Annotated in this window: 45 protein-coding genes and 2 pseudogenes (2 of these 47 only partly in view); 33 read left to right on the top strand and 14 right to left on the bottom strand. The window is 65.7% G+C overall.

Annotated elements, in window-relative coordinates:
• On the top strand, window positions 1-844 hold the 3' portion of the coding sequence (gene pdxR, locus AC07UK_RS13110) for a MocR-like pyridoxine biosynthesis transcription factor PdxR (protein ID WP_494687093.1). 728 nt of this gene lie to the left of the window's left edge; only the last 844 of its 1,572 coding nucleotides appear in the window; the start codon falls outside the window, past its left edge; its stop codon occupies window positions 842-844.
• Here the strand turns inward: pdxR and AC07UK_RS13105 are convergent.
• A complete protein-coding gene (locus tag AC07UK_RS13105) occupies window positions 822-2,921 on the bottom strand; it encodes a TonB-dependent siderophore receptor (RefSeq protein ID WP_436224962.1) in 2,100 nt (699 codons plus the stop codon). The two genes, pdxR and AC07UK_RS13105, sit on opposite strands and share 23 nt — an antisense overlap.
• A gap of 238 nt (window positions 2,922-3,159) precedes the next feature.
• On the opposite strand from AC07UK_RS13105, the pseudogene AC07UK_RS13100 reads away from it, so the two are divergent.
• Window positions 3,160-3,894 (top strand): annotated as a pseudogene (locus tag AC07UK_RS13100) (L-serine ammonia-lyase, iron-sulfur-dependent, subunit alpha); the annotation flags it as partial.
• Window positions 3,895-3,988: 94 nt separating this feature from the next.
• The gene (locus AC07UK_RS13095) at window positions 3,989-4,510 is read left to right on the top strand and encodes a flavin reductase family protein (RefSeq protein WP_436224963.1); all 522 of its coding nucleotides are present in this window, start codon (window positions 3,989-3,991) and stop codon (window positions 4,508-4,510) included.
• Window positions 4,511-4,634: 124 nt separating this feature from the next.
• Here the strand turns inward: AC07UK_RS13095 and AC07UK_RS13090 are convergent, their stop codons facing one another.
• The 3 genes from AC07UK_RS13090 to AC07UK_RS13080 form a co-directional block, all read right to left on the bottom strand.
• Window positions 4,635-8,072 (bottom strand): adenylate/guanylate cyclase domain-containing protein, encoded by a 3,438-nt coding sequence (locus AC07UK_RS13090; protein ID WP_494693874.1) that lies wholly within the window; start codon window positions 8,070-8,072, stop codon window positions 4,635-4,637.
• Between the two features lie 292 nt (window positions 8,073-8,364).
• Window positions 8,365-9,471, bottom strand: a complete 1,107-nt coding sequence (locus tag AC07UK_RS13085; protein ID WP_436224965.1) for an S-(hydroxymethyl)glutathione dehydrogenase/class III alcohol dehydrogenase — start codon at window positions 9,469-9,471, stop codon at window positions 8,365-8,367.
• Between the two features lie 42 nt (window positions 9,472-9,513).
• The gene (locus AC07UK_RS13080; protein WP_494688314.1) at window positions 9,514-10,626 is read right to left on the bottom strand and encodes a GlxA family transcriptional regulator; all 1,113 of its coding nucleotides are present in this window, start codon (window positions 10,624-10,626) and stop codon (window positions 9,514-9,516) included.
• A 340-nt stretch (window positions 10,627-10,966) separates the two neighbouring features.
• Between AC07UK_RS13080 and AC07UK_RS13075 the strand changes: the two genes are divergently transcribed.
• The 7 genes from AC07UK_RS13075 to AC07UK_RS13045 all read left to right on the top strand — a co-directional run bounded on the left by AC07UK_RS13075 (window position 10,967) and on the right by AC07UK_RS13045 (window position 19,345).
• Window positions 10,967-12,355: an L-serine ammonia-lyase gene (locus tag AC07UK_RS13075; protein WP_494688315.1), complete on the top strand. Its 1,389-nt coding sequence runs from the start codon at window positions 10,967-10,969 to the stop codon at window positions 12,353-12,355.
• 16 nt (window positions 12,356-12,371) lie between these two features.
• Window positions 12,372-13,616 (top strand): sarcosine oxidase subunit beta family protein, encoded by a 1,245-nt coding sequence (locus AC07UK_RS13070; protein ID WP_436224968.1) that lies wholly within the window; start codon window positions 12,372-12,374, stop codon window positions 13,614-13,616.
• A 19-nt stretch (window positions 13,617-13,635) separates the two neighbouring features.
• Entirely contained in the window at window positions 13,636-13,944 is a 309-nt protein-coding gene (locus tag AC07UK_RS13065; RefSeq protein ID WP_436224969.1) for a sarcosine oxidase subunit delta, read from the top strand.
• A complete protein-coding gene (locus AC07UK_RS13060) occupies window positions 13,941-16,952 on the top strand; it encodes a sarcosine oxidase subunit alpha family protein (RefSeq protein WP_494688316.1) in 3,012 nt (1,003 codons plus the stop codon). The genes AC07UK_RS13065 and AC07UK_RS13060 overlap by 4 nt, the downstream gene beginning before the upstream one ends.
• A complete protein-coding gene (locus AC07UK_RS13055) occupies window positions 16,942-17,595 on the top strand; it encodes a sarcosine oxidase subunit gamma (protein ID WP_494688317.1) in 654 nt (217 codons plus the stop codon). Before AC07UK_RS13060 ends, AC07UK_RS13055 begins: the two co-directional genes overlap by 11 nt.
• Window positions 17,592-18,038 (top strand): dihydroneopterin aldolase, encoded by a 447-nt coding sequence (locus AC07UK_RS13050; RefSeq protein WP_436224972.1) that lies wholly within the window; start codon window positions 17,592-17,594, stop codon window positions 18,036-18,038. The genes AC07UK_RS13055 and AC07UK_RS13050 overlap by 4 nt, the downstream gene beginning before the upstream one ends.
• A gap of 155 nt (window positions 18,039-18,193) precedes the next feature.
• Window positions 18,194-19,345, top strand: a complete 1,152-nt coding sequence (locus AC07UK_RS13045) for a porin (RefSeq protein ID WP_436224973.1) — start codon at window positions 18,194-18,196, stop codon at window positions 19,343-19,345.
• 65 nt (window positions 19,346-19,410) lie between these two features.
• Here the strand turns inward: AC07UK_RS13045 and AC07UK_RS13040 are convergent, their stop codons facing one another.
• Window positions 19,411-20,841: an MFS transporter gene (locus AC07UK_RS13040; RefSeq protein WP_494686383.1), complete on the bottom strand. Its 1,431-nt coding sequence runs from the start codon at window positions 20,839-20,841 to the stop codon at window positions 19,411-19,413.
• A 333-nt stretch (window positions 20,842-21,174) separates the two neighbouring features.
• Here AC07UK_RS13040 and fdhA point away from each other — a divergent pair, with 333 nt between their 5' ends.
• Window positions 21,175-22,374 carry a formaldehyde dehydrogenase, glutathione-independent gene (gene fdhA, locus AC07UK_RS13035; protein WP_436224976.1) on the top strand — a complete coding sequence of 400 codons (1,200 nt, stop codon included), beginning with the start codon at window positions 21,175-21,177 and terminating at the stop codon, window positions 22,372-22,374.
• A 97-nt stretch (window positions 22,375-22,471) separates the two neighbouring features.
• Here the strand turns inward: fdhA and AC07UK_RS13030 are convergent, their stop codons facing one another.
• A complete protein-coding gene (locus AC07UK_RS13030; RefSeq protein WP_436224977.1) occupies window positions 22,472-23,497 on the bottom strand; it encodes a GlxA family transcriptional regulator in 1,026 nt (341 codons plus the stop codon).
• Between the two features lie 458 nt (window positions 23,498-23,955).
• On the opposite strand from AC07UK_RS13030, the gene AC07UK_RS13025 reads away from it, so the two are divergent.
• The 10 genes from AC07UK_RS13025 (at window position 23,956) to AC07UK_RS12980 (ending at window position 36,348) form a co-directional block, all read left to right on the top strand.
• Window positions 23,956-25,230, top strand: a complete 1,275-nt coding sequence (locus AC07UK_RS13025) for a serine hydroxymethyltransferase (protein ID WP_494686384.1) — start codon at window positions 23,956-23,958, stop codon at window positions 25,228-25,230.
• 29 nt (window positions 25,231-25,259) lie between these two features.
• On the top strand, window positions 25,260-26,231 hold the full coding sequence (locus AC07UK_RS13020; protein WP_494686385.1) for a dipeptidase: 972 nt from the start codon (window positions 25,260-25,262) through the stop codon (window positions 26,229-26,231).
• A 136-nt stretch (window positions 26,232-26,367) separates the two neighbouring features.
• Window positions 26,368-26,901 (top strand): DUF5943 domain-containing protein, encoded by a 534-nt coding sequence (locus AC07UK_RS13015; RefSeq protein WP_494686386.1) that lies wholly within the window; start codon window positions 26,368-26,370, stop codon window positions 26,899-26,901.
• A 63-nt stretch (window positions 26,902-26,964) separates the two neighbouring features.
• Window positions 26,965-29,028 carry an oxidoreductase gene (locus AC07UK_RS13010; protein WP_494686387.1) on the top strand — a complete coding sequence of 688 codons (2,064 nt, stop codon included), beginning with the start codon at window positions 26,965-26,967 and terminating at the stop codon, window positions 29,026-29,028.
• Between the two features lie 2 nt (window positions 29,029-29,030).
• A complete protein-coding gene (locus AC07UK_RS13005; protein WP_494686388.1) occupies window positions 29,031-30,956 on the top strand; it encodes a (Fe-S)-binding protein in 1,926 nt (641 codons plus the stop codon).
• Between the two features lie 4 nt (window positions 30,957-30,960).
• Window positions 30,961-32,127 (top strand): electron transfer flavoprotein subunit alpha/FixB family protein, encoded by a 1,167-nt coding sequence (locus tag AC07UK_RS13000; RefSeq protein WP_494686389.1) that lies wholly within the window; start codon window positions 30,961-30,963, stop codon window positions 32,125-32,127.
• Window positions 32,124-32,909: an electron transfer flavoprotein subunit beta/FixA family protein gene (locus tag AC07UK_RS12995; protein WP_494686390.1), complete on the top strand. Its 786-nt coding sequence runs from the start codon at window positions 32,124-32,126 to the stop codon at window positions 32,907-32,909. Before AC07UK_RS13000 ends, AC07UK_RS12995 begins: the two co-directional genes overlap by 4 nt.
• A gap of 55 nt (window positions 32,910-32,964) precedes the next feature.
• Window positions 32,965-34,206, top strand: coding sequence for an aromatic ring-hydroxylating oxygenase subunit alpha (locus AC07UK_RS12990; RefSeq protein WP_436224985.1), 1,242 nt, complete (start codon window positions 32,965-32,967; stop codon window positions 34,204-34,206).
• A 20-nt stretch (window positions 34,207-34,226) separates the two neighbouring features.
• The gene (locus AC07UK_RS12985; protein ID WP_494686391.1) at window positions 34,227-35,369 is read left to right on the top strand and encodes an FAD-binding oxidoreductase; all 1,143 of its coding nucleotides are present in this window, start codon (window positions 34,227-34,229) and stop codon (window positions 35,367-35,369) included.
• Between the two features lie 115 nt (window positions 35,370-35,484).
• Entirely contained in the window at window positions 35,485-36,348 is an 864-nt protein-coding gene (locus AC07UK_RS12980; protein ID WP_211981937.1) for a glycine betaine ABC transporter substrate-binding protein, read from the top strand.
• 74 nt (window positions 36,349-36,422) lie between these two features.
• On the opposite strand, the gene purU is transcribed toward AC07UK_RS12980, so the two are convergent.
• On the bottom strand, window positions 36,423-37,295 hold the full coding sequence (gene purU, locus AC07UK_RS12975) for a formyltetrahydrofolate deformylase (RefSeq protein ID WP_436224987.1): 873 nt from the start codon (window positions 37,293-37,295) through the stop codon (window positions 36,423-36,425).
• A gap of 478 nt (window positions 37,296-37,773) precedes the next feature.
• Here purU and AC07UK_RS12970 point away from each other — a divergent pair.
• From AC07UK_RS12970 to AC07UK_RS12930, 9 genes and pseudogenes are all read left to right on the top strand, one after another.
• A pseudogene (locus tag AC07UK_RS12970) lies at window positions 37,774-38,934 on the top strand (quaternary amine ABC transporter ATP-binding protein); the annotation flags it as partial.
• Entirely contained in the window at window positions 38,927-39,829 is a 903-nt protein-coding gene (gene choW, locus AC07UK_RS12965; protein ID WP_494686392.1) for a choline ABC transporter permease subunit, read from the top strand. The pseudogene AC07UK_RS12970 and the gene choW, both read left to right, overlap by 8 nt.
• 32 nt (window positions 39,830-39,861) lie before the next feature.
• The gene (locus AC07UK_RS12960; RefSeq protein ID WP_494686393.1) at window positions 39,862-40,860 is read left to right on the top strand and encodes a GlxA family transcriptional regulator; all 999 of its coding nucleotides are present in this window, start codon (window positions 39,862-39,864) and stop codon (window positions 40,858-40,860) included.
• A gap of 37 nt (window positions 40,861-40,897) precedes the next feature.
• Entirely contained in the window at window positions 40,898-42,055 is a 1,158-nt protein-coding gene (gene gcvT, locus AC07UK_RS12955) for a glycine cleavage system aminomethyltransferase GcvT (RefSeq protein WP_494686394.1), read from the top strand.
• Window positions 42,048-42,938 carry an HpcH/HpaI aldolase/citrate lyase family protein gene (locus tag AC07UK_RS12950; protein WP_494686395.1) on the top strand — a complete coding sequence of 297 codons (891 nt, stop codon included), beginning with the start codon at window positions 42,048-42,050 and terminating at the stop codon, window positions 42,936-42,938. Before gcvT ends, AC07UK_RS12950 begins: the two co-directional genes overlap by 8 nt.
• A 113-nt stretch (window positions 42,939-43,051) precedes the next feature.
• Window positions 43,052-44,200: a branched-chain amino acid ABC transporter substrate-binding protein gene (locus tag AC07UK_RS12945; RefSeq protein WP_494686396.1), complete on the top strand. Its 1,149-nt coding sequence runs from the start codon at window positions 43,052-43,054 to the stop codon at window positions 44,198-44,200.
• A 327-nt stretch (window positions 44,201-44,527) separates the two neighbouring features.
• Entirely contained in the window at window positions 44,528-45,460 is a 933-nt protein-coding gene (locus AC07UK_RS12940) for an IclR family transcriptional regulator (protein ID WP_494686397.1), read from the top strand.
• A 33-nt stretch (window positions 45,461-45,493) separates the two neighbouring features.
• Window positions 45,494-46,306, top strand: coding sequence for an SDR family oxidoreductase (locus AC07UK_RS12935; RefSeq protein ID WP_494686398.1), 813 nt, complete (start codon window positions 45,494-45,496; stop codon window positions 46,304-46,306).
• A 96-nt stretch (window positions 46,307-46,402) separates the two neighbouring features.
• Window positions 46,403-47,377, top strand: a complete 975-nt coding sequence (locus AC07UK_RS12930) for a Bug family tripartite tricarboxylate transporter substrate binding protein (protein ID WP_436224994.1) — start codon at window positions 46,403-46,405, stop codon at window positions 47,375-47,377.
• Window positions 47,378-47,485: 108 nt separating this feature from the next.
• On the opposite strand, the gene AC07UK_RS12925 is transcribed toward AC07UK_RS12930, so the two are convergent.
• The 3 genes from AC07UK_RS12925 to AC07UK_RS12915 all read right to left on the bottom strand — a co-directional run bounded on the left by AC07UK_RS12925 (window position 47,486) and on the right by AC07UK_RS12915 (window position 53,122).
• Entirely contained in the window at window positions 47,486-48,877 is a 1,392-nt protein-coding gene (locus AC07UK_RS12925; RefSeq protein WP_494686399.1) for an MFS transporter, read from the bottom strand.
• Window positions 48,878-49,019: 142 nt separating this feature from the next.
• The gene (locus tag AC07UK_RS12920; protein ID WP_494686400.1) at window positions 49,020-52,457 is read right to left on the bottom strand and encodes a hybrid sensor histidine kinase/response regulator; all 3,438 of its coding nucleotides are present in this window, start codon (window positions 52,455-52,457) and stop codon (window positions 49,020-49,022) included.
• Between the two features lie 17 nt (window positions 52,458-52,474).
• Window positions 52,475-53,122, bottom strand: a complete 648-nt coding sequence (locus tag AC07UK_RS12915; protein ID WP_436224997.1) for a response regulator — start codon at window positions 53,120-53,122, stop codon at window positions 52,475-52,477.
• Window positions 53,123-53,590: 468 nt separating this feature from the next.
• Between AC07UK_RS12915 and AC07UK_RS12910 the strand changes: the two genes are divergently transcribed.
• Together AC07UK_RS12910 and AC07UK_RS12905 are read left to right on the top strand one after the other, a co-directional pair.
• Complete coding sequence (locus tag AC07UK_RS12910) at window positions 53,591-53,755, top strand: FmdB family zinc ribbon protein (RefSeq protein ID WP_010812787.1); 165 nt, start codon at window positions 53,591-53,593, stop codon at window positions 53,753-53,755.
• 183 nt (window positions 53,756-53,938) lie between these two features.
• The gene (locus tag AC07UK_RS12905; protein WP_013953573.1) at window positions 53,939-54,193 is read left to right on the top strand and encodes a hypothetical protein; all 255 of its coding nucleotides are present in this window, start codon (window positions 53,939-53,941) and stop codon (window positions 54,191-54,193) included.
• A gap of 41 nt (window positions 54,194-54,234) precedes the next feature.
• Here the strand turns inward: AC07UK_RS12905 and AC07UK_RS12900 are convergent, their stop codons facing one another.
• Window positions 54,235-54,678 carry a BLUF domain-containing protein gene (locus AC07UK_RS12900; RefSeq protein ID WP_013953572.1) on the bottom strand — a complete coding sequence of 148 codons (444 nt, stop codon included), beginning with the start codon at window positions 54,676-54,678 and terminating at the stop codon, window positions 54,235-54,237.
• Between the two features lie 42 nt (window positions 54,679-54,720).
• Window positions 54,721-55,470, bottom strand: coding sequence for a GTP cyclohydrolase I (gene folE / locus AC07UK_RS12895; protein WP_436224998.1), 750 nt, complete (start codon window positions 55,468-55,470; stop codon window positions 54,721-54,723).
• Window positions 55,471-55,768: 298 nt separating this feature from the next.
• Between folE and AC07UK_RS12890 the strand changes: the two genes are divergently transcribed.
• The gene (locus AC07UK_RS12890; RefSeq protein ID WP_436224999.1) at window positions 55,769-55,960 is read left to right on the top strand and encodes an arsenite efflux pump ArsB; all 192 of its coding nucleotides are present in this window, start codon (window positions 55,769-55,771) and stop codon (window positions 55,958-55,960) included.
• Between the two features lie 8 nt (window positions 55,961-55,968).
• Here the strand turns inward: AC07UK_RS12890 and AC07UK_RS12885 are convergent, their stop codons facing one another.
• Window positions 55,969-57,222, bottom strand: coding sequence for an arsenic transporter (locus AC07UK_RS12885; RefSeq protein ID WP_436225000.1), 1,254 nt, complete (start codon window positions 57,220-57,222; stop codon window positions 55,969-55,971).
• 29 nt (window positions 57,223-57,251) lie between these two features.
• Window positions 57,252-57,671, bottom strand: the 3' end of a protein-coding gene (locus AC07UK_RS12880) for a penicillin-binding protein 1A (protein WP_494686401.1). Its footprint extends 1,689 nt past the window's final position; the window shows 420 of its 2,109 coding nt (coding positions 1,690-2,109); its start codon lies beyond the right edge, outside the window; its stop codon occupies window positions 57,252-57,254.

Raw genomic sequence — 57,671 nt, 5'->3', positions numbered from 1 at the left:
GCATGGCCTGGATACCGCCAGCCTTCCCCAGGACGATCATGTCCGCCTGGTGTACGTGACACCGTCGCACCAGTTCCCGCTAGGGGGTGTGCTGCCGATCGGCCGGCGCCTGGACCTGCTGCAATGGGCGCAGCGCCACGACGCCTGGATCATCGAGGACGACTACGACGGCGAGTTCCGCTACGGCCAGCGCCCGATCGACACGCTGCGCTCGATCGACACCGACGGCCGCGTGATCTATGTCGGCACTTTCTCCAAGGCGCTGTCGCCGCAACTGCGGCTCGGCTACCTGGTGCTGCCGCCTGAACTGGTGCCGGTGTTCCGGCAGGCCAAGCGGCTGGCCGACCGCCATGCGCCCGTGCTGGAGCAGCGCGTGCTGGCAGCGCTGATCGAAAGCGGTGCCTACGAACGCCATGTGCGGCGCATGCGCCGGGAAAACGAGCGCCGGCGAGCAACCTTGCTGGATGGCGTCGCACGCTACCTGCCAGGAGACGCCGAAGTCTGCGGTACCGCGGCCGGGCTGCATGTGGTGCTGTGGTTGCCGTCGCTGCGGCCCCAGGACGAGACAGCGCTGGTGGCCGCTGCGCGCAGCAAGGATGTGGGGGTCTACCCGGTATCACCGTTGTTTGCAGGGGCCCGGCATGGACAGCGTCGAGCGGCTGGATTGGTGCTGGGTTATGCGAGTTTGACGGTGGAGCAGATTCAGCGGGGGATGCAGATTTTAGGGGCGGTGATTGCGGTGATGGGGCGGGCGCAAGGCCAGCCACATCAGCTTGATGGCCGCCTTACTACTGGTCTGAAGGCTCCAGGTGGGGGCCGCATCAATAGTTCATCGTCACGTTGAGCATGGCCACCCGCGGATTGCCCACTGGTAGCACGTTGTTGTTCAGACCGCCCGCGTAGTACATCTTGTCGAACACGTTCTTGACGTTGAACGCCGCGCGCCAGTGCGATGCTACGTAGCCGAAGGCAAGATCGGCCACCGTGTAGCCCGGCACGGTGTAGTTAAAGCTGTAGCCGCGCTTGGCGCTCTCGCCGCGCAGGCCGGCACCGACGTACCAGCCGGCCAGCGCGCCGCGGAAGCGGTACTGGCTCCAGACCGAGAAGCTGTGCCGGGGCACGCTGTTGAGCGGCTTGCCGACGTTCGCAGCCGTGGTGTCCCCGGTGACTTCGCTTGCGATGTAGGCATAGGCCCCCGAAACGCTGAAGCCATTGCCGAGATCCTGCGTCAGTTCCATTTCCAGCCCGCGCGACCGCTGTTCGCCGACGGCCACGCTGAAGCCAGTGTTAACCGGATCGGTACTGAGCACATTGGTGCGTGTCAGGTCGAACGCGGCCAGGGTCAGCAGGCCGGTCTTGTCCGGCATGTCGAACTTGATGCCCACCTCGTACTGGCGGCCCTTCTCGGGCTTGAACGTGGCGCCGTTGACGTCGGTGCCGGCGTTCGGCAGGAACGAAGTGGCGAAGCTCACGTACGGACGCGCCCAGTGCGTCAGGTCGTACATCACGCCCGCGCTGCCGGTGACGGCGTTGTTGTCGTCGCCGGTACGCGACCGCGCCAGCCGGTCCGTCGTGCTCGTCTGCGCGGATTCGTAGCGCACGCCACCGGTCACGGTCCAGCGCTCGGCGATACGGATTTGATCGCGCAGATAGAGGCCAACCGCGTTTAGCGTATCGGTCGCGTCCAGGCTATAGGCGGACGGGCAGTTGATGCTGGCGCCGTAGACCGGGTTGTAGACGTTCAGCGCTGCCACGCGGCACGTTTTCTGCAAGCGGTCTTCCTTCGTATGGCGGTAGTCGATGCCGAAGGTCACGCTGTGGGCATGCCCCGTGAACGCGAAAGTCCGCTGCACGTTAGTGTCGACACCGAACGAATCCCCCGAGAAGCTCTGCTGCGTGCCACTGCGGTTCATCGCCTGGCTGTTGACGGCCATCGTGCCGGCCGACACTAGCGTGCCGGTCAGCGACGACGTCTGGTAGCGCAGGTTCTGGTTCAACGTCCAGCCGGAGTCGAAGCGGTGCGTCAGCGCGTAGCCGATGCGGTTCTGCTCGCCGTCATAAGACGGCGCATTCGGCTCGCCGATGAAGCGGTTGCCCGGCACCACGCCATTGCGGTTCGGCACCAGGGTGCCATTTACGGGCAGGCCCTGCTGGCGCACGTAGTTGCGTTGGTTGTGGCTGGTCAGGATCGTGAAGTCCGTGCGCGTGCCAAGGTCGAGCGTCAGCGACGGCGCGATCCAGCGGTTGCGATACCAGACGTAGTCGGTCGGATCGTCGCTGTTCATCATCAGCGCGTTCAGGCGGAACGCGGCCTTGCTGTCCTTGGCCAGCGGCGTGCCCACGTCGACCGTCACCTGCCGGAAGCCGTAGTTGCCGACGGTCAGGCCCAGTTCACCGAACAGCTCGGCACGCGGGCGCTTGCTGACCATGTTGACCAGGCCGCCCGGCTGCACCGCGCCGAACAGGATCGAGGCCGGTCCCTTGAGCACTTCCACGCGTTCCACGCCGAACAGCTCCTGCGCCACGCGGTTGTTGCTGTCGACGAGCAATCCGTCGGCAAAGATCGATTCCGATGCACGCTGGCCGCGGATGATGAAGTCGTCCCAGCCGCGCCTGCCATAGGCGTTGGTAACCACGCCGGCTGAGTTCTGCAGCGCGTCGCTGAGGTTCTGTGCCTGCTGGCTGTCGAGCAGGTCGCGTGTGATGACGGTGATCGACTGCGCGGCGTCGGCCGCTGATTGATTCGACTTGGTCACTCCGGCCGCCCGCCGCGTGGTGAAGCCGATGTCAGTTTGCCCGTCGGCAGCGGCGCTGACCGTCACGGATGGAAGCGTGGTGAGATCTTCGGCGGCGTGGGAAACAACGGGGGGCAGGAACAGGCAACTGACGGCGGCGGGTATGGCAAGACGGCGGACAAACATGACGGCCCAAGGCGAAAGCAACGTAAGTGGCGCATCATAAATGAGAATGGTTTGTATTTACAAGAATTTCCTCCGGAGCCTACAAATTGCGCCTGGCCCGCAAGACCGCCTTGGCGCGAATGTCCTAATGTGACGACGCACAGGTTCTATCTCCCAACCTGCATGATCTGATGTACTAGTGACACGCCCCAGGGCGGACGGCGCTCCCTTCGGAGCGATCGGAACTGGTACTGCAGGGATGGTCGAGGGCAGTATGTCCGTCAGCACATTTGATATCTTCAAAGTTGGAATCAGGCCCTCTGGTTCGCATACCGTGGGCCCCATGATCGCGGCTTGCCACTTAAATGGGCAGACGGTCGACGAGCACCCGATTCCTTACCCTTTTCGGAGTGGCGAGGAGCTATTGCAGATGTGCAAGGAGTCAGGTCGCACCATTGCCGACCTGGTGCTCGAGAATGAGAAATGCTGGCGAAGCACCTATGACGTTCGCGCCGGGCTACTGGCAATTGCCGATGCCATGGGCGCTTCCATTGCGCGAGGCCGTGAAACCGGCCGAATCGTGACCGCTCCGCCAAATGGTGCTGAGGGCGTAATTCCTGCTGTGCTGCGGTACTACCGTGATTTCGTACCCGGAGCTAATGAGGATGGTGTGGTGGATTTCCTGTTAACCGCCACGGCCATAGGCATTATTTATAGGGAAAACGCCTCGCTATCTGGGGCCGAAGTCGGTTGCCGGGATGAAGTCGGGGTGGCGTGCTCGATGGCTGCTGCGGGTCTGGCCGCGATGCTTGGCGGTAGCAACGAACAGATCGAGAACGCAGTGGAGATCGCATTGGCGCACAACCTTGATATAACCTGCGACCCGGTGGAGGGGTTTGCACAGCATCCCTGTATCGAACGCAATTCCATGAGCGCCATCAAGGCAATTAACGCTGCACGAATGGCTCTACGTAGGTCCGCAACCAGTAAAGTTCGACATCGAAATTGGATATCGTGCGGTATCGGCACGGATTAAGGCCGGCGAATCTTGCGCTGTCGGGCCTCAGTGCACCCTGAAAGGAAACGTTATGAAACAGATCGATGGCCTGGCTCTGCGCAAGGCGTTGGGTGCTTTCCCCACAGGGGTGACTGTGATGACCACGTTGGACGCCACCGGAAGGGCGTTTGGAATGACCGTCAATTCATTCAGTTCAGTCTCACTGAATCCACCCTTGATCCTGTGGAGCCAATCTCTTTCATCAAGGAGCTACACCGTGTTTCGGGATGCCGAGCGGTTCGTAGTAAATATCCTCTCAGAGCATCAAATTCAGATATCCAGGCAGTTTTCGACCGCCAGCGATGACAAATTTCGCAATATCACCTTTCGATCCGGTTTAGGAGGCGTACCCATCATTAGTTCATGCGCTGCAAACTTGGAATGCGTGAAGGTTTCCGCCCATCCTGAAGGCGATCATGTCGTTTATATCGGACGAGTTATCCGCCTGGAACGGTCCGAGCACAGGCCGCTCGTCTTCGGGGATGGACGCTACCTGGTAGCACGAGCCCATGAGCACGATGAACTGAGTGCAGTTCTCCCTTTGGAAAGCTAGGAATGGTGTTCTACAGCGTGTCAATTCTGCTTCAATCGCCTCCGCATCCACGAAAAGACAGAGCGGCATTGGATTTGAAAATCGGTCACGCCCCCAAACGCGAGCTTTCCCGCGGGCGATGGGCTCACTGTTCCCCGAGTTTGACGAGCAACGCGCGGGCCTCCCGCAAGTCCACCGTATCGAACCCTTCGCTGAACCAGCCGTAGGTCTCGTGCAGCAAGGAGCGGGCCTCGGCATGGCGGCCCTGCTGCTGCCACAGGCGGCTCAGCGCTACTACCGCGCGGAGCTCCGGCGACCGGGCATCCTGGCTGCTAGCGATCTCGATCGCCCGCTGGAAGCAGGCTTCGGCTTCGCGGGCGCCCTCGTTCGCTTCGCCCACTCGGCCCGCTTCCAGCAGCGTCAGTTCTCCCTTGAGCCGATGCAATTCTGCTTCGTGCACCCGCTCTTCGGTTCGTTCCACTGTAGCCAGCGCCTCGGCCACTGCCGCAAGCCCTGCCTCGACTTGCCCCGCTCTGGCGCAGGCTTCGGCCAGCAGCGCCAGGAAATGGGTTCGCAGAAGTTCGGCCCCGGTTGCGCGGTATGCGCTCAGGCCTTTTTGAATGAGATCTATCCCTTCCTCCACGTGTCCATTCGCAGCCAGTGCACTGCCCGACAGGATGGTTCCGCAAGCCAACCCGTACGGCAGGCCGTAATCGGTTGCGAGAGCGACGAGTGCCTGTGCGAGATCCTGTGCCGGCTGCACTTCGCCGCGCAGCAGCCGCACCTCTGCGGCAGCCAACAGGGCATCGGCCGAGTCCGAAGGATGGGCAGGGGTTTGGGTCAAGGCGAGCGCTTCCTGGCTACGCGCCCAGGCTTGATCCGGATAGCCGAGCAACCACAGGTCCATGGCAATCAGCGCCAGCCCCTGTACGCCGGGTTCCAATCCATAAATGAAGCCATGCGACCGGTGCTGCCTTGGATCATAGAGAGCCATGGCCTGCTCCAGCTGTGCACGGGCGGGAGCCAGTTCGCCGAGATAGGACAAATTGGCGCCTAACGCCCGATGCGCCTGGACCAGCAACGCAGGGTCCTGCGCCTCTTTGGCCAGCGCAAGCAGTTGCCCCGCCAGCTCGCGCGCGGCCCGGAGTTCGGCATGGACCGTGTAATAGGTGCGCAGTCCGAGCAGGGCAGGGAACAGCTGGACCGTCTCCCCGAGCTGCCGACACAGCGCGAGCGCCCGCGAGTAGGTTGCCTCCACTTCCGGGGCAGCGAAGCCCTTGTTGGCCATCCAGGCCGGGCCGAGGGTGAGCTGGACTGCGAGTTCTTCCCGCGCGCGCTCGGGCGCATCAGGCAGCGTGGCGAGCAAGGTCAGTGCCATGGTGAGGTGGGTGACCGCCTCGGCGTCAGCCGAGCGCTGCACGGCCTGGCGCCCGGCGCGGTGCAGGTGCTCCACCGCCTTTAGCGTGTTGCCGCTGCGGCTGAAATGATAGGCCAGCTCGCTGCAGTGCTCCTCGAGCTGAGCACTGAACAGGGTCTCGATTGCCTGGGCGGTGCGCTCATGCAAAGCACGACGCCGCTCGCTCAGCAGGGAGCCGTAGGCCACCTCCTGGGTCAGCGCATGCTTGAAGCTGTACTCCACCTCCGGGAACGCCGGCTGCTCGTAGATGAACTCCCCTGCCTGCAGCCGGGCCAGCAGGCCTTTCGTCTTGCCCTCGGGCTGCTCGACGACGCGTGCAAGCAGGCTCCAGGGGAATATCTTGCCGATCACGGCCAGGTTCTGCAACAGTGCTTTCTCGGCTGGCTGCAGACGGTCGATGCGGGCGGCGAGCACCCCCTGCACGGTGGCAGGGATGTGCAGCTTGCCCGGGATCTGCTCCAGACAATAATGCCCGCGCTCGCCGTGCAGGACCCGCCCCTCGACCAGGTCCTGCACCACTTCTTCGATAAAGAAGGGGTTGCCTTCGGTCTGCTCCAGGATCAACTGCTCGAGCTGGGCAAGTCCGCTGGCATCGCCCAGCAGCGCGCGCAGCAGGTCCCGAGCTTCGGCTTCGCCAAGGGGATCCAGGCGTAGCTGGGTGTAATAGCTCTTGCGACCCCAGTCGTGCCGGTACTCGGGCCGGTAATTGACCAGCAGCAGGATGCGGGCGCTGGCCACGCTCTCGCCGAGAAAACCAAGGAAGGCCTCGGTCTCACTGTCGAGCCACTGCAGATCTTCGACGATCAGCTCCAGCGGCCGTGCCAGACTCTCGCGCACCAGCAGCCGCTTGATCGCCTCGAAGGTGCGCTGCTGGCGGATCTGGGGGTCCATCTGCACTAGCGCCGAGTTCGGCTCAGCGGCCCCAAGCAGGTGGAACAGATAGGGCAGGGTGTCTTCCAGCGCGCGATCCAGGGTCAGGATCTTGCCGGTCAGCTTCTCGCGCCGCCGGCGCTCATCATCCTGCGCCGTGATCTCGCAGTAGTTCCGCAGCAGCTCGATCAGCGGCAGATACGGATAGGCCTTGCCGTGTGAAACCGAGAAGGTTTCCAGCACCAGGCAATGACGCGGGGCGAGCTGCTTGAACTCCAGACATAGCCGCGACTTGCCGACCCCCGGCTCGCCGACCACGCCGACGATCTGACCGTGTCCGGCTTGCGCCCGCGCCCGCGCTTCGCGCAACTGCTCGAGCTCGCGAGCGCGGCCGACAAAGCGCGCCAGCCCGCGGCTGGCCGACACCTGCAGCCGGGTGCGCAGCGGGCCGAGGCCGATGACTTCGAAGACCTCGAGCGGCTTGGGCAGCCCCCTGATTGGCGTCGCGCCGAGGGCCTTGAACGCGAAATAGCCTTCGGTCAGATTGCGGGTGTGTTCGCTTGCGACAATCGAGCCGGGCACTGCAATGCTCTCCATGCGCGAAGCAATATGGATCGTATTGCCCACCGGGTCGTAGTCGGTGTGCAAATCCTTGATGCGGATCGTGCGCACCACCACTTCGCCGGAGTTGATGCCAACGCGGATCTGCAGCGCGATTCCCTGGGCCAGACGCACCCCGTCGGCGTAACGGCGCATGGCCTCCTGCATGCGCAGCGCCGCCAGCAAGGCCCGCTGCGGATGGTCTTCGTTCGCGATCGGCGCGCCGAACAGCGCCAGGATGCCATCGCCCATCGACTTGGCCACATAGCCCTCATAGTGATGCACGGCCTCCATCATCAGCGCCAGCACCGGGTCGATCAGGCGGCGGGCGTCTTCGGGATCGAGGTCGTGGATCAGCGCCGTCGAGCCGGCCATGTCGGCGAACAGCGCGGTGACCATCTTGCGCTCGCCGTCTGCCGGGCCGCGGGCTTCCATCTCTGCCTGCGCCGCCAGGATGCGCTCGGCCAGATAGGGAGGGGTGTAGTCGATGGGGGTGCCGGACGCAGTTGCCGTGGCACGGGGGGCCGCGCTTGAAGCAGCGAGGGCGCCCAGCGGCGCGCCGCATTCGCTGCAGAACTTGGCGCTGGCAGCCGCCTCCTGCCCGCAGGCCGGGCAGACGCGCACCTGCTTGGCGCCACATTCCTCACAGAATTTGGCGCCTGCCGGATTCTCGAACCCGCACCTTGCGCAGCGCATGGGGCTTGTCCCCCTGATGGGGCCAGCGACGGTCAACGATTAGATCTTATCAAGGCGGACAGGGTCCGTCGAACGAGATGCGGTGCGCTTGCGCGTGGCGCTGGCTCCTGGTCGGAGCGTGCTCAGTTCTTCAGGCCGCCCGGGCGTTGCGGAACCCCCACCCGGCGGTTGCCAGGCCAAACGGCGGACTGAAGTGATGTCCTGTGTTCTCCGGCCTGGCTCGTGTCGAGGTCAGTGCTTAGTTCACCACGTGGGTCAGGACCGGCAAAGCATCAGGCCGTGCTCGGCGGCCTCAGTACAGCACCACGGAGCGGATCGACTCGCCGCGCTTCATCAGGTCGAAGCCCTCGTTGATCCGCTCCAGCGGCAGCGTGTGCGTGATCAGGTCGTCGATATTGAGCTTGCCTTCCATGTACCAGTCGACGATCTTCGGCACGTCAGTGCGCCCGCGCGCGCCGCCGAAGGCCGAACCCTTCCATTCGCGGCCCGTCACGAGTTGGAACGGGCGCGTCGAGATCTCCGCGCCGGCCTCGGCCACGCCGATGATGATCGACTTGCCCCAGCCCTTGTGGCAGCACTCCAGCGCCTGGCGCATGACCTGCGTGTTGCCGATGCATTCGAAGGAGTAATCGGCACCGCCGTCGGTCAGCTGGATGATGTGGTCGACCACGTTCTCCACGTCCTTCGGGTTGATGAAGTGGGTCATGCCGAACTTGCGCGCCATGGCTTCGCGGCCAGGGTTCAGGTCCACGCCGATGATCTTGTCGGCGCCCACCATCTTGGCCGCCTGAATCACGTTCAGGCCGATGCCGCCCAGGCCGAACACGACCACATTGGCGCCGGCTTCCACCTTGGCGGTGAACAGCACCGCGCCCACGCCGGTGGTGACGCCGCAGCCGATGTAGCAGACCTTGTCGAAGGGCGCATCCGGGCGGATCTTGGCCAGCGCGATCTCCGGCACCACGATGTGGTTGGCGAAGGTCGAGGTGCCCATGTAGTGGAAGATCGGCTTGCCATCGATCGAGAAGCGCGAGGTGCCGTCCGGCATCAGGCCCTTGCCCTGGGTGGCGCGGATCGCCTGGCACAGGTTGGTCTTGCGCGACAGGCAGAACTTGCACTGGCGGCACTCCGGCGTGTACAGCGGGATCACGTGGTCGCCGGGCTTGAGCGAGGTCACGCCGGGGCCCACGTCGGTGACGATACCCGCGCCCTCGTGGCCCAGGATTGCGGGAAAGATGCCTTCCGGATCGGCGCCGGACAGCGTGTAGTAGTCGGTATGGCAGATGCCGGTGGCCTTGATTTCCACCAGCACTTCACCGGCACGGGGGCCCTCCAGGTCCACGTCTTCGATCGTTAGCGGTTTTCCCGCACCCCAGGCAACTGCTGCGTGTGTTTTCATTGGTCTCTTCTATCGAAACAAGTACTTTCATCATCATGATGACTACATCATGCGCAAGTTCAACTCGCTTTCGCTTTCGCTTTCGTTTTCAGTAGGCGCCGAAATTTCGCAGGCATCGCCATCGGGCAGCGTAGACTCGGCCGGATGCATACCCTTGTCGCGGTAGGCTGCAGGCGGCACGCCGAACTGTTTGCGAAACTCACGACCGAGGTGTGATGCGTCAGCAAAGCCGCAGCTCAACGCGATGTCGACGACTGTGCGGTCCGAGCTGGTCAACAACCACGCAGCCGTCCGTAGCCGCACATGCTTGGCGAATGCCTGCGGGCTCTTGCCGGTCTCCGCCTTGAACAGGCGCTCGAGCTGGCGTGGCGACATATCGAGCTTGCAGGCGAGCGCCTCAAGCGGGAGCGCCCGGCCGACGTGCTGCTCCATCAGCAGAATCGCGCGCTTGACCTTTGGGTGCGTCGCGGGCTCGAGGCCGGGGGGATGCGGCTGCGGTGCATTGCCCTTTTGCATCTCGCCGACGAGCAGGATCCGCAGCGCCTTCTGCACGGTGGCGTGATCGAAGTGGCGCAGCAGGATGGCGGCGGCGACGTCGATCGACGCGCGCCCGCCCGAGCAGGTGATGCGCCGGCGGTCGATCACGAACAGCCGGTCGGCAATCAGCAGGTCCGCATCCACCGACGGGAAGCGCTCCATAAAATCCCAGTAGTGGAACCAGCTGACGCAGGCGCGGTGCCCCTCGAGCACGCCCGCGCGCATCAGCGCGAATACGCCGGTGCAGATGCCGACGATCGTCGCGCCGCCGCCCGCCGCGCGACGGATGAAGTCAAGCGTCTCAGGTCCGGCCTGTGGTCCCGAGTGCAATAGCCCGCCGACCACGACCACGTAGTCGAATGGCTCCGCGTCGTCGAAGGTCTCCCACGGCGCGACCTGGATGCCGCAGCTCGCGCGTACCGGCGCGAGTGTGTTTCCGATCACGCTCCAGACGCAGCGCACCGGCTTGCTGTAGTCGCCATCGTCCGCCGACAGCCGCAGCATGTCGACGAAACCCGAAAATGCCGTCAGCGTGAAGTTCGGCAGCAGCACGATGCCGAAGCGGACGCGCCGTGGCGCCGGCTCGGCGACAGGGGAAATGGGAACGTCGGTTGTCATGGCTGCATCCATCTTGACAGGCTCTCGCAAGCGGGCGGATCTGGGTTGCGGGGCGGCGGCGTATAGGTAGCGAACGCCGGTGATGCGTACGGCATCCATGCAGCCCTCGCCGCCTGCCTGCACGACGCGGCTCCGTCACAGCCAGCGTCGCCGATCTGCATGCCGCGGACTTGCATTTTTCCGACGCGAATCATCGCCAAAGCGAACTTCCGGCCTGTCTGGACCCGCGCCTGGCGGCGGTGTCCCACGTTGATGCCGCTTTTGTTCTATCGGCAAATTCTGCGCTTTGATGTACTGACATCCAACGACACCTACCAGGCACTAGCAAAGAGGCAGCCAGATGAATGTCAGCGTTTTCGACCTGTTCAAAATCGGCATCGGTCCATCGAGTTCGCATACGGTTGGCCCGATGATCGCCGCATGCCGCTTCGCATCGCACCTTGAGGATGCGAACCTGCTCGGTTTCGTACGCCGCGTGCGGGCGGAACTGTACGGTTCGCTCGGCGCAACCGGCAAGGGCCACGGCACCGACAAGGCGGTGCTCCTTGGCCTTGAGGGGCGCTTGCCAGACCGGATCGACCCGGACGTTATTGAACCGCGCCTCGCGCAGATCCGCAAGGACAAGCGCTTGTTGCTGCTTGGCAAGCATGAGATCGGCTTCGACGAGAAGGAGCATATCGGCTTCTTTCGCCGTCTGATGAGCAGTACAGGCAGCGTCGTGCATTCGAACGGCATGCGCTTCCAGGCGTTCGACGAGCAGGGGCAGTTGCTCGTGGAAAAGGAATATTACTCGGTCGGCGGTGGGTTCGTGGTCAATCGCGATGGCGATCGCGTGAATGGTGCGCGAGCGGCGGCCGACGTGCCGTATCCCTTCCGCACCGGCGCCGACCTGATCCAGGCGTGCCGCGACAGCGGGCTGTCAATCGCCGAACTGATCTTTCGCAATGAATGTGCGCTGCGCCCGGCCGATTCCGTGCGCGCCGGGCTGCTGGCGATCTGGCAGACGATGGCTGCCTGCGTCGAGCGTGGCTGCAAGGTCGAGGGGGTGCTGCCCGGCCCGATGCGCGTGAAACGCCGCGCGGCCGAGCTCTACAACCGGTTGCGCGCGCGTTCCGAGGAATCGCTGCGCGATCCGCTGTCGATGCTTGACTGGGTCAATCTGTACGCGATGGCCGTCAACGAAGAGAACGCGGCGGGCGGCCGCGTCGTCACCGCGCCGACCAACGGTGCGGCCGGCGTGATCCCTGCGGTGCTCCATTACTACGTGAAGTTCGTGCCAGGCTCGAATGACGACGGCATTGTCGAGTTCCTGCTGACAGCGGCCGCAATCGGGTTGATCTACAAGGAGACGGCGTCAATCTCGGGCGCCGAGGTCGGTTGCCAGGGCGAGGTCGGCGTTGCGTGCTCGATGGCCGCGGCCGCGCTCGCTGCGGTGATGGGCGGCACGCCAGACCAGGTTGAGAATGCCGCCGAAATCGGCATGGAGCACAACCTCGGGATGACCTGCGATCCGGTAGGTGGGCTGGTGCAGATCCCATGTATCGAGCGCAACGCGATGGGAGCGATCAAGGCGCTCAACGCATCGCGCATGGCGCTGAAGGGCGACGGCCAGCACTATGTGTCGCTCGATTCGGTGATCAAGACGATGCGCGAGACCGGCGCCGACATGAAGACGAAGTACAAGGAGACGTCGCGCGGTGGTCTGGCCGTGAACGTCATTGAATGCTAAGGAAGGGGTCCGCAAAATGAGCCGCTATTCGATATTCAGTCTGTTCCGCAACGGCCTGTCTTATCACGAGAACTGGGAGAAGCAATGGAAGAGCCCGGAGCCCAAGCGCGAGTATGACGTGGTGATCGTCGGCGGCGGTGGGCACGGTCTCGCGACCGCGTACTACCTCGCGAAGGAGCACGGGATCACCAACGTCGCCGTGCTCGAGAAGGGCTGGATCGGCGGTGGCAACACCGCGCGCAACACGACGATCGTCCGCTCAAACTACCTGTGGGACGAATCCGCGGCGCTCTACGAAAAAGCGATGAAGCTGTGGGAAGGGCTGTCGCAGGACCTGAACTACAACGTGATGTTCAGCCAGCGCGGCGTGATGAACCTGGCGCACACGCTGCAGGACGTGCGCGACACCGAGCGCCGGGTGAACGCCAACCGCCTGAACGGCGTCGACGCAGAGTTCCTGACGCCGCAGCAGATCAAGGAGATCGAACCGACGATCAACCTGAATAGCCGCTACCCCGTGCTTGGCGCCTCGATCCAGCGCCGCGCCGGCGTTGCCCGGCACGACGCGGTCGCGTGGGGCTTCGCGCGGGGCGCCGATCGGGCCGGTGTCGACATCATCCAGAACTGCCAGGTGACCGGCATCCGGCGCGATCACGGCGCCGTCGTCGGTGTCGACACGGTGAAGGGCTTTATCAAGGCGAAGAAGGTCGCGGTGGTCGCGGCCGGCAACACGACCACGCTCGCCGACATGGCGGGCGTGCGCCTGCCGATCGAGAGCCATCCGCTGCAGGCGCTGGTGTCGGAGCCGATCAAGCCGGTGGTCAACTCGGTGATCATGTCGAACGCGGTGCACGCCTATATCAGCCAGTCCGACAAGGGTGACCTTGTGATCGGCGCGGGCATCGACCAGTACACCGGCTACGGCCAGCGCGGCAGCTTCCAGGTCATCGAAGGGACGCTGCAGGCGATCGTCGAGATGTTCCCGGTGTTCTCGCGCGTGCGCATGAACCGCCAGTGGGGCGGCATCGTCGATGTGTCGCCGGATGCCTGCCCGATCATCAGCAAGACCGACGTGAAGGGCCTGTACTTCAACTGCGGCTGGGGCACGGGCGGCTTCAAGGCGACGCCGGGCTCGGGCTGGGTGTTCGCGCACACCATCGCGCACGACCAGCCGCATCAGCTGAATGCACCATTTGCGCTCGACCGCTTCTATACCGGTCACTTGATCGACGAGCACGGCGCCGCCGCCGTCGCGCACTGAACGCCACCAGGAGAAAGAAATGTTGCTGATCGAATGTCCGTGGTGCGGCCCGCGCGCCGAATCCGAATTCTCGTGCGGTGGCGAGGCCGACATCGCGCGCCCGCTCGAGACCGAGAAGCTGTCCGACCGCGAATGGGGAGACTACCTGTTCATGCGCACCAATACCCGGGGCATGCATCACGAGCAATGGAACCACGTACAGGGCTGCCGCCGCTGGTTCAAGGTGGAGCGCGATACGGTCACCTATGACATCAAGGGCTACGAGACCTTCGGCCAGCCCGGCGCCAACGCACCGCATGAAGCACCGCAAGTAGGGGGCAAGAAATGAGCCAGAAAGACCGTCTTGGCACCGGTGGCCGCATCAATCGCGCGGTTCCGCTGACCTTCACGTTCAATGGACGCACGTATCAAGGGTTCCAGGGCGACACGCTCGCGTCGGCGCTGCTCGCCAACGGCGTGCGCTTTGTCGCGCGCAGCTTCAAGTATCACCGCCCGCGTGGCATCGTGACGGCGGACGTCGCTGAGCCGAATGCCGTGGTGCAGCTCGAACGCGGCGCGTATACGGTGCCGAACGCGCGCGCGACGGAAGTCGAACTCTATCACGGGCTCGTCGCGACCAGCGTGAATGCGGAGCCCGATCTCGAACGCGATCGCATGGCGGTCAACCAGAAGTTTGCGCGCTTCATGCCCGCCGGCTTCTACTACAAGACCTTCATGTGGCCGCGCAAGATGTGGCCGAAGTACGAAGAGAAGATCCGCCATGCGGCCGGTCTTGGCAAGGCGCCCGACATGCGCGACGCCGATCGCTACGACAAGTGCTACGCGCACTGCGACGTGCTGGTGGTTGGCGGCGGCCCGACGGGCCTCGCGGCAGCGCATGCGGCGGCAGTATCCGGTGCGCGCGTGATCCTGGTCGACGATCAGTGCGAGCTTGGCGGCAGCCTGCTTTCCGGTCGCGCCGAGCTCAATGGCAAGCCCGCGCTGCAGTGGGCCGAGCAGATCGCGGCCGAACTGCGCAAGCTGCCGGACGTGACGATCCTGTCGCGCAGCACCGCCTTCGGATATCAGGACCACAATCTCGTGACCGTGACGCAGCGACTCACCGACCACCTTCCGGCGTCGAAGCGCCAGGGTACGCGGGAACTGCTGTGGAAGGTCCGTGCAGGACGGGTGATTCTCGCAACCGGCGCGCACGAGCGTCCGCTGGTGTTCGGCAACAACGACCTGCCGGGCGTGATGATCGCGTCGGCGGTATCGACCTACATCCATCGCTACGGCGTGCTCCCGGGACGCGACGCGGTCGTGTTCACCAACAACGATCGCGGTTACCAGGCGGCGCTCGACCTGAAGGCGTGCGGCGCCAAGGTGACGATCGTCGATGCGCGCGCATCGACCAACGGCGCGCTGCCGGCCGCCGCGAAGCGGCAGGGCCTGACCGTGCTGAATGGCGCGGTGGTGACCGCCGCATCCGGCAAGCGGCACGTCACGTCGGTCGACGTGGCGGCTTATGCGAACGGCAAGACCGGCCGCAAGCTGTCGACGATCCCGTGCGATCTGGTCGCGATGTCGGGCGGCCTCAGCCCGGTCCTTCACCTGTTCGCGCAATCGGGCGGCAAGGCGCGGTGGAACGATGAGAAGGTGTGCTTCGTGCCGGGCAAGTCGATGCAGGCCGAGGCGAACGTTGGCGCGGCGGCGGGCGAGTTCAGCCTGGCGCAGGCGCTGCCGCTCGCGATCGAAGCGGGGGCCGCCGCTGCCAAGGCTGCCGGCTTCAGTAACGCCAAGCGCCCCGCTGCGCCAAAGGTGGCAGCCATCGTCGAAGGCCCACTGCTGCCGCTGTGGCTCGTCGGCAGCCACGAGGCCGCCGCGCGCGGGCCGAAGCAGTTCGTCGACTTCCAGAACGACGTGGCCGCGTCAGACATCCTGCTCGCCGCGCGCGAAGGCTTCGAATCGGTCGAACACGTGAAGCGCTACACCGCGATGGGCTTCGGCACCGACCAGGGCAAGCTCGGCAACATCAACGGCATGGGGATCCTGGCGCAGGCGCTCGGCAAGTCGATTCCCGACACCGGCACGACGACGTTCCGCCCCAACTACACGCCGGTCACGTTCGGCACGTTGGCGGGGCGCGAGCTCGGCGACTTCCTCGACCCGGTGCGCAAGACCTGCATCCATGAATGGCACGTCGAGCATGGCGCGCTGTTCGAGGACGTCGGCAACTGGAAGCGTCCGTGGTACTTCCCGAAGAAGGGCGAGGACCTGCATGCGGCGGTGAAGCGCGAATGCCTCGCGGTGCGCAACAGCGTAGGCATCCTCGATGCATCGACGCTCGGCAAGATCGACATCCAGGGCCCGGACGCGGTGACGCTGCTGAACTGGATGTACACCAACCCGTGGAACAAGCTCGAAGTCGGCAAGTGCCGCTATGGCCTGATGCTCGACGAGAACGGCATGGTGTTCGACGACGGCGTCACGGTGCGGCTCGGCGAGCAGCATTTCATGATGACGACGACCACGGGCGGCGCCGCGCGCGTGCTGACCTGGCTCGAGCGCTGGCTGCAGACCGAGTGGCCGGACATGAAGGTGCGGCTTGGGTCGGTGACCGATCACTGGGCAACCTTCGCGGTGGTCGGCCCGAAGAGCCGCAAGGTACTGCGCAAGGTCTGCGATGACATCGACTTCGGCAACGAGGCCTTCCCGTTCATGAGCTATCGGAACGGCACCGTCGCCGGCGCGAAGGCGCGCGTGATGCGGATCAGCTTCTCGGGCGAGCTGGCGTACGAAGTGAACGTGCCCGCGAACGCCGGCCGCGCGGTGTGGGAAGCGCTGATGGCCGCGGGGGCCGAGTTCGACATCACCCCGTACGGCACGGAAACCATGCACGTGCTGCGCGCGGAGAAGGGCTACATCATCGTCGGCCAGGACACGGACGGTTCGATCACGCCGTACGACCTCGGCATGGGCGGAGTCGTGGCGAAGTCGAAGGACTTCCTCGGCAAGCGCTCGCTGACGCGTTCGGATACCGCCAAGGAAGGCCGCAAGCAGTTCGTCGGCCTGCTGACCGACGACGCGCAGTTCGTGCTGCCGGAGGGGGCGCAGATCATCGCGCCGGACACGCAGGTGTCGACGACCGACCCGACGCCGATGCTCGGCCACGTGACGTCGAGCTATTACAGCCCGATCCTGAAGCGCTCGATCGCGCTCGCCGTGGTGAAGGGCGGCCTGGGCAAGATGGGCGAGAGCGTGGCGATTCCGCTGGCCGACGGCCGGCGCGTGAACGCGAAGATCTCGAGCCCGGTTTTCTACGATACGGAAGGGGTGCGCCAGAATGTGGAATGAAACGAATATTGCTACGCCGGCGGCAGACGTGCCGGCGTCTGACGCGCGCAAGCGCGGCGTGCGGCTCGAGTCGCCGTTCGTCGGCGCGGCCGAGCTGCTGAACGCGCACCAGGCGCGTGCGTCGAAACACTTCGTGATGCGCGAGCGCGCCTTTCTTGATCTCGTCAATGTGCGCGGTGATCTCTCCGACCCTGCGTTCGTCAACGCGTTCGAGGGTGTGGTCGGCTGCTGTCCGCCGTCCGCACCGAACACGGTCACGCGCGGCGCAGGGTATGACGTGCTGTGGCTCGGCCCCGACGAGTGGCTGGTGCGCTCGAACGAACCGGTGCCGGCGGGCGTGCTAGAGCCTAAGCTCGCCCAGGCGATCGCCGGCGCATACGCGGCGACGTTCGACGTCGGCAGCGGCTACACGGTCGTCGAGATCAGCGGCGGGCGCGTACGCGACGTACTGGCGCGCGGCTGCCCGCTCGACCTGCATCCGCGCGTGTTCAAGCCGGGCCAGTGCGCGCAGAGCCACTACTTCAAGGCGTCGATCGTGCTGGTGCCGACCGGCGTCGACCGCTTCGAGGTCGTCCTGCGCCGCAGCTTCGCCGATTATTTCTGCCGCATCATGCTCGACGCCGCGGCGCCGCTGACATCATGAAGCCGGTCGACAACGCGTTCACCGCACCACTCGCCGGGCTCGATGGGCCACTGCTGCCGGGCCGGGGCTGGAGTGTGTTTATCGATGCGTTGGCGGTGCCGGTGCGGATCGGCATCCATCCGCACGAGCATGAAGCACCGCAGCCGATCGTGATCGACGCGCGTCTGGGTTATCGCCACGAGCCGAGGGAGGACGGCGAGTGGATCGACTACGACGGCTATTGTGCGCGCCTCGCCGCGTTTCTCGCGCACAAGCCGCATACGCGCCTGCTCGAGACCCTGGTGGCCGAGATCGCCGAGCTGTCGTTTCGCGAATGGCCGGCGCTCGACACCTTGACGCTTGCCGTGCACAAGCCGAAGATCCGGCCCGGCACGCAACGCGTCGGCGTCGCGCTGGAATGGACACGCGCCGATTACCTCAGGCGCAGCGGGCAGGCGGGCTGAGCGTTGCCCGGGCCGTGTCGGCGCCGTGCAAACGCGTGTCGGTATTGGACATAGGTTTCCCGGGCTCCCCGACTACTCTCGTAGACGCTGCCGCGCATGCCGCACCGAGCGGCGTGCCGGCAGCGTGAGTCATGCTTATACGAGGAGAAAATCCAATGAAAAAGGGAGCGACTGCGGGCCCGGTCATGGCGCTGATGTTTTCCGCGTCTGCCTTTGCCCAAAGCGGCGTCACGCTGTACGGTGTGATCGACGAAGGCATTAACTACACGAATAACGTCGGCGGACACAGCCTGACCGAGGTGGCAAGCGGCTTTGCGCAAGGCAGCCGTTGGGGCCTGAAGGGGACGGAAGACCTGGGCGGCGGCCTCAAGGCGTTGTTCCAGCTCGAGAACGGTTTCAATGCAAGCACCGGCAAGGCGGCACAGGGCGGATTGCTGTTCGGTCGGCAAGCCTACGTCGGGCTTTCTGACAATCAATTGGGGAGCGTCACGCTCGGGCGCCAATATGATTCGGTGATCGACTATCTCGCGCCGACGACTGTTGCCGGAAATTGGGGGGGAACCATGTTCGGCCACCCCTACGATAACGACAACATGATCTACTCGTTCCGCGTCAACAATACCGTCAAGTACACGAGCCCCTCCCTCGGCGGGTTCCAGTTCGGCGGCACCTACAGCTTCAGCAACGACACCAGCTTTGCCAACAACCGCCAGTACGGCGCGGGGATGCAGTACGCGAACGGAGGCTTGTTGCTGGCGGCGGCCTATCTGCAGGCGGACAATCCGTCGGCCACGTCAGGGGGCGCCATCAACAACGGCGGCGACCAGAACTTCCTCGCCAAGCGTTTGCGCATATTCGGTGCCGGCATCAACTACACGTTCGGCGCGGCGACGGCCGGCTTCGCCTACTCCAATTCGAATCTGACCGCGCCGCTGTCCACCTCGTACATCTCCGGTTCGATCGTGCCGGCCGGCGGTACCCTGGACTCGCTCCGGTTCCAGAACCTGGAAGTGAATTTCAAGTACCAGTTCACGCCCGCTTTCTATGCCGGTGCAATGTATACGCTCACGCTGGAGAACTTCCGCGCGTCCTCCGGCGACGCGAAGCCGAAGGTTCATTCCTTCGGCCTGATGGCGGATTACAACTTCTCGAAGCGCACGGACGTCTATCTCCAGGCCGCCTACCAGCGCGTCGCCGGCGACAAGACCGGCACCGCACTGGACCTGGCTGACTTGCCCGGGGCGGCAAACGCCTCATCGACGGCGAAGCAGTTCCAGGTCCGTGCTGCGATTCGTCACAAGTTCTGAGTCCAATCCATTGCGGTTCTGCCGCGAGTCGCTGTCGCGACTCGCGGCAGAACCGGGCCTGCAGGTCAGGAAGTCTTGTCCGCTACTGCGGGATAGCCGGCAGTTTCAGCGGACGCGTCGTCCGACGCCAGCGCTTCCAGCGCCACGCCACGGGTCTCGATTCCAAGCACCCACACCGCGAGTGCTGCTACCGCGAACGAGATCGCGCCGAGCGTGAAAACGCCGCCCTGGCCGAACACCGGCAACACCACGCCAACCACATAAGGCCCGATCAGCGAGCCGATCCGCCCAATTGCCGACGCGAAGCCGGATCCCGTCGCGCGCGCGCCGGTGCCGTACTGTTCCGGCGTGTACGTGTACAGCACTGCCCACATGCCGAACAGGAAGAACTGCATCGCCAGGCCGGTGCCGACCAGCAGCGTGACACTGCCGCCGTACATCGCACTCTGCCCGTACAGGTAGGCCATCGTGCCGCCGCCGAGCAGCGACGCGATGCAGGTGGGCTTGCGGCCCCAGCGCTCGACCAGCCACGCGGCGCACAGGAAGCCCGGTATGCCGCCGAGCGAGATCAGCACCGTGTAGTACACCGATTGCGTGACCGCGAAACCGGCCTGCTGAAGCAGCGCGCCGAGCCAGGACGTCAGGCCGTAGAAGCCCAGCAGCGCAAAGAACCAGAGCAGCCACACCATGGTCGTGCGGCGGCGGTATGCGCCGCTCCAGATCTCGCGCAACGCGCCGCGCCCGCGCACCGGCGCGGCCATCAGTTGCTGTGATGGCCGAGGCAGCGTCGCGACGCCGGCGGAGCGCATCACCCTGGCTTCGATGTCGCGCATCACTGCGTCGGCCTCGGCGTGCCGGCCCGCATGTTCGAGCCAGCGCGGCGATTCGGGCACGAGGCGGCGCACGATCAGTACGAACACAGCCGGGATCGCGAGCAGCGCGAACACGGTGCGCCAGCCGAACTGCGGCAGCACGAAGTAGGAAACGACGCCTGCCGTGATGAAGCCCAGCGGCCAGAAGCCATCCATCAGTGCGATCAGGCGCCCGCGGTTCGCGGTGGGCACGAATTCTGACAACAGCGTCTGTGCGACCGGGAACTCCATGCCCATGCCGATCCCCAGCAGGACGCGCCAGGCGATCAGCGCCTCGACACTTTGCGCGGTCGAGCACAGATACGACGCTATGCCCCACAGCACCATGCTCCACTGGAACACGGGCCGGCGCCCGAAGCGGTCCGCGAGCAGGCCGGCGAGCGCCGCACCGAGCACCATCCCGAAGAAGCTGGCGCTGGCGACCAGGCCGGTCGTCGTGGTGGACAACCCGAACTCCTGTTTGATCGAACCAAGTACGAAGGTCATCGTGGCAAGGTCGACCGAGTCGAAGAAGAACGCGACGGCGATGATGATGAAGATCAGCTTGTGGTAGCCGGAAAACGGCAGACGTTCGAGCCGGGCGGCGGCGTTCGCGCGCGCGGAAATGGGGGATGGGATTGACATGGCGTCCTTGGAAAAAGTAAGGGCCTCGAATCAGGTTGCCTGAAGGCCCGGAATCTTAAGTAGACGCGGTAATCGAACGCCGATCTGGGGAAAAACCGTCGCCAGCTTGTGTGAAACCGTCATCGGGGCCGAGCGGTGCGGCTCCGCTCAGGATGCGCGCGGCGAGCGCGGTAATAGCTGGCGCAGGCTCCGATGTCGGCGACGTTCAAGCGCGCGTCGGATTTTGCACACAGGCGCCCCGGTGTCCCGGACTACTCTCGAAGGCGCGGCCGCGCATGCCGCGCGCCGATTGGCGCGCCGCGGCACGCTTCAACGATTGATGGAGACAAAGCGATGAGCAGCAACCGAGGTGTCGTATATCTTGAGCCGGGCAAGGTCGAGGTGCAGAAGATCGACTATCCGAAAATGGTCGATCCAAGCGGCCGTGCGATCGGCCACGGCGTGATCCTCAAGGTCGTGAGCACGAACATCTGCGGGTCGGACCAGCACATGGTGCGCGGGCGAACGACCGCGCCGGCCGGTCTTGTGCTCGGTCACGAGATCACCGGCGAGGTGATCGAGGTCGGGCGCGACGTCGAGACGCTGAGGATCGGCGATCTGGTGTCGGTGCCGTTCAACGTTGCGTGCGGGCGCTGTGCGATGTGCAAGGAGCAGCACACCGGCGTATGCCTGAGCGTCAACCCGGCGCGTGCGGGTGGGGCGTACGGGTATGTCGACATGGGCGGATGGATCGGCGGCCAGGCGGAGTACGTGATGGTGCCGTATGCCGACTTCAACCTGCTGAAGTTCCCCGACCGCGACCAGGCGATGGCGAAGATCCGCGATCTCACCTGCCTGTCGGACATTTTGCCGACCGGCTATCACGGTGCCGTGACTGCGGGAGTGAAGCCCGGCTCGACCGTCTATATCGCCGGCGCGGGTCCGGTCGGCATGGCCGCGGCGGCTTCGGCGCGCCTGCTCGGCGCGGCCTGCACCATCGTCGGCGACATGAACCCGGCGCGCCTCGCCCACGCGAAGGCAATGGGTTTCGAAGTGGTCGATCTGTCGAAGGACGCGACACTTGGCGAGCAGATCGCCGAGATCCTTGGCACGCCGGAGATCGATTGCGCGGTCGATTGCGTCGGTTTCGAGGCGCACGGCCATGGCGCGTCCGGCCACGCGGAGGAGGCGCCGGCGACGGTGCTGAATTCACTGATGGAAATTACGCGGCCCGCCGGGGCGATCGGGATTCCGGGGCTCTACGTGACCGACGATCCGGGCGCCAAGGATACAGCGGCGCAGCACGGCAGCCTGAGCATCCGCTTCGGCCTTGGCTGGGCGAAGTCGCATTCGTTCCATACCGGGCAGACGCCAGTGCTCAAGTACAACCGCAACCTGATGCAGGCGATCCTGCACGGTCGTCTGCCGATCGCGGAGATCGTCAACGTGTCCGTGATCTCGCTTGAGCAGGCGCCGGAAGGCTACAAGCAGTTTGATGGCGGTGCGCCACGGAAATTCGTCATCGATCCGCACGGGATGCTGGCGGCGGCGTGATCAGTCGTTCGGGACCAGGAGCGGGCGGCCGATAAAGGGCCGCCCGTCTTCATTGGTGCGGCGTGCGTGTCGAACATCGCCACGCGCGCCGCGCGAGTCACGCATGCATCACCGGAGAATACTGCGCCGACCTGACAGGCGCCGGCGACGTTGCGAGCGGCGCGATCTGCTGCCTGCGTTCGCGCGTTGGCGCGACGCCGAACGCGTCGCGGTAGCTCTTGCTGAAATGGCACGCGGACTGGAAGCCGCACGCCATCGTGATGTGCATGATGGACATGTCGGTCTGCAGCAGTAGCTCGCGCGCGCGGCGCAGACGCAGCGTCAGGTAGTAATGCGTCGGCGTCATCCCGAGATGGTCGCGGAACAGGCGCTGCAGCTGCCGCTGCGACATGCTCGCCAGACGCGCTAGCTCTTCGCGCGACAGCGGCTCCTCGATATTGTTCTCCATCAGCGAGATCACCTCGAACAGCGACTTGTTCGCCGAGCCGAGGCGCGCCACCAGCGGCATCTTCTGCTGCGCGCTCGTGTCGCGCACATGTTCGACGATGAACTGCTCGGCGATCTGCGTGACGCGTGCGCTGCCGACGCGGAGGGTGATCAGGTTCAGCATCATGTCGAGCGGCGCGACGCCGCCCGTGCAGGTGATACGGTCGCGGTCGATCACGAACAGTTCCTTGAGGAAGCGTGTGTCGGGAAACTCTTCCTTCAGCGCCGACATGTTCTCCCAGTGGATGGCGCAGGCGTAGCCGGCGAGCAGCCCGGACTTGGCCAGGGCGTAGGTGCCGGTACACAGGCTGCCCAGCACGATGCCCTCGCGCGCCGCGCGGCGCAGCGCCGACAGGTAGTCCGCCGTGGTCGAGCGCTGCACGTCGACGCCGCCGCAGACGAAGACGATGTCCGGCCGCCCGATGCTGTCGGCGCGGGTGGTGTCGATTGCCAATCCGTTGCTCGCCGTAACCGGGCCGCCTTCCGGGCTGACGATGGACCAGCGGTACAGCTCCTGGCCACTGAGGTAGTTTGCCATCCGCAGCACCTCGATCGCGCTGGTAAACGCAATCATCGTGAAGTTGGGCAACGGCATGAAGGCGAAGTGGGACAGCGACGCGGTTCGGTCGGGCGACATGGGGGCGTTCCTTGAATTCTGATGGCGTTCAGGTCTGAAGCCTGGCTACCGTCTATGGCTTTAGTGATAAAGCGTGCGCAACAAACGTGCCATACGGCGAAACCCTACGTTTGGGGGGCTGGGCTCGTTTGGGACGAGCGGTGTTGCACCGGATGCGTGACACGCCGCACTCGCGCTGCCGCGCGCGGCACTACCGTAGTGCAGTGCAGCATGCAGGTGTGACGGGATAGGAGTCCGCCTTTTTGCACTTGCCCGTGTGCGTCCCATGGCCGACTTGTGCAAATCGGACGCGAATGGCGGAAAAGGAAAAGAACGCGTCTGAATTCATCAATCGACCCAATACCCGAACGACAAGAATAGACCCGTCGGCAACGCTGCGCCGACGAGGCAGGAAGACCCGGCAACCAGGGCCTGTCCCGCCTGTCAGGCAGCCATCTCAATCCCCCCACGGAAGCTCTATGTCGAACACCCAGTCATTCTTCTCGCAGCCCTTGGCCGAGCGCGACGCGCTGGTGCGGAGCGCACTCCTGAAAGAACTCGAGCGGCAGCAGTCGCAAGTCGAGCTGATCGCCTCGGAAAACATCGTGTCGCGCGCCGTGCTCGAAGCGCAGGGCTCGGTGCTGACCAACAAGTACGCGGAAGGATACCCGGGCAAGCGCTACTACGGCGGCTGTGAGTTCGCGGACCAGGTCGAGTCGCTCGCGATCGAGCGCGTGAAGCAGCTCTTCAACGCCGGCTTTGCCAACGTCCAGCCGCACTCCGGCGCGCAGGCGAACGGCTCGGTCATGCTCGCACTGACGAAGCCGGGCGACACCGTGCTCGGCATGTCGCTCGATGCGGGTGGTCACCTGACGCATGGGGCGAAACCCGCCCTGTCGGGCAAGTGGTTCAATGCCGTGCAGTACGGCGTGAACCGCGACACGATGCTGATCGACTACGACCAGGTCGAAGCGCTTTCGCACGAGCACAAGCCGAGCCTGATCATCGCCGGCTTTTCCGCGTATCCGCGCAAGCTGGATTTCGCCCGCTTCCGCGCGATTGCCGATAGCGTCGGCGCGAAGCTGATGGTCGACATGGCGCACATCGCCGGCGTGATTGCCGCGGGCCGTCATCCGAACCCGGTCGAGCACGCGCATGTGGTCACGTCGACGACGCACAAGACCCTGCGCGGCCCGCGCGGCGGCTTCGTGCTGACCAACGACGAGGAGATCGCGAAGAAGATCAACTCGGCCGTGTTCCCGGGCCTGCAGGGCGGCCCGTTGATGCACGTGATCGCGGGCAAGGCGGTCGCCTTCGGCGAGGCGCTGCAGCCGGAATTCAAGACCTACATCGACAACGTGCTTGCCAACGCAGCGGCGCTTGGTGAAGTGCTGAAGGCGGGCGGCGTCGACCTGGTCACGGGCGGCACCGACAACCATCTGCTGCTGGTTGACCTGCGGCCGAAGGGGCTGAAGGGCACGCAGGTCGAGCAGGCGCTCGAGCGCGCCGGCATCACCTGCAACAAGAACGGTATCCCGTTCGATACCGAGAAGCCAACCATCACCTCGGGCATCCGGCTCGGCGCCCCGGCCGCGACAACGCGCGGCTTCGGCGTCACGGAGTTCCGCGAGATCGGCCGCCTGATCCTCGACGTGTTCGAGGCGCTGCGCGCCAACCCGGAAGGCGACCAGGCCACTGAACAGCGCGTGCGCCGCGAGATCTTCGCGCTTTGCGAACGCTTCCCGATCTACTGACCCGCGTACCGAAAAGACTGGAGCAACCAATGAGCGCGCTGCATCAGGACAGCATCATCATCGACGGCCTGAACATCTCCAAGTTCGAGCGTTCGGTTTTCGAAGACATGCACAAGGGCGGCATCACCGCGGCGAACTGTACGGTGTCGGTGTGGGAGAACTTCACCAAGACCGTCGACAACATCGCACTGATGAAGAAGCAGATCCGCGACAACGCCGAGCTGCTGACGCTGGTGCGGACCACCGACGACATCCTGCGCGCGAAGCGGGAAGGCAAGACCGGCGCGATCCTCGGCTTCCAGAACGCGCACGCGTTCGAGGACAACCTTGGCTATATCGAAGCGTTCGCCGACATGGGCGTGCGTGTGGTGCAGCTCTGCTACAACACCCAGAACCTGGTCGGCACCGGCTGCTACGAGCGCGACGGCGGGCTGTCCGACTTCGGCCGCGAAGTCATCACCGAGATGAACCGCGTCGGGATCATGGTCGATCTGTCGCACGTCGGTGGCAACACGTCGTCCGAAGCGATCGCGTTCTCGAAGAAGCCGGTCTGCTATTCACACTGCCTGCCGTCCGGTCTCAAGGAGCATCCGCGCAACAAGAGCGATGCGCAGCTGCGGGAGATTGCCGATGCGGGCGGCTTCGTCGGCGTGACGATGTTCGCGCCGTTCCTCAAGCGCGGCATCGAGGCGACGGTCGACGACTACATCGAAGCGATCGACTACGTCGTGAACCTGGTCGGCGAGGACGCGGTCGGTATCGGCACCGACTTCACGCAGGGCTACAGCACTGAGTTCTTCGACATGCTGACGCACGACAAGGGCCGTTATCGCCGCCTGACCAACTTCGGCAAGGTGATCAACCCGGAAGGCATCCGGACCATCGGCGAGTTCCCGAACCTGACCGCGGCGATGGAGCGTGCGGGCTGGAAGGCGTCGCGCATCCGCAAGATCATGGGTGAGAACTGGGTGCGCGTGTTCAAGGACGTCTGGGGCGCGTAATCCACACATAAGCCGCCAGTTCTTTCACGCAATCACAAAAACACGGGACGTGCCTGCGCGAAACGCGCTGGCACGCGGGCGATGCCGCGCCTGCGCGATGACGCAAACGGCCATTTTTCCTCACGGAGTCACCACGATGCAACCGCAACTGCCGATCAACGTCGATCCCGATACCGGCGTCTGGACCACCGATGCGCTGCCCATGCTGTATGTGCCGCGCCACTTCTTCACCAACAACCACGTCGCCGTCGAAGAGGCGCTGGGCCGCGATACCTATGTGGAGATCCTCTACAAGGCCGGCTACAAGTCCGCGTACCACTGGTGCGACAAGGAAGCGAAGCTGCACGCGATCAGCGGGATGGCGGTGTTCGAGCACTACCTGAAACGGCTGTCGCAGCGCGGCTGGGGACTGTTCTCGATCCTGGAGGCCGATCCGGCGACGGCCCGCGCGCGCATCGCGCTGCGGCACTCGTCATTCGTGCTCGCGCAGCCGGAAAAGGAAGGCAAGCTTTGCTACATGTTCGCCGGCTGGTTCGCTGGCGCGATGGACTGGGTCAATGACACGACGCCAGCAGGCAAGGGCGCACCGCGCGCGCAGTCGAAGGAGGTGCAGTGCGCGGCCGAGGGTCACGATCATTGCGTGTTCGAAGTGTCGCCAGTCGCCCACTAAGCAACTTGCACCGACCGAACCCGTCCGCACTACGAACCATACAAACGCCAGAGGTCGTCCGCGATGCGTTATCCCCACTTGTTCAAACCTTTGCAGCTCAACCAGCTGACGCTGCGCAACCGGATCGTCAGCACCGCGCACGCCGAGGTGTATGCGGAGCCGGGCGGCTTGCCGGGCGACCGTTACATTCGCTATTACGAAGAGAAGGCGAAGGGCGGCGTCGGCCTGGCGATCTGCGGTGGCTCGAGCCCGGTCTCCATCGACAGTCCCCAGGGCTGGTGGAAGTCGGTGAACCTGGCGACCGACCAGATCATCGATCCGCTGTCGCGTCTCGCCGAGACGATGCACCGTCACGGCGCGAAGATCATGATCCAGGCGACGCATATGGGGCGCCGCTCGGCGTTTCACGGCGAGCACTGGCCGCACCTGATGACGCCGTCCGGCGTGCGCGAGCCGGTGCACCGCGGCAACGCCAAGATCATCGAGGTCGAGGAGATCCGCCGGATCATCACCGACTTCGCCGCTGCTGCGAAGCGCGTCAAGGACGCGGGGATGGACGGCATCGAGATCTCGGCCGCGCACCAGCATTTGATCGACCAGTTCTGGAGCCCCCGCACCAACTTCCGCACGGACGAGTGGGGCGGCAGCCTGCAGAACCGCCTGCGCTTCGGCGTCGAGGTGCTGAAGGCGGTACGCGAGGCGGTCGGCAAGGACTTCTGCGTCGGACTGCGGATGTGCGGCGACGAATTCCATGAAGACGGTCTCGATCACGAGCAGCTCAAGGAGATCGCCCAGGCGATGTCCGAATCGGGGCTGATCGACTATCTCGGCGTGATCGGATCCGGCGCGGATACGCACAACACGCTCGCGAACTGCATGCCGCCGATGGCGCTGCCGCCCGAGCCGTTCGTGCATCTCGCCGCGGGTATCAAGGCGGTGGTCAAGGTGCCGGTGATGCACGCGCAGAGCATCCGCGACGCGGGCCAGGCCGAGCGCCTGCTCGCCAGCGGCATGGTCGACCTGGTCGGCATGACGCGCGCGCAGATGGCCGATCCGCATATGGTCATCAAGATCCGCGACGGGCGCGAGGACGAGATCAAGCAATGCGTCGGCGCGAACTACTGCATCGACCGCCAGTACAACGGCCTGGACGTGTTGTGCGTGCAGAACGCGGCGACGTCGCGCGAGGCGACCATGCCTCACCTGATCGAGAAGTCGCGCGGCCCGAAGCGCAAGGTCGTCGTGGTCGGCGCGGGTCCGGCGGGGCTGGAGGCGGCGCGCGTCGCGCGTTCGCGCGGACATGACGTTGTGCTGTTCGAGAAGAACACCGAAGTGGGCGGGCAGATCATGCTGGCGTCGAAGGCGCCGCAGCGCGAGCAGATGGCGGGCATCGTGCGCTGGTTCGACATGGAGACCAAACGCCTCGGCGTCGACCGGCGCCTGGGCGTCGAAGCCGACGCGAAGATGATCATGGCGGAGAAGCCGGACATCATCGTGCTGGCGACCGGCGGCCGCGCATTCTCCGACCAGGTGCCCGCGTGGGGCGTCGCCGAGGGGCTGGCGGTCAGCTCGTGGGATGTGCTGTCCGGGCGCGTCGAAGCGAAGCAGAACGTGCTGGTCTACGACGGCGTGAGCACGCATGCAGGCGCGGGCGTGGCCGACTACCTGGCCAGTCGCGGCGCCAAGGTGGAGATCGTCACGCCCGATGTGAAGGTTGCCGATGACTGCGGCGGCACGACGTTCCCGATCTTCTATCGCCGCCTGTACGCGCAGGGCGTGATCCACACCCCGAACTACTGGCTCGATCGCGTCTACGAGGAGGACGGCAAGAAGATCGCGGTGCTGCGCAACGAGTACACGGAAGAACTCGAGGAACGCGCGGTCGACCAGGTGGTGATCGAGAACGGTTCGACGCCGAACGACGCGCTGTACTGGAAGCTGAAGCCGGAATCGCTCAACCGCGGCCAGGTCGACGTGCACAAGCTGTTCGCTGCGGAGCCGCAGCCGTGCCTGTCGGAGACGCTCGGCAACGGCCGCTTCCTGTTGTTCCGGGTCGGTGACTGCATCTCGATGCACAACATCCACGGCGCGATCTACGACGCGCTGCGGCTCGTGAAGGATTTCTGACGATGAACCCGTCCAACCTGATTACCGTCCTGCTCTGGCTGTCGGTGGCGGGGCTCGCCTTCGCGGTGTTGAAGCGCGCGTCGTACTGGCGGCTCGGGCGGGCGAGCGCGCCCGGCACGCTCGGCATTGCCAATCTGTTCGCGATCCCCAAGCGCTATTTCGTCGACCTGCACCACGTGGTCGCACGCGACCCGTACATCGCCAAGACGCACGTCGCCACGGCCGGCGGCGCGATCGGCGCGCTTGCGCTGGTGTTCGTCAACTACGGTCTCGCCATCTACTCGCCCTGGCTCGACAAGCTGACCTTTGCCGCGGCGCTGGTGATGCTGGTCGGTGCGGTGTTCGTGTGGCGCCGGCGCCGGTCGAAGGACGTGCCCGCGCGCCTGTCGAAGGGGCCGTGGAATACGCTGCCATGGCTGCTCGGTTCGTTCGCGCTCGGGCTCGCCCTGTTCTCGCTGGTACCGGCCGGTCTGATGTCGGGCGCGTTCGCCGTGTTCTGCGCGGTGCTGATCGCCGTCGGCGCCCTGGCCATGACGGTCGGCGCGGCGCAAGGCGGGCCGATGAAGCATGCGATCGCGGGCCTGCTGCATCTTGCATTCCATCCGCGCCAGGAGCGCTTCGCGGCGTCGCCCGAGTCGTACACAGGAAACGGCACCGCCACGCCGCCGACCGCGCTCAAGCTGCCCGACATCGATCAGCGGGAGTATGGCGTCGCGAAGCCGGTCGAGTTCCGCTGGAACCAGTTGCTGAGCTTCGACGCGTGCGTGCAGTGCGGCAAGTGCGAGGCCGCATGTCCGGCGTTCGCTTCGGGCCAGCCGCTGAACCCGAAGAAGCTGATCCAGGATCTCGTCGTCGGGATGGCGGGCGGAACCGATGCCGCGTACGCAGGCAGCCCGACCCCCGGCATTCCCGTCGGCCGGCATCGCGGCGAGCCGAACGGCCCGATCGTATCCGGCCTGATCGAGGCACAGACATTGTGGTCGTGTACCACCTGCCGCGCTTGCGTGCAGGAGTGCCCGATGCTGATCGAGCACGTCGATGCCATCGTCGACATGCGCCGCAACCAGACGCTTGAGCATGGCACCGTGCCGGGCAAGGGCGCCGAAGTGCTCGCGAACCTGCGCGAAACCGGCACGATGGGCGGCTACGATACCGCTGCGCGCTATGACTGGTCGGTCGACCTGAATGCGCCGGTGGCGCAGCCCGGCAAGACGGTCGACGTGCTGATCGTCGCCGGCGAGGGCGCGTTCGACATGCGCTACCAGCGCACGCTGCGCGCGTTCGTCAAGGTGCTGAACCAGGCGGGCGTCGACTATGCGGTGCTCGGCGAGGTGGAAACCGACACTGGCGATGTCGCGCGCCGCCTGGGCGACGAGGCGACCTTCCAGCAGCTGGCCAAGCACCTGATCGGCACGCTCGGCACGCTGTCGTTCCGCCAGATCGTGACGGCCGATCCGCACGCGATGCACAGCCTGCGTAACGAATACCGTGCGCTGGGTCTGCGTGTCGAGGTGAAGCATCACACCACCTATATGGCTGAGCTCGCGTCGAGCGGGCTGATCGCGCCGAAAGCGGTCGAGGCGCTGCGCGACAAGCGCATCACCTATCACGATCCCTGCTATCTCGGCCGCTACAACGGCGAAACCGAAGCCCCGCGCAAGCTGCTGAAGACGATCGGCATCCAGGTGGTCGAGATGGAACGCAACGGCATGCGCGGGCGCTGCTGCGGCGGCGGGGGTGGCGCACCGTTGACAGATATTCCCGGCAAGCAGCGCATCCCCGACATCCGCATCGCCGATGCGCGCGCGGCGGGCGCGGACGTGGTCGCGGTCGGATGCCCGAACTGCACGGCGATGCTGGAAGGCGTCGTCGGCCCGCGCCCTGACGTGCTTGACGTGGCTGAACTGGTCGCCGCCTCGCTGGAGTGAATCGATGAACACGACGAAACGAATCGACCCGCGCCGGCCGTTCATCATCACGGCGGCGGGCCTCAGGCGGATCACGCTGGGCGAGTCCGGCAGCGCGGACGCAAGCGCCGCGCACTGGCCCGCGCACGGCCACGCAGCCGAGGGGGCAAAGCCACGGCGGATGGTGAAGGAGCCGCGCCATGTGCTGCTCGTCGCCGCGCACAGCGAACGCGGCGCGCTGGACGAGCATGCGCGCCAGGCAGTCGCGGCGGCCGCGCTGCTCGCCGATGCGCAGACCGAAGTGATGCTGATGGTGTTCGGGGAACTGAAGGACGACGCGGCGGAGCTCGGCGTCGACAAGCTTATCGCGCTGCCAGAGTTCGACCGGCGCACGTTCGCGCCAGACAGCGAGCTGCGGGCACTGCAGGCGTGCGCGACGGCGCTGTCGCCCCGGCATGTCTTCCTGCCCGACAACGCGAACGGCGACGGCGATCTCGGCCGGCGATACGCGGCTGCGGCGGGCGCCAGCGTCGCGACGGAAGTGGTCGAGATCGACGCGCGGCATGTCGGCGTGTATGCGCACGCCAGGCGTGCGTTCGCGACCCGAGCGCTGCCCGAGGTCATCCTGCTCGCGCCAGGGGCGGTTGACACGAAGCTGCCGTTCACCGGCGCGGGCGAGCGCCTGTCCGGCGAATTCCTGCACGCCAGGGGAGGGACGCAACTGTATCGCGACCTCGGTGTCGAGGAAATCGATGCCGCCCAGGTCGCGCTGGAGGAGGCGGACTTCATCGTGGCGGCTGGCAACGGCGTGACCGACGTCGGCGCCTTCGAGCGGCTCGCGGGCGCGTTCGGCGCCGCGATCGCCGCCAGCCGCGTCGCGGTCGACAACGGGCATTTCACGCGTGACAAGCAGGTCGGCGCGACCGGCAAGACCGTCGAGGCCAGCGTCTACATTGCGTTTGGTATCTCCGGCGCGGTGCAGCACCTGCAAGGCATCAAGGACTGCCGTCACGTGATCGCAGTCAATCTGGACGGCAGCGCGCCGATCGCCAAACGCGCGAACCTGACCATCGTCGGCGACGCGCAGGCAACGATCGCCGCACTGTTCGAGCAGGTCCAGGCCGCGCGCCCCGCACGGGGTCAGCAGCCGGCCGCAGCCCGTCCCCGCGAAGCCGCAGGAGCCGCAGCATGAACGCCCCCACACAAGTGCAACGTATCGCGGTGCTGGTGTCCGTCGGCCGCCATCCGGTCAGCGGCGCACCGCGCTACAGCCGCAACGACGCCGCCGCGCTCGAGCTCGGCCGCGGCCTCGCGGAAAAATATCGCGCGCGGCTCGCCGTGATTCACGCGGGCGACGCCGCCGATCCCGCGCTCAACGACTACCTGGCGCTCGGCGCGAGCGAAGTCCAGGTGCTCGCTTGCGCGGGTGGCGAAGACGCCGCGCGCGCGCTTGCCGCCCACGTGAAGGACTATGACCTCGTGCTGACCGGCACCCGCGCGGAGGGCGCGTACGACACAGGGATGTTGCCCTACGGCGTTGCCGCGGCGCTCGGCTGGCCGCTGGTCGGATCGGCCGTCGACGTCGACATCGGCGGTGGTCGCGTCGCCGTGCGGCAGTTCCTGCCGAAGGGACTGCGCCGGCGCGTCGATGCCACGCTGCCCGCGGTGGTTGCCGTACATCCGCTCGCGAACGCGCAGCCCCGCTATGCGTACGCGCGGCTGCGCGCGGGCACGATCCGGCCGGTGCCTGCGGCGCGATGTGAAGATGGCGCCGCCGCCGCATGGACGCTCGGCACCGTCGAGCGCAAGCCGGTCAGGCTGGCCGCCGCCGAGAAGCGCTCCGGGCATGCCCGGATGCTGTCTGCGACGACGACCGAGAGCCGCGGCGGGAACGTCGTAAATGGTGGGACTTCGGTCGAAAAAGCACAAGTGATCCTCGCCTACTTGCGCGAGCATCAACTCATCGACTACTGACACGTTGCCGGTCTGTCGGCAAGCAACCAGGGATGCAGGAAATCCGGAGCAAACAATGAAAGTATCGGCAGACATTCGCGCGCTGGTGGAGCGGCGCAAGGCGGGATACAGCCTCGAGGCGCCTTTCTATCTGAGCGAGGAGATTTTCGCGCTGGACATGGAGGCGATTTTCCGCAAGCACTGGATCCAGGTGGCGGTCGAGCCTGACGTGCCGGAGCCGGGCGATTATGTGACGGTCGAGCTCGGCCACGACTCGATCCTGATCGTGCGCGACGATGACATGCAGGTCCGCGCGTTCCACAACGTCTGCCGCCATCGCGGCGCGCGGCTGTGCAACGCGGACAAGGGCACGGTCGGCAACATCGTCTGCCCGTATCACAGCTGGACCTACAACCTGAACGGCGACCTGATGTTCGCCGAGCACATGGGCGAGAAGTTCGACCGCTGCAAGCACAGCCTGAAGTCCGTTCACGTCGAGAACCTTGCCGGCCTGATCTTCGTCTGCCTCGCGGACGAGCCGCCAGCCGACTTCGCGGCGATGCGGGCCGCGATGGAGCCATACCTGCTGCCGCACAACCTGGCGGACACCAAGGTCGCCGCGCAGATCGATGTGCTCGAGAAAGGCAACTGGAAGCTCACGATGGAGAACAACCGCGAGTGCTATCACTGCGTGGCGAACCATCCGGAGCTGACCATTTCGTTGTACGAGTACGGCTTCGGCTATCAGCGCTCGCCCGCCAACGCCGAGGGCATGGAAGCGTTCGAGCGCACCTGCATCGAGCGTGCCGCGGAATGGGAAGCGATGAGCCTGCCATCGGCGGAGATCGAGCAACTGCTCGACACCACCGGCTTCCGCACCCAGCGCCTGCCGCTCGACCGCAGCGGCGAATCGCAGACGCTCGACGCCAGGGTAGCGTCGAAGAAGCTGCTCGGCAAGTTCGAGCAAGCCGACCTGGGCGGGCTCTCGTTCTGGACGCAGCCGAACTCGTGGCATCACTTCATGAGCGACCACATCGTCACGTTCTCGGTGATCCCGCTGTCGGCCGGCGAAACGCTGGTTCGCACCAAGTGGCTGGTCCACAAGGATGCGCAGGAGGGCGTCGATTATGACGTGAAGAACCTGACCGCGGTGTGGAACGCGACCAACGACCAGGATCGCGCGCTGGTTGAGTACTCGCAGTGTGGCGCGGGCAGCAGCGCGTACGAACCCGGCCCGTACTCGCCGTTCACTGAAGGCCTGGTCGAGAAGTTCTCGGCCTGGTATATCGGCCGGCTGGCCGAGCAGATCGGCGCGTAGGCGCAACAGCGGAGGCAGACATGATGCGCGATGCGGTCTTTACCGAGCCAGCGGACAGCCGGGTAACCCGCCCGGCGTTCTGGAGCGCGCTCCCCGAGCGCTGGACGAGCGAGGTCGAGGAGACGCTCGTGTGCTGCCAGGTGCGGCAGGAAACCCACGACGTGAAGAGTTTCTTCTTCCGCTCGCCCGAGGGGAGGGCGTTTGTGTTCGAGCCGGGGCAGTTCATCACGCTCGAGCTGGATATCGAGGGCGAGACGATCAATCGCTGCTACACGGTCTCGTCGTCGCCGGCGCGGCCGCACACCATCTCGATCACGGTCAAGCGCGTGCCGGGCGGCAAAGTGTCGAACTGGCTGCATGACCACCTGAAGCCGGGGGCGTCGATCCGCGTGCTCGGCCCGGCCGGCGAGTTCACGTGCGCGCGCCATCCGGCGCGCAAGTACCTGTTCCTGTCCGCGGGCTCCGGCATCACGCCACTGATGTCGATGAGCCGGGCGCACCACGATCTCGCCGAAGATCGGGACATCGTGTTCGTGCACAGCGCGCGCACGCCGGACGACATCATCTTCGCGCGCGAGCTCGATCTGATCGCGGCAAGCCATGCGAATTTCCGCACGTCCTTTGTCTGCGAGCGGGTTGGCGCGCGCACCAGCTGGCCGGGCGTGACGGGCTTCCTGTCGCTGCCGTTGCTCAAGCTGATCGCGCCGGACTTCATGGAGCGCGAGATCTTCACGTGCGGGCCAGCGCCGTACATGAAGGCGGTGCGCGGCCTGCTCGACGAGGCGGGCTTCGAGCGCAGCCGCTACCACGAGGAGAGCTTCTCGTTCGAGGCACTGACCGCAGAGGCCAGCGAGCCGGTCGCCGATGCCGCCGCGGCGGCAAACGACGAGGCGGGGTCGGCGCAGTTCAATGTCAGCTTCGCCAGGAGCCAACGCGAGATCCTCTGCGGCGCGGGGCAGCATGTGCTCGACGCGGCGCGCCAGTCAGGCGTGCGGCTGCCGGCGTCATGCACGCAGGGGATGTGCGGGACCTGCAAGGTCAGGCTGGTTGCCGGGCAGGTCGAGATGAAGCACAACGGCGGCATCCGCCAGCGCGAGATTGACCAGGGCATGGTGCTGCTGTGCTGCAGCAAGCCGCTGTCGGATCTCGTGATCGATAAATAAGACGGGACGCCTGCCAGGCGGGTGGCGCAGCACGACGTCCGTCGCAATGCCTGGCCAGGGCGACGACGATTCTAACTAAACGGGGCGCTACCGCCCCGACCACTGGAGGTATGCCATGAAGCTCTTTGCAAAGGTGTTTTGGGCCGGCGCAGCGTCGGTGATGATGACATGGAGCGCGCTGGCGCTGGGGGATGCCAAGCCGACCTTGAAGATAGGCTACGTCGAGGGTTGGGACGACAGCGTCGCGACGACGAATGTCGCCGCACGGATCATCGAAAAGAAACTGGGCTACCCGGTGCAACTGGTGCCGGTCGCGGCGGGCGTGATGTGGCAGGGCGTCGCGCGCGGCGATCTCGATGCGACGCTGTCCGCCTGGCTGCCGGTGACGCAGGGCGCGTACTGGGATCAGTTCAAGGCCAAGGTTGTCAATCTCGGACCGAACTTCACTGAGGCAAGGATCGGCCTGATCGTTCCCGCGTCGGTGAGCGCGAAGAGCATCGATGACCTGAACGCGCAGAAGACGGCGTTCGAAGGCCGCATCGTTGGCATCGATGCCGGTGCCGGCGTGATGCGCAAGGCTTCCGAGGCGATCAAGAGTTATGGGCTCAGTTATTCGCTGATGCCGAGCTCGGGCAGCGCGATGACGGCCGAGCTGGCGCGCTCGATGAACGCGAACAAGCCGGTGATCGTCACGGGCTGGGCGCCGCACTGGATGTTCGCGAAGTGGAAGCTGCGTTTCCTGGAGGATCCGAAGAAGGTGTTCGGCGATGCCGAGCATGTCGACAACATCGTGAACCCGGGCCTGGAGACGAAGGCCAAGCCGGTTGTCGTATTCCTGAAGAAGTTCCAGTGGAAGCCGGGCGAGATCGATAGCGTGATGCTGGCGATCCAGAGCGGCACCAAGCCCGATGCGGCCGCCGATGCGTGGATCGCCGCGAATGCGGAACGCGTGAATGCATGGGTGGAGGGCGCGCATTAATTCGGCACGCGACCCAAGGAGACAGTATGCGCCGGCCACGATTCCATCGCGATCGTGGCCGGTGTGCATTGAGCTTACTGAAACACGACTGTCCGGTCCCCGTTCAGGAGCACCCGTCGTTCGATGAACGCGTTGACGGCGCGGGCCAGCGTGATGCACTCAACGTCGCGCCCGACGGCAAGCAGCTGGTCCGGCCGGTACGAATGATCGACACGCTCGACGACCTGCTCGATGATCGGGCCTTCGTCGAGATCGTCGGTGACGAAATGCGCGGTCGCGCCAATCAGCTTGACGCCGCGTGCATGTGCCTGGTGATACGGCTTCGCGCCCTTGAAGCCGGGCAGGAACGAGTGGTGGATGTTGATCGCGCAATTGGCCAGCCTGGCGCTTGTCTGTGGCGACAGCACCTGCATGTAGCGCGCAAGGATGACCAGCTCCGCACCGCTTGACTCGAACAGGTCAAGCCATTGCGCTTCCTGCTGCGCCTTGGTTTCGGGCGTGATGGGAAAGTGCCGGAACGGCAGGTCATGCTGCCGCGCGAGCGGCTCCAGGTCGGGATGGTTGGAAGCGATCCCGACGATGTCCATCTTCAACTCGCCCATGCGCCAGCGGAACAGCAGGTCCGCGAGGCAGTGCTCGAGCTTCGACACCATGATCAGCACCTTCGGGCGCGCGTACGCGTCGTGGATCGCCCATTGCATGCCGAAACCCTCCGCTATCGGCGTGAACTCCTGGCGCAACACGTCGACGCGCAGCGCTTGTTCGCGCGTCGGATGGAAGACGCAGCGCAGGAAGAAGCGGTTGCTCAGGTCGTCGTCGAAGACGGTCAGTTCATCGATGTAGCAGCGGTGACGCTCAAGCAGGCCGACCACGGCGGCGACCTGGCCGGGTGCGCTCGGGCACGACAGCGTCAGGATGAATTGTTGTGAACGAGACAGCGCGTCCATGCGATTCCTCTGTTGGGTTGAATGGCGCGGGGCGCAGCGTGCGCACGCATACCATGCGCGAAGTAGAGCAGGAGGAATGGCGGCCCGGATAGAACCGAAGCGCCGCGTGCATGGTATCGGCCCGTCATGCCGGAGCTTGCGGTGCGGGATGCTGTTGTCACGAACCGGAAGGGGACACGGGGCGCTTCAGAACCATTCCGCGTCGTTTGTGAACTGGCGGCGCCAGGGATCAGTTTCCGTTGTTTGCCCTTGTCGCATTTCTGCAAGCGCTTGTCGGAATTCGTCGGCAGGCGGGGGCCTTTTCTGGCAACTATGTAGGTATCGCGCAATTGCGCTTGTGATGCGACGGATCAGGTTTGCCGAGGGCATTCCAGGAAAAAGGTAGCAATACGCCGGCAACGCTCCCCGGACAGAGGGAAACGCAGCAAGGCATTGCTATGTGATGTGTGAGTCCCCGCAGGATCAGGAGAAGATTTCGATGGATAGTCCAAAGGTCGTGGTCGAAGGTCTGTGCAAGGTATTCGGAAGCAATCCGAAGCAGGCGCTCGATATGCTCGCATCCGGTTCGACGAAAGACGAAGTGTTCAGGCGCACCGGCCAGGTCGTCGGCGTGCACAACGTGTCGTTCGAGGTGCAGGAAGGCGAAATTTTCGTGCTGATGGGCCTGTCAGGCTCCGGCAAGTCGACGTTGATCCGTCTCGTGAACCGGCTCGTCGAACCGACCGCCGGCAAGGTGCTGATCGGTGGCCGCGACGTGGCGGCCGTAAGCTGCTCGGAACTGATCGCGCTGCGCCGCACGGACATGAGCATGGTGTTCCAGTCGTTCGCGCTGATGCCACAGCGCACCGTGCTTTCGAACGCCGCATTCGGGCTGGAGGTGGCTGGCGTGAGCAGGAAGGAGCGCGAGCGCCGTGCCATGGATGTGCTTGAGCAGGTCGGCCTGGCGACGTTTGCGCAGAAGCTTCCCCGCGAGTTGTCGGGCGGCATGCAGCAACGCGTCGGCCTTGCGCGCGCGCTTGCCGTCAACCCGTCGCTAATGATCATGGACGAGGCGTTCTCCGCGCTCGATCCGCTCAAGCGAAAGGAAATGCAGAACGTGCTGCTGCAGCTGCAGAAGGAGCATCGGCGCACGATCATGTTCGTGTCGCACGACCTGGAAGAAGCGCTGCGCATCGGCAGCCGGATTGCAATCATGGAAGGCGGCCGCCTGGTCCAGGTCGGCACGCCGCAGGAAATCATTGCGAGGCCGGCCGACGACTACGTCCGCACGTTCTTCGACGGCATCGACACCTGCCGCTACCTGACCGCCGGCGACCTGATGCAGACCGACGCCGTGCCGATCGTGTCAAAGCCCGATGCGGCGAGCATCGCCAGGACGCTGAACGGTCACGCCAGCTATGCCTTTGTGCTCGATGCCCAGCGCAAGGTCCGTGGCTGCGTCATGCGCGATGCTGCGCCGGACGTGCGGCCGGTCGAAAGCATCCGGCGCGATGCGTCGCTTGAACACGTCGTCGAGCGCGTCGTCGCGAGCCCGAACGCGCTGCCGGTCGTCGACCACGACGGCTGCTACTGCGGCTCGGTTGACCGTGCCGTCATCCTGAAGGCCATCACGCACCACTCGCGAGGTAACCATGTCTGAAATGCTTCCGCTCGGCCGCTGGGTCGACCAGTCTGTCCACTACCTGCTCGATCACGACGCGGCGACGTTCGACGCGATCGGGCGCGCGATCGAGGGGCTTGCCGCACTGATCGAGCACGGCCTGCAGGCGGTGCCGATGTGGCTGATGATGGCGATCTTCATCGGCATCGGCATCGGCCTCTGGCGCGTCGGTTGGCGCTTCGCGCTGTTCACGGCCGCGTCGCTGTTCGTGATCTTCGCGACAGGGTTCTGGGACCAGACCGTCATCACGCTGGGCCTTACACTGTCGTCGACCATCATCAGCCTGCTGCTCGGGATTCCGCTCGGCATCTGGGCGGCGAAGAGCAGGGTAGTCGCGGCCGTCGTGCGTCCGATCCTGGACCTGATGCAGACCATGCCGGCGTTCGTCTACCTGATTCCTGCCGCGATGCTGTTCGGTCTCGGCCGCGTTCCGGGCATCCTGTCGACGGTGATCTTTGCGATGCCGCCCGCGGTGCGTCTGACGAGCCTTGGCATCCGCCAGGTGAACATGGAGATCGTCGAGGCCGGCCAGGCGTTCGGTTGCACGCCGTGGCAGCTTCTGTACAAGGTGCAGTTTCCGAACGCGCTGCCGTCGATCATGCAGGGCGTCAACCAGACGATCATGATGGCGCTGTCGATGGTGATCATCGCCTCGATGGTTGGCGCGGGCGGCCTGGGCAACGAGGTGCTGGCGAGCATCCAGCGTCTGGACATCGGCCTGGGCTTTGAAAGCGGCCTGTCGGTCGTGCTGCTGGCAATTGTCCTCGACCGCATCACCGAGAGCTTCGGCCGCGCGCCGGGCACGGCGAAGGCGCCGCTGTTCTGGGGGCTCAGGCAACTGTTTGGCGCCAAGGCCACGACAGCGCAAGCCTGATCCCGGGGTCATCCGTTCGCCAGGAGAGCCATGTGAGGTCCGTTGCCGCCGTACCAGCTGACAGCGCTTCACCTTCAATGTCGTCCCTCGCGCATTTCGGCTTCCTGGCGCTGCCTGAATTCTCGATGATCGCGTTCTCGAGCGCGGTGGAAGTGCTGCGCATGGCGAACTATGTCGGGCGCGCCGAGCATTACACGTGGTCGGTCTATTCGCCAGACGGCGCGCCGGTGCACGCGAGCAACGGCATCGTGGTACGGCCGACGCGCGCATTGGATGGGACGAGACTGCCGGACGTGATGATCGTCTGCGGCGGCATTCGCATCCGCGATGTTTTCGACGACGGCACGCGTGCGGTGCTGGGCCGACTCGCCGGGCAGGACATTCCGCTCGGCGGCATCTGCACGGGTGCCTATGCGCTGATGGCGAGCAGGTTGCTCGACGGATACCGCTGCGCCGTGCATTGGGAGAACCGGTCCGCACTGCACGGCGAGTTCCCGCTGGTGCTTTTCGCCGACGAGCTGTTCGTCATCGACCGCGACCGGCTTACCTGCACGGGCGGCACCGCGCCGATCGACATGATGCTGAATCTCGTCGGTCTGCGCTTCGGCCGGCAGCTTGCCACGCAGGTCTCTGAGCAGTTCATTCTCGAGCGGATCCGCAGCGCGACCGATCCGCAGCCGATTCCCGTCGATGCGCGGGTTGGGCTCTCGCGCGCGGAGCTGATCGAGGTGGTGCGGCTGATGGAGGCGAATATTGAGGAACCGCTGTCGCTCGATGAACTGGCGCGGCTCGTGCGGCTGTCGCAGCGGCATCTGCAGCGGATGTTCAAGCTCTATCTGAATGTGTCGCCGACCCACTATTACCTTACCCTGCGCCTGAAGCGCGCGCGCGACCTGCTGCGCACGACCAACGCGTCAATCGCCCGTGTGACGACCGTGTGCGGATTCCATTCGCCGTGCCATTTCAGCAAGGCATACCGCGCGCTGTTTGGTCATGCGCCCAGCCACGAACGCCGGCCGCCGGGACGATGACCGGCGGCATGCACCAACTACTGACTTCGACATGCTGATGAGCCAGACGATCTCGCAAACGCTGCGCACTCCACTGTATGAGCGTCACCGTGTCTTCCACGCTCGTATGGCCGATGTTGGTGGCTGGGAGCTGCCGACCGCCTATGGTTCTCAGATCGAAGAGCACCACATCGTACGGGCGGATGCCGGTATGTTCGACCTTTCGCACATGTGCGTGGTTGACATACACGGGACGGATGTTCGCATGCTTCTTGGCAAGCTTCTCGCCAACGACATCGGCAAACTTAAAACGCAAGGCAAGGCACTTTATTCGTGCATGCTTAACAACGAAGACGGTGTGATCGATGACCTCGTTGTTTACTACCTGGACGATGAGTACTTCCGCATCGTCTTGAACGCGCACACCGCAAGCGGCGACATTCGATGGATCCGCTCGCAGATCGTTGCCACGAACAGCTCGGTGACTCTTGTCCCCCGACGCCAGGATCTGGTTACGGGCGATGCAGAGCCGCTGGCAATTATCGCAGTGCAGGGTCCCAATGCTCGGGAAAGGGTGTTTCGAGCGATTCCATCAACGCATACCGCTGAAAAGGTAAGGCCGTTCAATTCCATCACCGTTCACGACGCTGCAGTGGGCGAATTGATGTTGGCGCGAACCGGGAAAACCGGCGAGGATGGTTTCGAATTGATCATGCTGGCAAAGCATGCTGCTCAAGTGTGGGACATGCTGAGGTCGGCTGGCATTCACGCAACAGGCCTGGACGCATGGGAGACCCTTCGGCTCGAGGCGGGCACGCACCTGAACGGGCGGGACATGGATCCACAGACCTCGCCCTTCGATGCGGGTTTAGGCTGGAGTGTCGATCTTGGGTCGGAGCGCGATTTTGTCGGCAAGGCAGCGCTATGCACTCGCCGCCAGACCCGGAAGTTCGTCGGACTCGCCTTTGAGGGCGCCGCGGTAGCCCGCACGCAAAGCCCAGTGACGAATCACCAGGGAGAGGTGATCGGGAAGGTCACCAGCGGTACGTATAGTCCGACACTTCGATTCGCCATCGCTTTGGCGCTGATTTCCCCTGACATCAAGTTCGGCTCGTATGTGAGTGTTGATGTCTACAACAACAGGATCTCTGCGAAAGTAGTCCGTCCGCCTTTCGTACGGGACGGAAGTCCAGTGCAGCAACACGACCATGCATGACAACTTGCCAGAGCGCTTGCGCTCGCTCCTTTTCGTTCCTGCGGACAGTGACCGGAAGCTTGCGGCCTCGCTGAAGTCAACTGCGGATGGCCTGGTGTTCGACCTCGAGGATGCCGTGCCCGAACAAGGAAAGGACGACGCACGGTCCCGGTTGGTCGGCTTCCTCGAACAGCACCGCAGCTCGATGCACTCGGCCTTGCTGGTGCGTGTCAATGGTCTGGCGTCCGGCCATATCCTGCGCGACCTGGCGGCCGTGATCCCGCACCGGCCCAGCGCGATTGTGCTGCCGAAGTGCCGTAGTGTCGATGACGTGCACCGCCTCTGCGACTTCCTCGCGGCTTTTGAATGTGCGCTATTGGACGATGGCTGGAAAGTCTCTATCATCGCGATGGCAACCGAATCGTCCGAAGGTGTGTTCGGACTGTCGTCGTATCGCAATGCGCCCTTGCGCCTGCGTGCGCTGATGTGGGGCGTGGATGACCTTGCGGCCGACCTTGGCGTATTCTCACCGCATATCGGCAAGGAGCTGAGTGCGCCGTTTTCCGTGGCTCGTACCATGTGCCTGATGGCGGCGGCCCAGGCGGGTATCGACGCCATCGATGCTGTCAGCACACGCCTGACCGACCCGGTGCAGATCGGAGAAGAGGCCGCGCAGGCGAAGCGGGACGGATTTTCGGCCAAGGCTGCAGCGCATCCTTCTCATATTGAAGCCATCAATCAGGCGTTCTTGCCGCAGGAAGAGGAGATACGCTGGGCCAGCCAGGTGGTCGAGGCGTTCTCAAGGGTCGGCGCCTCGGGTGTGGCCAGGTTAGGAAATGCAATGATAGATCGGCCCCACCTTCGCCTGGCGCATCGTATCCTGTGTCACATTGAGGAGAACTGAGCTACTGGACAGCATGGGAGGGCGGCTCTTGTCACAAAACTGGATGGGCTCGGTTCGCGCAAGGTTCGCTGTACAAGCGCCTCGCCGATTCACTGGTCGCTGGAGTTGAACAAATGATCAGCGTTGCTCGACGGTTGCTCGTTCCTGGCCTGAGCGCCTTGTTGCTGTGCGTCACTTGCAGCCAGTCTTATGGGCAGCAGGTTGTCAAGATCGGCGTGTCCAGCCCTCTTACCGGAATCAATGCAGCCAATGGCAAGGATATGGAGAGCGGTGTTCGCCTCGCTGTCGAGGAAGCCAATTCGCAGCGCATCAAGCTGGACGGGCAGGACGTCCGTTTCGAGCTCGACTCGGTGGACGACCAAAGTGACCCGCGCATCGGCGTTCAGGTCGCCCAGAAACTTGTCGACGATGGGGTGACCGTAGTTGTCGGGTATTACAACTCAGGCGTCGCCCTTCCGTCCGCGCCAATTTTCGCCAGGGCAGGTGTCCCGCTGATCCATCCGGCGGCGACCAATCCGACCATCACGCATCAAGGCCTGAATACCGTCTTCCGCATCATTGCGACTGATACGCAAAACTCCGGTAACGCAGGGAAGTACGCGGTTAAAGTCATGAAGGCGCAGCGCATTGCCGTGATGGATGACCGAACCGCATTCGGCCAGGGGGCAGTGGACGAGTTCAAGAAAGCCGTCGCTGCTGCCGGCGGCAAAATCGCGATAGCTGAATACACCAACGACAAGGCGGTCGAGTTCAGCGCGCAGCTCACGAACATCAGGGGTGCCAACGCCGACCTCCTGTTCTTCGCCGGCCTGGACAACCAGGCGGCGCTCATCGCGAAGCGGATGAGGGAGCTCGGGATGCGCACCCAGTTCGTCGGGAGCGGGGGTATCGCCGACAGTATCTTTCTAAATGTCGCTGGTCCGGCCGCGGAGGGCGCGATGGCCTGGGAATATGGACGCCCTGTCGAAACGCTGCCGCAAGGCAAGGTCTTCATGCAGAAATTCAAGAAACGCTTCCGCACCGACAGCCTCATCTATGCGCCCTTCGCATACGACGCCGCGTGGGTAGCTATCAACGCGATGAAGCAGGCAAAGTCCGCGAAGCCAGTCGAGTTCATGTCGGCGCTCCAGGCAACGCAATACGAAGGCATCACGGGGAAGATTGCCTTCGATGCGAACGGCGACTTGAAGCAACCGACTTCGACGCTCTATCAGGTCAAAGGTGGCCGCTGGGTTCCGGTAACGACGATTGGGGCCGAATGACGTTGCGACTGAGGCGTCATATTGCCGATACTGTATATATATACAGTATCGGCGGCCAGCCTGGTCCGTAAGAGAGGCAGGGGCATCGTAGTCAAAGTCAAAAGGGCAGCGGCGTGCAATCCTTCTGCTGTTCGAAAGGTTCGATAACCTATTGATTCTATTGGTACATGTCTGCAGCTCTTTGCTCCTGTTGTTGACGGCAAAAGTCGCGCTAGCCTGCTGATTCGTATCCATAAACGCCGTCTCTCGCGCACATGATTTCCCTACATAGCGGCCCCTGCGCAGCCCCGTTGCTGCTATCAATGTTCTCTTCCCGGCCGCCTGCCCATGAAACGCACCACAACCATTCCAACCCCGCCGCCCGATGCCGCACATATTTTGGTGCCGGCCGACGCGCAGGCGGGCCATGCCTGCGCCGACGACCGCAACTTCGTCACGGCGCTGGCACGCGGCATGGAGTTGTTGCGCGCCTTCGGGCCGCAGGACGATTATCTGGGCAACGCCGAGCTGTCGCGGCGCACCGGCATCCCGCGCCCGACCGTGTCGCGGCTCACCTACACGCTGGCCACGCTCGGCTATCTCACCTACATCGAAGCCACTGAGAAGTACCGGTTGGGGCAGGGCGCGATGGCGCTTGGCCATCGCTATATTGGCGGCGCCGGCATCCGCGAGATCGCGCAGCCGCTAATGCAGTCACTGGCGTTTACCACCGATTGCACGGTGGCACTGGCCATGCCGGACCGGCACGCCATGGTCTACCTGGAAAGCTGCCAGCCGCGCGGGGCGCTGGTGATCCGGCTGGCGCCGGGCGCGCGCCTGCCGATGGCCACCTCGGCGATCGGCCGCGCCTGGCTGGCGGGGCTGGACGCCGATCACCGCGAGGCCGCGCTGGCCGAACTGGCGCGCCACTATGGCACGCGCTGGCCCGCCGTGCGCACCGGCATCGACCGTGCGCTGCGCGACCACGCGCGGCGCGGCTTCTGCGTGGCGCATGCCGAATGGGACCGCACCGTCAGCGGCGCCGCGGCGCCGCTGCGGCTGGCGGGCAGCAGCGAGGTGCTGGCGCTGAATATCGGCGGGGCCGCGACACGGCTGTCGCCCGAGATCCTGGAAGGCAACCTGGGCCCGCGCGTGCGCGACCTTGCCGAGACCTTGCAGGCGCGGCTGTGGCAGCCGGGCGGCGCGCGTGCGACCGCCCGCTTTGCCTCGGCGCAGCCTGAGCCCGGCCCATGCACCCGGGCCGACGCGTCCAACGGCTGACGCAAGTATCCGAATTCAACGAGGAGACAACCCATGGAAGTACGCAACAAGACCGTCGTGGTGACTGGCGCGGCCACCGGCATCGGGCGCGCGCTGGCGCTGGCCTTTGCGCAGGCCGGCGCGCGCGGCGTGGCCGTGGCCGACCTGAACGCGGCGGGCGCCGCCGCAGTTGCCGCCGAAGTCCAGGCCGCGGCGCCTGCGTGCGAGGTGTTCGCCCAGCCGGTCGACGTGGCCGATGCCGCCGCGGTGCAGGGCCTGGCCGACGAGGCCACGCGCCGCTTTGGCCAGGTCGATATCTTCTGTTCCAACGCCGGCATCATCCTGCGCAAGGGGTTGGAGGCGAGCGCCGACGACTGGCAGCGCATCTGGGAAATCAACGTGATGGCGCATATCCACGCGGCCAGGGCGGTGCTGCCGCAGATGCTGGAGCGCGGCGACGGGTACTTCATCAATACGGTGTCCGCCGCCGGCCTGCTGTCGCAGATCGGCTCGGCGCCGTATGCGGTGACCAAGCACGCCGCTATCGGCTTCGCCGAGTGGCTGTCGATCACCTACGGCGACCGCGGCATCAAGGTCAGCTGCATCTGCCCGCAGGGCGTGCAGACCAACATGCTGTTCGGCGAGAAGGGCGAGCGCAAGGGCTTCCTGCAGGAAGGTTCGGTCACCGCCGAGCACGTCGCCGCGGTGACGCTGGAAGGCGTGGCCGACGAGCGCTTCCTGATCTTGCCGCACCCGGAGGTGCTTGAGTACTATCGCCGCAAGGGCCAGGACTACGACCGCTGGCTGCGCGGCATGCGCCGCCTGCATGACAAGGTGATGCAGGAGTTCGGCGGCATCGCGGTCTGAAGGCACAAGTAGTCCTGGCAGGTTTCGGCGGCGGCATTGGCCGCCGTCTTCACAATGCGGGCGGCCATGCAGCCGCCGGCAACAGGAGGAGAATCCATGCGTTTCGGTACCGTTGCCGCGGCATTGCTCGCCGCATCCGCCCTGGTGAGCGCGGCCCCCGCGCTGGCACAAGGCTATCCCGCCAAGCCGATCCGGATCGTGGTCGGCTTCCCCAGCGGCGGCGCGCCCGACACGCTGGCGCGCATCGTCTCGGAAAAGATCTCGCCCGCATGGGGCCAGCCGGTGGTGGTGGACAACAAGCCGGGCGCGGGCGGCAATATCGGCGCCGAAGCCGTGGCGCACGCGCCGGCCGACGGCTATACGCTGGCGCTGGGCACGGTCGGCACGCACTCGATCAACGGCGCGCTGTACAGCAAGATGCCGTACGACATGGTCAAGGACTTCGCCCCCGTGATCCTGATCGCCTCGACGCCGAACGTGCTGGTGGTCAATCCCGGCGTGCCGGCAAAGAGCGTGGCCGAGTTGATCGCGCTGGCAAAGTCCAGGCCGGGCACCCTGACCTTCGGCACTCCCGGCGTCGGCACCTCGCCGCACGTGGCCGGGGAAATGTTCAATTCGATGGCCGGGGTCAAGATCACGCACGTCCCCTACAAAGGCCGCGCCATGGCCATCCCCGACCTGCTTGGCGGCCATATCACCATGATGTTCGACAACCTGCCGTCGGCCTTGCCCGTGGTGCGCGAGGGCAAGCTGCGCGCGCTGGGCATTACCAGCGCGAAGCGCTCGGCCTCGGCACCGGATATCCCGACGCTGGCCGAGCAGGGTTTGCCGGGCTTTGAAGCCGATTCATGGTTCGCCGTGTTCGCGCCGGCCAATACGCCGAAGGACGTGGTGGCCAGGCTCAACACCGAACTCAACCGCATCTTCACGCTGCCGGATGTGCAGGCGAAGCTGAAGACGCTGGGGCTGGATCCGATCCTGGGCACGCCGGAGAAACTGGCTTCCTATCAGCGGCAGGAAATCGCGAAGTGGGCGAGGGTGGTGAAGGAGTCGGGGGCAAAGGCGGAGTAAGGGCGGAGTTGGTGTGGGGCTTTCGCATCCCGATGGTGTGCTCCCTCTCCCGCTTGCGGGAGAGGGAGCACACCGTCGGGGTCGAGTCGGTTATCGGTGCGCAAAGACTTACGCGTCCGGTTCCACCGCTCCCCGCGCAGGCTCCGCGCCGCTGGCATCGCGCAACCTGCTCAGGCTGATCAAGGCCCCCAGCGCCGCCACCACTGCCGCCAGATACAGCGCAATGCGCGCCGCGCTGGTCGGCGCCAGGCTGAACAGCAGCGCCACCACCGCGGTACCGGTGGTCTGCCCCAGCAGCCGCGTGGTCGCCTGTGCACCGCTGGCGCCGCCGCTGCGCTCAGGCGGCGTGGCGCCGATCATGGCGCGGTTGTTGGGGGACTGGAAGAAGCCGAAGCCCGTGCCGCACATCGCCATGCGCCAGACGATGTCCAGGCTGCCGGCGTCCGGGCCCAGCGTGGCCAGCCCGACCAGTCCGCACGCCAGCATGGCCAGCCCGATGCCGGCCAGGATGCTGGCCGGATAGCGGTCCGACAGCCGGCCCGACACCGTGGCCATCACGGCCACCATCAGCGGCCAGGGCGTGATCAGCAGGCCGGTTTCCTGCAGGGAGCGGCCGAGCTGGTATTCGAGATAGAACGGCAGCGCGATAAAGGCCAGCATCTGCGTCATGAAGGAGCAGAACGAGGTGCCCACCGCCAGCCTGAAGGCGCGGCTGGCAAACAGATCCACCGGCACCAGCGGCGCGGCGCGGCCGTGCTGGCGCCGCACCAGCAGCCAACCCAGCACCACGGCCACGCCCATGCCCGCAGCGCCTGCGATGCGCCAGCCGGCATGGCCCAGAACATCGACGCTGAGGATGAACATGCCGAACACCAGCGCCGACAGCAGCGCGCTGGGGTAGTCGAACTCGCGCGGCTGCGGCGGCGTCGCCGGCAGCGAAGTGCGGCTCAGCACCAGCGCGACGATGGCCACCGGCACGTTGACCGCGAACAGCCATTGCCAGCTGGCGACTGCCAGGATCAGCGCGCCCAGCGACGGACCCACGGCGATGGTCACGCCGACCACCAGCGCGTTCAGCCCGATGCCGCGGCCCAGGCGCGTGGGCGGGTAGATAAAGCGCACCAGCGCCGTATTGACGCTCATGATGCCGGCGCCGCCGATGCCCTGCAGCACCCGCGCGGCCACCAGCATCGGCAGGTTGACTGCCAGCGCGCACAGCAGCGAGCCCAGCAGGAAGGTGGCCAGCCCCGCCCGGTACACGCGCTTGTAGCCAAGGATGTCCCCCAGCGACGAGAGCGGCAGCAGGCACACGGTCACTGTCAGCTGGTAAGCGTTGACCACCCAGATCGTGCTGGACGGATCGGCGTGCAGCTCGCGCGAGATCGACGGCAGGGCGATGTTGGCGATCGAGCCATCGAGCACGGCCATGATCAGGCCGAAGAAAACAGTGAGGATCGCCCAGGTCCGCTGTGGCTGGGGAAGGCCTTGTTCTGGCTGCATGGGGAGAGACATTGAAGACAATGCCGCGCCAGCATCGGTCAGGCATGGCCAGGACGGCCACGGCGCAGCGTTGCCATTATCGTCCCGCGTGGCGATGCTCGCAAATCCGCTAATTGTGGTAAAGCGCTTCGCGCGGCGCGCACTATCCCGCGGCTGCGGCTACCTGCACGTAGCCGCGCAGCCGCTCATGCAGGGCTTCGGCCGCGGCGGCGGCGGCCGGGGTCCACGCCTGCGCGGCGTCACACAGTGTTTCCAGTGCCAGGCACGCCTCGACGATGGGCTGGCGGCGCACGATCATGAAGGCGCCGGCCACGGCATGGACCCAGTGTCGCAATGCCGACAGGTCCTGCTGTGCAATGATGTGCGCCAGCGCTGGCAAGTCCTGCTGCAGTTGCCGGCGCAGCATGGCTTCATAGCGACGGCGGTCGGCGGCTTCGGCGTGTGAAGCCGCAGCCGTATCGTCATGGGTGGCGGGAGGCGGGGCCGCGGCATGCCTGCGGCCGGGCAGGCCATGCAGGCACGCTTGCAGGTCCTGCAACGACGCCGGCTTGGCGACAAAGCCGGAAAAGCCGCGCAGGCGCCAGTCTGCCGACGGCTCGCCGCACGTGAATGCGCTGAAGGCCAGTACCGGCATGCCGGGATGCCGCGCGCGCACCGCGTGCAGCAGAGCGAGGCCGTCCATGACTGGCATATGGATGTCGGTCAGCACCGCGTCGATGTGCGTGCTCTCCAGCGCCGCCAATGCCTGCCTGCCGTTGACTGCAATGATCGGGTGGCAGCCAAGTGCCTGCAGCTGTTCGGCGACCAGGGTCTGGTTCAGCGGATTGTCCTCGGCGACAAGGATCGTCAGCGGCGCCGCGGCCGGTGCCGCGAGTGCCTGCACCGCCGGCGTGTTACCGTCAGCCGGCGCAAGCGCCGGCGTGGCGCTCTCGGCCGCCTGGGCCACGCAGTCGATCAGCGCGCGGTGGCTGTAGGCCGTGACTTCGAGGATGCCGGGGGCGCACTGGCGTGGCCGATGCGGGCCCTCCGGCGTCACCCACACAAGCGACACCTTTGCCGCATCGCGCAGGCCGGCCAGTGCCGCCAGGGGGTGCTCTTCCGTGGCGACGATGACGCGTGGCAGCTTGACCTGGAAAGACGCCAGCGCGGCCGCCTGCGATGCCAGCACATCGGCACGCCAGCCTGCCGTAGTGAGCCACGCAGCCAGGGCCTCGCCGGTGCGCATGTCCTGGCACAGCACGACCACGTCGCCGCACTGCGCCGCGGCGGCCGGGACAAGCGGCCGCTGCGTGCCAGCGGCCGGCGGCAGCGGCACCGAGACCGTGAATGCGCTGCCCACGTCCGGCACGCTGTCCACGCCGATGCTGCCGCCCATCAGCTCGCACAGCCGGGCGCAGATGGACAAGCCCAGGCCAGTGCCGCCATAGCGGCTGGCGGTCGCGGCATCACCCTGCACGAACGGCTGGAATACGCGCGCCGCCAGCGACGGCGGCATGCCGATTCCGGAATCGCTGACGCGGCAGACCAGCCGCTGCGTGCCGTGGTGGTCCTGGCGCAGCTCGCCGCTTACGGTGATGCGGCCGCTGGCGGTGAACTTGAAGGCGTTGCTCAGCAGGTTGTTGAACACCTGCACCAGGCGCATGCGATCGCCTGTGACCTCCGCATCCAGCGATGGCGACAGCTGCAGGTGAAAGCGGATGGGACGGCCGGCCACCATCGGCGCATGGGTCAGCGCCACGCTCTCCAGCGCCTCGACGGGGCGGAAGGGCGCGTTGACCAGCCTGAGCTTGCCGGCATCGATCTTGGAAAAGTCCAGCACATCGTTGACCATCCGGCGCAGCGCCTCGGCGGCGGTGTCCAGCGCCCTGAGCCGGGGCGCGTGTGCTGCCAGGCCGCTGCCGCGCGCGAGCAGTTCCAGGTTGCCCAGCAATGCGTTCAGCGGCGTACGGATCTCGTGGCTCATCGCGGCGAAGAAGGTCGAGCGTGCGCGCATCATTGCCTCGGTGGCCTGCTGGGCGGAGCGCAGCTGCTCTTGCAGTGCCTGCTGCGCGGTGCAGTCCTGCACGGCGCAGAACAGCACCGCTTCCTCGCGGTAGCGCGCCGGTGCGTAGGTGATTTGCAGGAAGCGCTGTCCGGCGTCGCCGGGGCCGGGTGGCTCATTTGCCGGCGCGCACGGCGGTGCCGCGACGGTAAAGCTGGAAATGGAGGCGTGCCCACTGTCGCCACCGCACGGCTGTCGCTTGAACGCCTCCGCTATTGCATCGGGCAGGCGCCCATGGGGCTGCCACTGCAGCAGCACGCCGGCCAGCGGGTTCGACGTCAGGACGGCGTAGTCGTGCTGGCGCACGATGCACAAGCCGACCGGCGTGGCATTGACCAGCACGTGGTTCATCAGCTCGCTTTCCAGCGCGCGCGAGGCTTCGGCGTGCGTGCGCCGCAGCAGGTGCCGGCTCCAGTAGCGCGCGGCCAGCCCGATGGCGCCGGTCAGCAGCAGCATGGCGCCGGCGATCACGGCCAGCTCCGCTGCCAGCGCCGCACCCAGCATGCGGTACGGCAGGTGGCAGACCAGCCGCCCGAAGCCGGCCGGCAGCGCCTGCACCAGCCGCACACCCGATGGCGTGACATCGAGCGTGCCGTGCGACAGCAGGCGCGCGCCGGCCGCCACATCGTGGACGCTGGCCGATGCTGCCGGCCAGTCGCGTGGCGATACATCGATGATCTCGCCGGCTGGATTGAGCAGCGCCAGCAGCGCCGGATCATCCGCGCGCTGCAATTCGGCGAGGAACGCCTGGAGGGGCACGCAGGTGGCCACCAGCATGGTGGGCGTGTCGCCGGCATAGGCGGCGCCGGCCAGCACCATGACAGGGGCGTCATCCACCGGGTGGCGCAGCGGACCCACCCAGACCTGCTGGTCGCGCGCCGGCACGGTGTGGCCGCTGCGCTCCAGCAGCGCCTGGGTCAGCCATGTGCGCAGCCGCGGGATCAGCGCCGGGTCGAGCGCGAGCGGTGCGCGCGCGCCGGCCTCGGGCTGGCTGATGACCACGGCGCTGTCTTCGTCCAGCGCGACCGCGTAGGCCCCGTGGTCGAGATCGAACGCCTGCTGCGTGGCCACCGCAGCCAGGGCAATCTGCCGCAGCCGCACGAACTGCGCCGGCAGCCCGGCCCCCCAGCCCTGCCGCGTTGCCTCGGTGGCAAGCAGGTGATAGTCCTTGCGCACGGCATCGACGTGGAGACTCGCGGTGCCGGTGCGCCGGAAGGCCCCGAAGGCGGCATCGCGCGACGGCTCCGGTGCGGGCGCATCGAGGTTGTAGCGAATGCTCAGCACGGTGCGCCGCAGGAACGAGGACTCGTTATGCAGCAACTGCGAGACCGAACTGGCGTACCGCGAGACGTCGCTGCGGCGGTAGTCAAGGTGTTGTTCCGTTGCCAGGCCGGCAAGCAGCAAGCCGGAGAACAGCACGATGGCGACCAGCACCGCGATGGTCACCGAATACAGGTGTTGCTGGCGGCGCGCGTTGTGGGCAAGCGCATCGAAGGCGCTGGCCAGGGTCTTACGGGTACGGTCGACGGTTTGCTGCATCGGCGGGTCCGGCCGTGTCAGATCAGGCGGTTTTCATAGGCGTAGCGGATCAGCCCGGTATTGGTCTGCACCCCCAGCTTGCGCATGGCCACGGTCTTCTGGCTGGAGATGGTGCTGACCGAGCGGCCGAGCTTGCCGGCGATGTCCGTCAGCTGCAGGCCTTGCGCATAGAGCCGGATCACTTCCAGTTCGCGCTGCGTCAGTTCGGTGGCCGGTGCGCCGGCCAGCGTGGCGTGTTGCAGGATGGCGTGCACCGCGGGCGAATAGAAGCAGCTGCCGCCGGATGCGATGTGGATGCAGGCGCGCACGACCTCTTCCAGGTGGTCTTCCTTGCTGACAAAGGCGCGCACCCCAAGCTTCATGGCGCGGCGGATGATGGCGGGATTGGACTGGGCGCTGATTACCACCACGCGCGTCAGCGGATGGCGGCGCGCCAGGCGGCCCAGCAGGTTGAAGCCGTCCAGGGAGGTATCGCCATGGCCCATGCAGAAATCGGTGATGGCGATATCGGCGGGATGCTGGTCCAGCGCGCCGAGCAACTCGGTGCCGTTGCGGCATTCGCAGCTGATCTGGACACTGCCGCTGCGCTGCAGGCAGTCGCGCAGGGCGGCCACGACCAGCGGGTGGTCGTCCGCCAGGGCGACACGCAAGACTCCGTCGTACATAGCTATCTCCGGATGGGTGGCAACCGGTCCACGCCGGTTGCACTGGGCGATTGCGTCACCACAAATCCGAAATTCTGGCTATGTTCCGCCACCCCTTGAATCGTAATTCTGCTAGTTCAGGGAACTTGCTTGAGGCGGGCATGGACACGGCCAGTTCGGGAAATGCGTGACCTGCCAATTGAACGGCGCCATGCCGCGATGCTTGACCTGGGTTTGCGCAGCATTGCGGCGCTTGTTCCGCGGCGAGCGCGACCAGCTATTTGCCTCATGTCAATGCGCGGCGGAAGACGCATTCATGCAGTGGCGGCAGGAGCGCGGCGAGAGAAAGTGGATTCGCGGTGACATCGCCGCGTGCGCGCAGTGCGCCGGCTCCGGCAGCGCGAACTTTCACGCATCGGGGCGCGGACCGCTGTCCTAGAATGAAGCTGACACGCGCCCCGCGGCGCGTGCACCGCGTTGGGGAACGCCATGCCCGTCTACCAATACCGCTGCGAGAAGTGCGGCCATATGTTCGAGAAAACCGAGCATCTCGCAGAACACGCCTCTGCCCATCCGAACTGCCCGAACTGCGGCAGCCAGTCCGTCCAGCACGCACCGGCCCCGTTCGTGGCAGTGACCCAGCGCAAGAGCTGAGTCCGCCGAGTCCGAACAACTACCTCCCAGGAGGGTTTGCGGCCCGCCGCCCCGTAGTGCGGCGGGCGCGCGGATGTGCCGCCGGCTGACGGCCGCGGCATGTCTTTTCCAGGCGTGGTGCATGGGCACCACGCGCGTTAGCGCTGCGCGCAAGCGGCGATCTCAACCTTGACGGAGGATGCCATGGCAACGAGACCGTTCACCGAATTTCCCGCCGACGAGCAGCAACAGGTCCTGCAGGTATGCAGGCATGTCGGGCTGGCGGCCGAAATGTTCGAGATTCTCGAGGAAAGCCGCGAGGCCGGGGTGCGGCGCGTCAGCGTGCGCCGGGTGGGCACGGACAAGACCAGTGTCTATGAGGCCGGCCCCGATTCGGTCTGGGTCGAGGAATTCGAGAGTGACCTGGAGTGCGGCCTGTTCGGCCAGGTGACGGCCTAGCCCTGGTGACAGAAGCGCGCCGCTGTCCCTGGCGGCGCGGCTCAGTGCCGTCCGCGTTCGCCGGTGCGCGACACGACTGACGCGCCGGCGATCAGCTCCTTGAGCAATGCCAGCGACGCCGCACCGCAGGTGCGGTACGGGTCCAGTTCGGCCCGCGCCGAGAACTTGAGCAGGGTGGCGGTGTTGATGCGCGCCGCATTGACCTGGCCCATCGCCCAGCCGGCAAAGTCGCGCGTGCAGGTTTCCTCGAAATGCAGCAGGGTCACGTCATGGTGGCGCGGGTCGCGTGCGATCGCCTGGAACAGTTGTGACACGTCCTGGCGGTCGCCTTCCAGCGCCTGCAGGAAGATGCCGTTGCCGTGGCACAGCACCCCGGTGATGCCGTGGCGCGGATTGCGTTCCAGGCTGGCGGCCAGGATGGCGTCGAGCAGGGCGGCGTCGATGGCCTGGCGGGCGCGGCTGGCATAGAGCAGGCGGACTAGCATGGTCGTGGCGCTCGGTTGTGGGTGGGTGGCGGGGCGTGCGGCCTAGCCGCGGTTGTGGTTCAGCAGCGTGAGAAACTCGCGGCGCAGGCTGTCGTCCTTCAGGAACGAGCCGCGCATCACGCTGTTGGTCATCTTGGCATCGGTGTCGCGCACGCCGCGCCAGTGCATGCAGAAGTGCTCGGCCTCCATCACGATGGCCAGGCCGTCGGGATTCATCTTTTCCTGCAGCAGGTCGGCGACCTGTGCCACCGCCTCTTCCTGGATCTGCGGCCGGCACATGATCCATTCGGCCAGCCGCGCGTACTTGGACAGGCCGATCAGGTTGGAATGCTGGTTCGGCATCACCCCTACCCACAGCTTGCCGATGATCGGGCACAGGTGATGCGAGCAGGCACTGCGCACGCGCAGCGGACCGACGATCATCAGTTCATTGAGCTGGCCGATGTTGGGGAACTCGGTCACCGGCGGGGCCTTGGCGTAGCGGCCGGCGAAGATCTCCTTCAGGTACATCTTGGCGACGCGGCGCGCGGTTTCCTGGGTGTTGTGGTCGTTGTCGACGTCGATCACGAGCGCGCGCAGCACGTCTTCCAGGCGCGCCTGCACTTCGGCCTGCAGCTGCTCCATCTCGCCCGGCTCAATGTAGTGCGCAATATTGTCGTTGGCGTGGAAGCGCTCCTGCGCGGCCTCCAGCCGTGCGCGGATGCGGGCCGAGACGCTGTGGGCGTGGGGGTGGCCGGCATCGTCGCCGGCGTTGCTGTCCTTCGCGCGGTGCGCCGCGTCCTTGCTGGTCATGGTTATGCGTGGTGGGATGGATGACTGCGCAGCGGGTGTGCCGGATTCACTATATGGCAGATGCCGTGGCCTCACAACCCGCGCGGGGCATGGCAGGATGCGGCGCGGTGGGCCGATTACGCCACAAGCAGGCGTTGCTCCGTGAATAGTTCATGACATCGCTAAAGCCCGCGCCGCACAACGCCGACAAGCGCACATAATGTCTGCACAACGCAAGTGTCAGGCAGCCCGCCATAAAGCCGCCGGCACCCGGCCGCTGCAGCGCGCGGCCAGACTCTTTGTCGGGAAAAACGTAATCATGCCGATTGCCTTTCCGTGCAGCAGCCTGATGCTGCTCCATGTGGTCACAGTGCCGCTGCCGGCCACGCCGGTGGAAACGGGCGTGGCGGAACACCACGCCAGTGCCGTGCGCCATGGCGCGACCGGCCTGCGCCGGCCCCCGCTGCAGGCCGCCAGCACCCCCGCGGCCAACGACGCCGCCACCAGCTGAGCCAGGTTCTAAAGCAGCAAAAGCGCCAGTGCGGGCAGCATCGCTGCCGGCATCACCACGGCCCCCACGCGCAGGAACTGGCCGGCGCTGACCATATGCCCTTCGCGCCGCAGCGCCGTGAGCCACAGCAACGTGGCCAGCGAGCCGGTGACGGACAGGTTGGGGCCAAGGTCAATGCCGATCAGCACCGCACCGGTCACGGCGTGCGAGGCATGTCCGCCCGCCAGCGCCGAGGCGGCGATCAGGCCTGCCGGCAGGTTGTTGGCGATATTCCCCGCCAGTGCCACCACCGCGCCCACGCCCAGCAGGGCCAGCGCGCCGCCGTCGCGCGACGCCGCTGCGACGGCATCGGCCAGGTGGCCGATCACCACGGTCTGCTCCAGCGCCGCCACCAGCACGAACAGCCCAGCCACCATCGGCAACACCCCCCATGAAACCTCGCGCAGCGCCGGGACCAGCAGCTCGCGCCGGGTGGCGCAGACCAGCAGCAGCGTGGCCACGCCCGCCGCGCAGGTCGGCCAGCCCAGGTCGTTGCCGCGCAGCGAGGCCACCAGCAGGATCAGGCCGGTCAGCACGATACCCAGCGCGGTCAGCCGGGCCTGCGGCGACAGCGGCGGCACCGGCACGTCATGTTCGATGGGCTCGGCCAGCGCCGCGCGCTGCGTCCACCACAGCGCCGCCAGCGTGGCCAGCACCGCGACCAGCGACGGCAGCGCGAAGCTCGCCAGCCAGCCCGCCAGCGGCGGCATGCGTGTGCCGAAGATGACCAGGTTGGCCGGGTTGGAGATCGGCAGCACGAAGCTGGCGGCATTGGCGATGAAGGCGCACGCGTACAGGTAAGGCAGCGGATGCCGGACCCGCGCGGCGCGGGTGGCGGCCAGCACCGCGGGCGTCAGCACCACGGCGGTGGCGTCGTTGGACATGAATGCCGTTACCAGCGTGCCGAAGCCGTACACCAGCAGAAACAGCCGCAGCGCCGAGCCGCGCGCCCGGCGCACGGCGAGCGCGGCGACGTGGTCGAACAGCCCGGTCTTGCGGGCCAGCTCGGAGATCAGCATCATGCCCGCGAGAAACAGGTACACGTCGTAGCCGCGCAGCACCGCCTCCAGCGCGTCGGGCAGCGCCATCAGGCCGGTGACGCACAGCAGCAGGGCGCCGGCGGCGGCCCAGAAGGCTTCGGGCAGGCGGAACGGGCGGAACAGGACGCCGGCCGTGGTCAGCGCGGCGACCGACCAGATCAGCAGAGGGGCATGGCTGGACATCGGGATCGGGACAGTGGAAACCCCGAAGTCTACAGGCTGGCGTCTGCGGGGACGGCCGGCGTGGTAGCGCCGGGCGCCGGCAGGCCAATTGCCTCGCTGGTGACGGGCGTCGGTGCGGAGCCAGCCGGTGCCGCGGCCGCGGGCCCGCCGAGGTTGCTGGCGACCGGATCGACGGCCGGCGCCGCCGCGGGTGCCGGTGGCGGGAAGCCGATGGCAGCGATGCCGTGGCTGCCATCGGCATACTCGGTGTACATCCAGTCGTCGCTCACGCGCACCACGCCGGCGGGCGCTTCGGCTGCAGGCACGGGCACGCCCGCAAGGCGGCCCTCCATATAGGCTGCCCACACCGGCAGCGCGGTGGTGGCGCCGAATTCATGCTCGCCCAGGCTGCGGTTGTCGTCGTAGCCCATCCACGCCACCGTGACGACGCCGCCGGCGTAGCCCGCGAA

The organism is Cupriavidus sp. GW821-FHT07C08 (assembly GCF_059419025.1).
The sequence above is the reverse complement of the archived record's forward strand: the minus strand, read 5'-3'. Positions and strand labels throughout refer to the sequence as shown.

Coding starts and splice junctions, on each gene's coding strand:
- AC07UK_RS13105 (WP_436224962.1), bottom strand. CDS start 2,921: ATGTTTGTCCGCCGTCTTGCCATACCCGCCGCCGTCAGTTGCCTGTTC.
- AC07UK_RS13095 (WP_436224963.1), top strand. CDS start 3,989: ATGAAACAGATCGATGGCCTGGCTCTGCGCAAGGCGTTGGGTGCTTTC.
- AC07UK_RS13090 (WP_494693874.1), bottom strand. CDS start 8,072: ATGCGCTGCGCAAGGTGCGGGTTCGAGAATCCGGCAGGCGCCAAATTC.
- AC07UK_RS13085 (WP_436224965.1), bottom strand. CDS start 9,471: ATGAAAACACACGCAGCAGTTGCCTGGGGTGCGGGAAAACCGCTAACG.
- AC07UK_RS13080 (WP_494688314.1), bottom strand. CDS start 10,626: ATGACAACCGACGTTCCCATTTCCCCTGTCGCCGAGCCGGCGCCACGG.
- AC07UK_RS13075 (WP_494688315.1), top strand. CDS start 10,967: ATGAATGTCAGCGTTTTCGACCTGTTCAAAATCGGCATCGGTCCATCG.
- AC07UK_RS13070 (WP_436224968.1), top strand. CDS start 12,372: ATGAGCCGCTATTCGATATTCAGTCTGTTCCGCAACGGCCTGTCTTAT.
- AC07UK_RS13065 (WP_436224969.1), top strand. CDS start 13,636: ATGTTGCTGATCGAATGTCCGTGGTGCGGCCCGCGCGCCGAATCCGAA.
- AC07UK_RS13060 (WP_494688316.1), top strand. CDS start 13,941: ATGAGCCAGAAAGACCGTCTTGGCACCGGTGGCCGCATCAATCGCGCG.
- AC07UK_RS13055 (WP_494688317.1), top strand. CDS start 16,942: ATGTGGAATGAAACGAATATTGCTACGCCGGCGGCAGACGTGCCGGCG.
- AC07UK_RS13050 (WP_436224972.1), top strand. CDS start 17,592: ATGAAGCCGGTCGACAACGCGTTCACCGCACCACTCGCCGGGCTCGAT.
- AC07UK_RS13045 (WP_436224973.1), top strand. CDS start 18,194: ATGAAAAAGGGAGCGACTGCGGGCCCGGTCATGGCGCTGATGTTTTCC.
- AC07UK_RS13040 (WP_494686383.1), bottom strand. CDS start 20,841: ATGTCAATCCCATCCCCCATTTCCGCGCGCGCGAACGCCGCCGCCCGG.
- fdhA (WP_436224976.1), top strand. CDS start 21,175: ATGAGCAGCAACCGAGGTGTCGTATATCTTGAGCCGGGCAAGGTCGAG.
- AC07UK_RS13030 (WP_436224977.1), bottom strand. CDS start 23,497: ATGTCGCCCGACCGAACCGCGTCGCTGTCCCACTTCGCCTTCATGCCG.
- AC07UK_RS13025 (WP_494686384.1), top strand. CDS start 23,956: ATGTCGAACACCCAGTCATTCTTCTCGCAGCCCTTGGCCGAGCGCGAC.
- AC07UK_RS13020 (WP_494686385.1), top strand. CDS start 25,260: ATGAGCGCGCTGCATCAGGACAGCATCATCATCGACGGCCTGAACATC.
- AC07UK_RS13015 (WP_494686386.1), top strand. CDS start 26,368: ATGCAACCGCAACTGCCGATCAACGTCGATCCCGATACCGGCGTCTGG.
- AC07UK_RS13010 (WP_494686387.1), top strand. CDS start 26,965: ATGCGTTATCCCCACTTGTTCAAACCTTTGCAGCTCAACCAGCTGACG.
- AC07UK_RS13005 (WP_494686388.1), top strand. CDS start 29,031: ATGAACCCGTCCAACCTGATTACCGTCCTGCTCTGGCTGTCGGTGGCG.
- AC07UK_RS13000 (WP_494686389.1), top strand. CDS start 30,961: ATGAACACGACGAAACGAATCGACCCGCGCCGGCCGTTCATCATCACG.
- AC07UK_RS12995 (WP_494686390.1), top strand. CDS start 32,124: ATGAACGCCCCCACACAAGTGCAACGTATCGCGGTGCTGGTGTCCGTC.
- AC07UK_RS12990 (WP_436224985.1), top strand. CDS start 32,965: ATGAAAGTATCGGCAGACATTCGCGCGCTGGTGGAGCGGCGCAAGGCG.
- AC07UK_RS12985 (WP_494686391.1), top strand. CDS start 34,227: ATGATGCGCGATGCGGTCTTTACCGAGCCAGCGGACAGCCGGGTAACC.
- AC07UK_RS12980 (WP_211981937.1), top strand. CDS start 35,485: ATGAAGCTCTTTGCAAAGGTGTTTTGGGCCGGCGCAGCGTCGGTGATG.
- purU (WP_436224987.1), bottom strand. CDS start 37,295: ATGGACGCGCTGTCTCGTTCACAACAATTCATCCTGACGCTGTCGTGC.
- choW (WP_494686392.1), top strand. CDS start 38,927: ATGTCTGAAATGCTTCCGCTCGGCCGCTGGGTCGACCAGTCTGTCCAC.
- gcvT (WP_494686394.1), top strand. CDS start 40,898: ATGAGCCAGACGATCTCGCAAACGCTGCGCACTCCACTGTATGAGCGT.
- AC07UK_RS12950 (WP_494686395.1), top strand. CDS start 42,048: ATGCATGACAACTTGCCAGAGCGCTTGCGCTCGCTCCTTTTCGTTCCT.
- AC07UK_RS12945 (WP_494686396.1), top strand. CDS start 43,052: ATGATCAGCGTTGCTCGACGGTTGCTCGTTCCTGGCCTGAGCGCCTTG.
- AC07UK_RS12940 (WP_494686397.1), top strand. CDS start 44,528: ATGAAACGCACCACAACCATTCCAACCCCGCCGCCCGATGCCGCACAT.
- AC07UK_RS12935 (WP_494686398.1), top strand. CDS start 45,494: ATGGAAGTACGCAACAAGACCGTCGTGGTGACTGGCGCGGCCACCGGC.
- AC07UK_RS12930 (WP_436224994.1), top strand. CDS start 46,403: ATGCGTTTCGGTACCGTTGCCGCGGCATTGCTCGCCGCATCCGCCCTG.
- AC07UK_RS12925 (WP_494686399.1), bottom strand. CDS start 48,877: ATGCAGCCAGAACAAGGCCTTCCCCAGCCACAGCGGACCTGGGCGATC.
- AC07UK_RS12920 (WP_494686400.1), bottom strand. CDS start 52,457: ATGCAGCAAACCGTCGACCGTACCCGTAAGACCCTGGCCAGCGCCTTC.
- AC07UK_RS12915 (WP_436224997.1), bottom strand. CDS start 53,122: ATGTACGACGGAGTCTTGCGTGTCGCCCTGGCGGACGACCACCCGCTG.
- AC07UK_RS12910 (WP_010812787.1), top strand. CDS start 53,591: ATGCCCGTCTACCAATACCGCTGCGAGAAGTGCGGCCATATGTTCGAG.
- AC07UK_RS12905 (WP_013953573.1), top strand. CDS start 53,939: ATGGCAACGAGACCGTTCACCGAATTTCCCGCCGACGAGCAGCAACAG.
- AC07UK_RS12900 (WP_013953572.1), bottom strand. CDS start 54,678: ATGCTAGTCCGCCTGCTCTATGCCAGCCGCGCCCGCCAGGCCATCGAC.
- folE (WP_436224998.1), bottom strand. CDS start 55,470: ATGACCAGCAAGGACGCGGCGCACCGCGCGAAGGACAGCAACGCCGGC.
- AC07UK_RS12890 (WP_436224999.1), top strand. CDS start 55,769: ATGCCGATTGCCTTTCCGTGCAGCAGCCTGATGCTGCTCCATGTGGTC.
- AC07UK_RS12885 (WP_436225000.1), bottom strand. CDS start 57,222: ATGTCCAGCCATGCCCCTCTGCTGATCTGGTCGGTCGCCGCGCTGACC.